Origin of the sequence: Acinetobacter sp. 226-1 (assembly GCF_030329325.1) — a bacterium.
Taxonomy (GTDB): Bacteria; Pseudomonadota; Gammaproteobacteria; order Pseudomonadales; family Moraxellaceae; genus Acinetobacter; species Acinetobacter sichuanensis.
Genome location: NZ_JACANU010000007.1, coordinates 115,344 through 170,263, shown reverse-complemented (window position 1 = coordinate 170,263; position 54,920 = coordinate 115,344). Strand labels below are relative to the sequence as shown.

Here is a 54,920-nt window from a genome sequence, read left to right as displayed (position 1 = left end):
GTGAAACCTCTTTGCGCTGATGGTAGTGTGGGGTTACCCATGTGAGAGTAAGTCATCGCCAGCTTTTAAATCTAAAAAGCCCCCTCAAAGCGAGGGGGCTTTTTTATCGGCGTTGGAAAATCTAAATTCGATAAAAATAGGAATAACTGTTTTAATTATTCCTTGTTATATTTTTATTAATCTAATTGTCTCCTTGCATGTTTTAAAGCAGTGCGTAACCCTTCCTCAAGTGTCGGATGATAAAAGGGTTTTATAAGAAGATCATCAAGGGTCACTTCTTCAGCGATCATCCATGAGAGTAGATGTGCCATATGTTCAGCGGATTCTACAAAAAGCTCTGCACCTAAGAGCTTTTTTGACTTTTTATCGATATAAACTTCAATAGCACCTTTATTTTTACCTAGTACGAGTGCACGTCCTTGTTTTTGATAGGATGCGAAACCAGTAATAAAATCAATTTCTTGTTCTTTTAAAGCTTGATAACTTTGTCCTACTGTTGCCATTTCAGGTGAGCTAAACATAATAGCAAGTGGTGTTAATGTCTTAATATTTTTAATTGGAGTATTAAGGCAGTTATGTGCAGCCATTCTGCCTTCATGAGCTGCTTCATGTTGAATAGGTGTATTTGTGAAAGCATCCCCAACAATAAAAATAGGTAAGTTTGCTAATTGTTTGGTTTGAGTATTGATAGGTAGTTTTTTTAGATCTTGATATTCTGGATGAATATTTTCCAAACTTAGGGTGTTTAGCAAAGATTGTCTACCTGTAGCAACCAATAAATAATCGACCTCAAGCTTTTTATTTTCATTATTTTGAGAATAATGAATTTTTACTCCTTGTGTTGTTTTTTCAACTTTTTGTGGTAGTGTTTTAAATAAAATATTTAGTTCTTGGGAAAGAGTTAGTTGTGCTAACTCTTGTAATTGAGGGCTTGAAAGAGCACCAACTTTTTGACTACGTGCAAAAACGGTTGTTTCTACACCAAGCCGTTGCATTGCTTGGGCTAATTCAATAGCAATTACACCACTACCTATAACAGCTAAAGATTTGGGAAGTTTCTCTAATTCAAAGATTTGGTCGGATGTAATCAGGCGTTCTTGTAATTCTTTTTTCCATTCTGAATCAAAGTTTGGCGTTGAACCGACAGCAATGATAAAATTTTTAGCTTGAAATTGTTGTTGATTCACTTCAATAGTGTTGTGATTAATGAATTTTGCTTTACCTGAAATTTTATGTGAATTATCCCAACTTTCTACATCTTTTAATGTCGCTTTTGTAAATCGGTCACGAAGTTGGCGCACATGAGTCATGATTTGTGTTGTATCAATTTCTGTTTTAATCGTTAATCCAACTTCATTGGCATGTTGTATATCATATAGACGATTTGCACTTGAAATAAGAACTTTACTTGGCATACAGCCAACACGTGCACATGTTGTATCCCAAGGACCATCATTAATAATAAGCAGATTTTGGGTATATTTTACAGCTTCTTTATATGCAGCAATACCTGCTGTACCTGCACCAATAATAATAAGATCTAACATATTTCAAATCCTTAGCTATAAAAGGGATATTTAGTGTCTATTATCTATATATCATTATTTACACAAAACGTGAATTGTGGTTACATAGCAGAGATTTTAATTACAAATTTACTAAGAAAATAACCATAGGGTTTGGGGTAATCAATGACAAATAATAAAATGCATTTGAAGTTATCTGCTATTGCGATTTCTATTTTATTAGCAAGTTGTGGTGGTGGAAGTGATGGCTACTATGAAGGGGGCAGTACGACTACACCAGATGGTTCAGGTTCAGTTGAGACACAAACAATAAAAATTAGTGACTTGGAAGTATTGGATTCACAAGGTAAATTGACAAGATCTATCACAAGTACTGGTGCAACTGCTAAGGTAAAAGTAACAGATGGTAGTGGTAAAGCTTTAAGTAGTGCTTTAGTAACTTTTTCTGGAGATGGTATAAGTTTTGGTACATCAAATGGAGCAGTATTAACGAATGTTGATGGTATTGCTACGATTGCTGTAAAACCGCTTAGTAATGAAGACACGGGTAGTTATCAAATGACAGCTACAGTTACTGTAGATGGTAAGAGTGCAACTACAAAAGCTTATAATTTTTCAGTACAACCCGCTAATATTGGTTTTATTGGGATGAAAGCTGCGACGACTTCACTTGAATCAGGTGGTTCAACATTAATTACTTTGAAAACACAAGATACAACTACGAAGGTAAATCAAAATAATGTGAATGTAAATTTCAGCACAACTTGTGGTAGTTTTGATAATAAAACAGTTGCATCTTCAAACCAAGGTGATGTAGTAACAACTTATAAAGCAATTGATGAAAATGGTAAGTTGTGTGAGGGTGTGCAAAAAATTATCGCAACAGGTGCAAATACCTCTTTAACACAAGCAGTTGATATTAATATTGCAGCTATTACAGCAAACTCCTTAGTATATTCAACTTCTGGCGAGGTTAAACTTGTTACTCGAAATAGTGGTTCAGCTTCTTCAGGTCAGATTGAATTCACTGTATATGCTAATGGTGTCCCTGCATCAAATCAAGATGTAAATATTGATTTGGTTCGTGGACCTGCTGATTTAAGTTTTATTAGTGTTGGAAATCGCACGACAAAAACGATCAAAAGTGATGCTTTAGGAAAAGTTGTTGTTAGTTTATATCCTGGTAGCCTACCTGGACCTGTAGAGATTAAAGCAACTTTAGCTGCTAATAATAAAGTTTTTGTTTATTCTAAAAATGTTGCTGTTGCAACAGGGCGTGTATCACAACAAGGTTTAAGTTTATCTACATCAAAAAATTCTTTAATGGGTGATATGGATGGGGATACAGCACAAGTTGTAGCACGTATGGTGGATCGCGTAGGAAACCCTGTTCCAGATGGTACAACAATTAGTTTTGTTTCAGAAGGTGGTAGTATCACACCGAGTTGCGCTACAACAAATGGTGAATGTTCAGTCACTTTAACGACACAAAATCCTCGTCCAGCTCTAGATCGTGTAACTGTTGTTGCATATGTAGAAGGTGATAAAGCTTATCGTGATGTTGATGGCGATAATATGTATACAGAAGGTAAGGATGTATTATTAAATAATATTGGTAATTTCTTCCGTGATGATAATGAAAATAATCAATATGATGCTGGAGAATTTATCTATAAACGTAGTAATGGTACAACACAATGTGTTGCATCAAGTTTATCACAGCCAAATATCCAAAATACATGTGATACTAAGTTAGATGCAGTGTTACGCCAGCAATTACGTTTTGCATTTGCAGATCAAACACCTACATTTGTTGTATTAAATGCGGCAAGTGCTGCAAAAGGTTCTTTCAATTTCCAAGTTTTTGGTAATGGATTGCGTACAGTACCAATGCCATCAGGTACAACAGTTTCAGTTGCAGCAAAAGACCTTACTGAAAATGACCAAAGTTGTGAAGCTGAAATTGTTGGTGGTAATTTAACAGTGCCAAATATTGTACAACTTCTACTACCAAACACTCATCCATTAGTCTCAAATGATGAAGTAAAATATACAGTTGCATTACGTAAATGTGCAGTTGGAGATGAGGTGCGTATAACGACAACTTCTCCACGTGGTACAACGAAAACACTACCAATTGGTATTGTTAAATAAGATTCATTAGAAAAACAGCGCCTCGGCGCTGTTTTTTTATAGTATAGAGATTAAATAGAACTTCCCATACTCACACCAACAGTTGGTTTAACATTCATTGAGCTACATGCTGCTAGGCTTAAACAGCATAAAATAACCAAGAAAAACTTGTTCATACATTAAAATCCTCATACTTTTGAGCGTTTATTTTCAATTTAAAAGAAAAATAATTGCAGTATAGTAAGGAGAGAATAAAAAGAAATCTGTTGTAAATAGTTACTTAAGTTGTAAGTTTTAAAAATAATTGAGCAAGCTAAAAATCAAAAAAATGGGGAGATAGTGGAATTGATCTATAACTTTAATTTTGTATTTAAAATCATCATTAATGTTATAGATCAAAGCGAATAAATTAGTCGTCTAATAAATCCATCTGTTTTGCAAGTTGGTACAAGTTATTTGAGCGATTACCTGTACGACAAAACATTAAAACAGGTTTAGGTAGTTCATTGAAATGATTCGCAAAAGCACGTACATCTACTTCAGTAATTTGACCTGCAACTACAGGCTGATAAACATAATCTAAACCAGCATTACGTGCTGCTTCCTCAATTTGAGCACTTGTAGGTTGTTCAGAACCACCTTCTAAATCTGGGCGGTTATTAATAATCGATTTAAAGCCTTTCTCAACGACTTGAGAAATATGTTCAGAACCAATTTGACCTGCAAATCCAACATTGTCACTCATGATGACGCTCCACAATATTTAAAAAAACTATGCTAGTATCATAGCATTAAGCTTTGTCTTACTATTCAGTGATGAAGCAATTTATAAGATAAAACTAACAAAATATAACGTAATGGAGTGCTTATGTACGCGTATACAGTTGAGCCACTGTATGTACCAAGCGGTCAGGAGGTCATAGCTGCTGATTTTTATAGACCTAAAAATATAAAAAAACCAGCAGTAATTGTAATGGCACATGGATTTGCAGCTTTAAGACAATTTCGCCTGATTGAATATGCGAAGCGATTTGCACAGGCGGGTTATGCAGTTGTGTTATTTGACTATCGATATTGGGGTGGGAGTACGGGCTCTCCTCGTGAACAAATCTCATTAACAGATCAACTGAATGATTGGAAAACGGTTGTCGCTTATGTCAGTACCAAAAAATGTATTAATCAACGAAAAATTATACTGTGGGGAACATCATTAAGCGGAGGATATGTATTAACACTGGCTTCTGAAATTAAAAATATTCAGGCAGTGATGGTTCAAATTCCCTTTGTAGATGGTGCAGAAACTGCGAAACTTTATCCTATTCATTACTTACCTAAAGCCTTGAAATTATCTAGTCAAGATTATATGAGTACTAAGATTATTGGAATGCAGCCCAAGACCTTACCCGTTGTGCATCCTTTTAACTTATGTTTTATTCCAACGAGAGAGAGTTACAATGGTTATATGTCGATTGTAAATCCTGACTATTATTGGAGTGGTGAAGTTCCTGCACGGGTATTTTTTAATTTAATTCGTTATCGTCCAATTCAAACTGTGAGAACAATTAACATTCCTGTATTGTTTATTGCTGCTAAAAAAGATCAAGTTGTACCGATTGCATCAAGTCGTGAAGCTGCAACGAATATTGCCCCTTTTGTGCAATATTATGAGTGGAATATCTCCCATTATGATATTTATCATGGTCAATGGTTGGAAAAAGCAATTTTGACCCAATTAGAGTTCTTACATCAACATATTGGAGTGAGCTCATGATCATTGTATGTCCAGCATGTGGCGCGAAAAATCGTGTCCCTGAAGATAAATTAACTGCACAACCAAGCTGTGGTCAATGTCATCAGAACTTAGTTCCACTTGCTCCAATTGAATTAAATGAGCAAAATTTTAGCCATTTTGTGAGCAATAGTGATTTACCTATTTTAATTGACTTATGGGCTGAATGGTGTGGACCTTGTAAAATGATGGCACCACATTTTGCTGAGGTTGCAAAAAATAATCCGCACGTGATTTTTGCTAAAATTGATACAGAGGCAAATCCTCGTTTAAGTGGTGCTTTTAGTATTCGTAGTATTCCAACATTAGTTTTAATGAATAAAACGACAGAAATTGCTAGAATAAGCGGCGCTTTACGTTCTAGTCAGTTGCAAGAATGGTTGGATCAGCAAGTGCAAGCTTCTTAATCAATTCTCAGCTTGGAGTTAATGTGTCAGATTCTCATGTAAAACCTGAAGGTACGCTTTCCCTTCAAACGATCGCAATGCCAGCAGATACCAACTGGAGTGGTGATGTCTTTGGTGGTTGGATTGTTTCACAAATGGATTTGGCTGGTGCAATTCATGCTGAGCGTTTTAGTAAGGGACGCTGTGCAACGATTTCAATTAATCAAATGACTTTTTTAGTTCCAGTCAAAGTTGGTGATGTCATCAGTTGCTATACCAAAATTTTAAAAGTAGGCAATACTTCAATTCAAATGCAGATCGAAGTATGGGACAGCCATGACAGTTCACGTTCTGCAAAACGGGTAACCGAAGGTGTATTTACCTTTGTTGCAGTTGATGTCACTGGAAATAAACGCCAAATTCCTGATGAAGTCAAAGAGAAGTTTTTTGCTGCGCAAAGTGCTTAACTTTTCAATTAAAAATCCCAACATTGTTTGGGATTTTTAATTGAAGTTGGATTGAAAATAATAAGGAATAAAATGAAAAATTTTGGAAGTGTTTTTAAGGAACAAAGTAAATCTCCAGTTTCAGATCTCGAAATTGCGGTTTTTGAGCAACAATTAAAAACTGAGTTACCTTTAGATTACAAAGAATATTTGAAATTTTATGATGGTGTTCAACCTATTCACGAGGTTTTTTTAATATCTAAAGAAGAAGGGGCTTCGTTATTACATTATTTTTTTGGATTGAAAGAAACAAAATATGAGAGTTTACAAGAGAATTTAAATACATTTTTAGAATTACAAGAATATCCTGAATATGCGAAGACAAGTGAATTTTTAGCGATTGGACGAGATCAAGGTGGAAATTTACTTGCTTTGAATATTGCAGATCATAAAGATCATCATGTTTATTTTGTTGAAGTTCATGGGCTAGAAAATCCAATTTTTCGTGTTGCTTCAACTTTCACTGAGTTTCTAGAAAATCTTTATACATTGTCTTATAAGTCTGAAATTGAAAGGATAATGAAAAGTGGTACACTTGAGGAGCTGAAAGCATATATTGGTGAAGACGTAGATATTTTGTTTAATAAGGATCAATATAATAGAGATCTTTTGCTTTATTCGGTGATTTGTATTCGTGAAGATTTTGTTGAATATTTATTACCTTTTTATGGCAAAGAACAAATTGAGGCTTCACAAGAAACAGCTTTAAGTAACTCAATTTTATTTGAAGGTTACGAAGGAATTATTTCTAAACTCAATATTGCTTTAAGAGAATAAGCCTAAAGTTTTATTCTCTTAAATTGCAAAGATCAGTGGTTTTTAAAACATCGTATTGGTGTTAGCGCTTTGAGCAGGAACGTCTTGTTGTACATCCCAATGTTCAACAATTTTACCATTTTCAACTCTGAAAATATCAACAATTGCTACACCACGATCTTGTGCATTTTGTGTTGAATGAACATGTAAAAAGACTAAATTACCTTCAGCTACTGCACGTTTTATTACGCTTTTTGCTTCTGGATGTTCTTGAAAATGTTGAGTGAAGTAATTTACAAAAGGTGCTTTACCATCAGGAACATGTGGATTATGTTGAATATATTGATCACCAATATAAAGGTCAGAATAGGCTTTGACTTGGTGTTTTAAAAATACGCCTTCATAAAAATCGACCACAATTTTTTTGTTTTGTTCAGCTTGTTGTGTAGATGAAATTGCATTAAGGGTTTTATCGGTAACAGAGGCAGCGACTTGGTGAGGGTTTTGCTGACATGCAACAAGTAACAAAGCCGTAAGAATAGAGCCAAGTGCTAAAGTTTTTTTAACTGTAAATACTGACATTTTTTTCTCAAGATGATTTTTGAAATATCATCTTGATGTTTTATGGATGATCAATAAAGTGAATAATCGTCACTTATTTTAAGTAATTTGGTAAAATTTTAACTTACCTAAAAGTAAGTTTTATTTACATTTATTTGATTTTTAGTTACTTGCTTTTCAGATGTGATTTTGAAACCCAAGCCCAAAGCATTTCACATTGAATAGGTTCTTGTCCTGACTCATCTTTTACGATGACATGAACAAGGGTTTCACCTTTTTCACTTTCTTGCATCATTTTACGTTGTTCATCTGTGAGCGTTGCAACGGCGGTTAAACCACCTTTAGATGGACGTTTAAATTGAATATTCATGTGTTTGATGAGCACAATGCATGAGTCAGGAATATTCATTCCTGTCACAAAACCCGTTGCAGTTTCAGCGACTAAAGCCATGGCGCAAGCATGTGCTTGACCAATATGATTTTGCATATTTTTATTATTTTCGATTTTCACTTCAACGCGTGAAGGGGTGATTTCTATATAACGTAATTTTGCTGTACCAACCATAGGTACGACTCGACCAAAAGCTTTACTGAGAATTGTACTTTGAATTCCTTTTGGAAGTTTTGAAGTGGCATTTACCAGCTTAGATAGACGATTGGTCTGAGTCATAATTTAACCTATAGCAAACAGGAAAGACTTAGTCTTTGAAGTTATTAAATTGTAAAGGAACACCAAACTGCTGTTCTTTTAAAAACGCCATGACTTGCTGTAAAGTATCGCGCTTTTTATCGGTCACACGAATTTTGTCACCTTGAATAGATGATTGCACTTTGATGCCACTTTCTTTAATGGCTTTATTAATTTTTTTTGCAGTATCAGAGTCAAGACCATCTTTAAGTTTAATGACTTGGATCACGTTTTTACCAGAAGCCGTCATTTTTTGTGGATCAAGTGCTTGGATATCGACTTTGCGTTTAAAGAAATGATTTTCAAGCATGCTATAGACTTGCTCACATTGGAAATCACTTTCTGTGGAAATTTTAATTTCTTTGGCTTTTTCATTTAATTCAATAGAAACATCCTGTCCGCGGAAGTCAAAACGAGTTAAGATCTCTTTTTGAGTGTTTTGAACTGCATGATTTACTTCAAAAACTTCTAATTCTGAAACAATATCGAAAGAAGGCATGGTTTAGACCTTTACAAAGTGAAAGAATATCTGAGATGCTAGGGATGTTTTCTTCATTTGCCAAGTGTTGTTTACATCAAAGGAGTGTACAATGATCCGTAAACAAGAAATTACAACATTTGAGTTCCCAGAAAATGCAATTATCTGGGATGTTCGTGATGCGAAAGCTTTTGCTGAGGGGCATGTTAAAGGCGCTGTTAATCAGCCCATAGACAGCTTAACTGCGGAAAGTTTAACTCAAGTGGATTCGGATCAGCCTATATATATTTTATGCGGTGGTGGCAGTAAAGCACCACGTGCGGCTGAAAAATTAGAAAGTTTAGATGACTCTCGAGATTATGTCGTGCTTATGGGTGGTACACGTGCAGCACGTGATGCGGGCTTGCCTTTGGAGCAAGAAGCATAAAAAAAAGCGCCGTAAGGCGCTTTTTTAATATTGAAAATAAAAAATACTTTTTAAAAATAACTTAGCCATTTGGTGCTTGATAATAAGGTTTACGTACACGTACTTTCTTTTGACCTCGTTTGGGGCTGAGTTTTTCTAATAAAGTTTGTGAAATAGGGCAAGCTTCTTTTAAAACCAAAGCGGCTAAGACTTCACTACACAACGGCGCAAATAAAAAACCTTTTGACCCCAAACCTGCGAGTGTATACAGCTCAATTTCTTCAACACCTTGCCCAACGACTGGAAAATAATCTAAAGTTTGTGCACGTACAGAAGCACGACCTTGCCAAGTTTCTATACTTGGTAAAATTTTGGCGTATTCAGGAAAGGCATCTTCGATCAGACTATAATTATGAGCATGGTCTTCAGGCAGTACTTCTGTATCATCACGTTCAGGGTAAAAAGAAGCACCTGTAATCAAATGTTCAGCATCGAATTGCATACAATAACCACCAAAGCTATAGGCAAATTGGGGATTTAAAGTTTTATGACTATTTTTAAGCCAACTAACTTGTCCTCGAATTGCTCTAAGGCGTGGATAATGTGAAAAAAATGCTTGGCTTTCACGCGCACAACAAATAATAACGTGATCAAATTTCCCTAAGCTACTTTGATTTTCATTTAAAAGTTGAAGTTGCGTGTCGTGTTCTGTATTTTTTGCACAACTCGAAATATGTGCATGCTGGAAATGAATCAAAGGATGTTCAAGGATCTGATCACGAAGTTGATGTGGTAATACAGCACCTGCTTGTTTTAATTTTAAGTTGTCATATTGGGTTTTCAGCTCAAAGTTGCTTGCGACACCATATTCAAAAACCTCAGAACTATATTGTTCAACTAAAGCCAATGCCTCTTCTGGGTTTTTTTGCAGCATTTGATGAATGCTAAGCGGGCGAAAAGCATGAAACTGAGGATAGTAGTGCTTGGCATATTGCCATGCTAATGTCATCAAATGATCTGATGTTTGTGCAATTGGGCTAAGTTTTGGATTCAGTAAGGCAAGGGGGTTACCTGAAGCACCTGCCAATGGCGCTGATTGGTCGTAAATGCTGACTTGATGACCACGCTCGGCAAATGCCCATGCAGCACTTAAACCTGCGATTCCAGCGCCAATAATCGCAATCTGGCGCTGAGTAAAGTTAGGGGATGCATTTAATACGCTTTTTTTTTGAGTTAAATGAATATTTTCAGAGGCTTCATTGTTTGAATTAATATTTTCCTGTATTTCTGGTGCATTCCACATCGCTTTGAGCATTTCACGTTTATGCCCAAAACCTTTTGGTCGTGAAATTGAGATACCATGTTGTTTTAAACCGCGTTTTAGTACACCTGCAACACTAAATGAAGCAAAGCTTGTTCCAACGTCAGAAAGTCGAATAATATGATGAAGAATATTTTCTTCCCATAAATCGGGATTGCATGATGGTGCAAAACCGTCTAGAAACCAAGCATTGACCTGATGTGTTTTTGCCATTAAAGGAAATACATCATGTGCATCACCAAGCCACAGGTCAATAGAAAAACGTTCATCAGGAAAGCTTAAACGATGACACCCTGCGATTGGCAATGGATATTGTTGAATGAGTTGTTCTGCCAATGGCTTAAGTTCAGTCCAAACGCTCAGTGCGCGAATCAAATCTTGTTTAGACAATGGAAATTTTTCAACGCTAATCGCATGTAAATGACTGTGATTATTTGGACGTACTTGTTGCCATAACTGCCATAACGCTAAAATATTTAGACCTGTGCCAAAACCTGTTTCACCCACACTAAAATATTCAAAATTATTTAAATTTGCTAAACGATCGGGTAGGTCATTCCCATTTAAAAATACATGGCGTGTTTCGAGTAATCCATTATCTTTTGAAAAATAGACATCACCAAATTGTTTAGAAATAGGAACTTCGATTCCATCAACACATTGCCAATCTAAGTCGGCGGTTTGAATGGCATTTGACAACGTAGATAACCTTTTAAGCGATTAAATAAGTGAGAAAGTGGTTAGACGAGGCAAAGTCAGTGGCTTACCACTGACGACGACGTTTGGTATAAATATAACTTGCAATTAAAAAACCGAGGAGTACGCCAACTGCAATTGTGGCAGCACCATACAAAAACATTTGAGCACTTTGTTCACTTTGTAAGACTTGAACTTGTACACCTAAATTATCATTTTTTAACTGTAATTCTTGGTTTTGTGTAAGGGCTTCTAAATTGGCTTTTTCAAGTTGTTGTAGACGAGTTGCTTGGTCTTTGACCAAAGCTTTGACTTTTGCATCTTGAGAGGCTTTTTCTTTGACAATTTGTTCGGCTGTTAACGGTTTATTCTCTTTAAGCTGTGCTTGATTTTGTACAATTGCATTTGCACCAGCAACAGCAGGAATAATACTGGGTTTATGAGGTTGAGTAAGTTGACTCTCAGTCGTTGTGGTAGCGCTTGGAGCTGGTTCAGCCCATGAGAGGGATGAACCAAATAGAGATAAAACAACTAAGCTTGGGATGACAGCGCGCATCATTTTATCCTTTAGGAAACGCTTTATTAAATGGTTTGACATCCACATGACTATAAACCCCTTCTTTTAGGAAAGGTTCATCTTTTAACCATTCATCTAGTGCTTCACGACTTTCAAAGTCTAAAATCATCGTGCTGCCGTAAAAACCTGCTTGAGGGTTTTCACGATCTTTTGGCATTGCACCAGCAACGATTACACGTCCTTCAGCATCTAATTTTTCTAAACGAGCAATATGTTGAGGGCGAACTGCAAGACGTTTTTCAACTGTACCATCTTGGTCGGTACAGGTAATGACAAATAAAGGCATGAAATCTGACCTAATTAATCTGAGGTTTTAAAATGTTTTCTTAAGCAAAACAGTATAACAGCTAGGTAGCTCAAGGATACGATAATATCGCCAAATGCAGTAAATTCGCCCCAGTATTTGCCATCCATATACAAGAAACCAAAAAAGTAATGTAATGCTGCTAATAGAAAGAATTGACCACACCATGCCCAGTTTAGACGCATCCAACCTTGACGTGTTAAATCTAGCATAGAGCCTAACATCTTTTGAATAATCGGTAAGCGTTCTTTGTTAAACAAAGGTGTAACTAAAAAGCCTATACCTATACCAAGATTTAAAATGACTGCTTTCATTTTAATAAAAGTAACATCGCTAAAAGCAAGCGTAACTCCACCAAAAATCAAAGACATAATGACAATGAACCATTGCATCTTTTCGAGTTTGAATTTTTGAGCAAAGAATAAGCAGCCATAGACCACAAGAGTGGAAATCATCAACGCACAAGTGGCAACCAAAATATGGTTCTGATCGGCATTGCCTGTACTGCCAATGAGCTCAAGGAGAGGATGTTGATTGTCTTTGGGATCTGTCGTTTTATAAAAATAAAAGAAGATAATAATAGGTAGGTAATCAAATAGCGCTTTCATGCTACAGTACAATATTCCAATTTTGGTGGCTTAGCATAATACAAACAATGATTGGTGTCGATTTACATACGCATAGTACAATTTCAGATGGAACTTTCAGTCCTGAAGAATTAATAGAAGCTGCACATGCACTGGGTATAAAGACCTTTGCATTAACAGACCATGACACGATGGATGGTGTGGTACGCGCGCAAAATTGTGCTGAACGTCTGGGAATGCAACTGATTTCAGGGGTGGAAATCTCAAGTCAATGGTCACGACCTGCTACAAAAAAAAGTTATGGGGTACATATTGTTGCATTAAATATGCAAAATCCTGAGCCATTACAACAACTTTTAGCAGAACAAAAAAAAATTCGTGCTGTACGTTCCAAGCAAATTTGTGACTTGCTGATTCCTTTAATTGGTCAAGATATTTATGCCGATGTCATTGCAAAAGTAGACGGTGAAGCGGATCGTGTGACACGAACGCATATTGCTAAAACTTTGGTTGAAAAAGGTATTGTACAACGTCCACAACAAGCCTTTGATAAATATATTAAAGAAGGTAAAAAAGCCTATGTGAAATTTGATGGTTTAGGTCTAAAAGAAACCATTGATGTGATTCATCAGAGTCAGGGCTTTGCCGTATTGGCACACCCAACACGTTATGATTTATCAGCAACCAATATTCGTTATCTGATTGAAATTTTTGCTCAATTTGGTGGTGATGCTGTTGAACTTCCACCAGCGATTGAGTCCATATCTACCCGACAAATGGTCGATCGGATGATTGAGCAGTTTAATTTAAAAGTATCGGTTGGTAGTGATTTTCATGGCAGTCATATGCCTTGGATTAAACTGGGCAATATTCCACGTGTAAAAGAAGGGCAAGTGGGGATTTGGGAGAGTTTTCATTAATGCATAAATGCATAATTTAATTTCTCTCTAACCTTATTCCTAAAAAGAAGCAAAACTTCTTATTACTGAAATTTAGAATAGATAAAGCTTCTTCTTGTGGAGGAATGTTAGGTTAGGATCAGAGAAAAGAAAATTCGAGTTAAAGCAAATTATGATCCTGTGCTTGAATCGGTGGAGGTGTTGGTCGACCTAAAGTACCTAATAACTCAATCTCAATCGTGCGTACCATCGCATCTAATGGTAAATCATTACTTTGTGTACCAAAAGGTTCTTCAATTTCAGAGCTTAAAGCATCTAAGCCTAAAAATGTATAAGCTAAAATTCCAACTAAAAGTGGTGTTGCTAAACCCAATAATGAGCCTAAACTAAAGGGCAACATAAAACAGAAAAAATACACAGTACGATTGAGTAAAACAGAATAAGCAAAAGGGAGCGGTGTCGTGGCGATACGGTCACAACCTGTTTGTACAAGGCTTAATTCATTAACATGCTCATTGAGTTGAGTGTAAATAATATCGGAAATTTCACCTTCTTTCAGAGCTTGCATCAGCTCCCATTGGATCAGGCTGAGTGTGTATTGGGGAGCATTGGACTGTTGATATAGCTGTTTTAAAGCTTGTTGACTCATCCCACTCGTTTCAACTAATACATCGGGACTTGCTGTTTGGTGACGTAAGCGATCGCGTAATACATTTGCAAAAACGATAACATGTTGAATAATTCGCTCACGACGACCTTGAGGGAACATACGACAGTCACGGTCAAAATGGCGTGCATTGGCAATGAGCATGCCCCAGAGTTTACGTGCTTCCCACCAACGGTCATAACAAGCCGTATTTTTAAAGCCTAGAAAAATTGACAGTACAACACCGATTAAAGTAAATCCGACTAAAGGTAATTCTGGGAAACGATATAGACCCGTATATTCAATTCCACCCACAATGGCAGAAATCAGCATAACAAAACCTAATGGTGGTAGTACCTTGGGTAAAATTGTGCCACGCCATGAAAAAAGTAGTTTAAAAGTATCGTTTTGTTCCCGAACAATCATGTGAATCGAATCATTTATTTTTCTACGATCTTCCTCACTTCCTCACACCTTGTCAATACGATTTCGTAGTTAAATGTACGGCTTTGATTTGTTGATGCTCTGCAAATGAATAATTTTTATCTATTGTAATGATAATATGATCAATGAGTTGAATTTCGACTAACTGACATGCCTGAAAAATTTCTTCTGTTAATTGTAGATCTGTTTCCGAAGGCAATGCTTGACCATAAGGATGGTTGTGTGCAATGACTAAAAAAGTCGCTTGCTTTTGGATGGCATAACGTAAAATTTGATTGATAGAAATAGAACAATAATTAAGTGAACCATAAAATAATTTTTTAAAACTAAGTTTGCGTAATTGGCTGTCTAAGCACAATACAGCAAAAACTTCTTGTGTTTCACCAACCAGTTCATAACGTAGGTATTCTTGAATTAAATCAGAACGACTTAAGTCCATTCCTTGGTATAAATGATGTCTTAGATAGCGCCGTCCTAACTCTTTAACTGCCATCAGTTGTGAGTACTTCATTTCAGCAATACCATGAAATTGCTTTAAATCTTCAAGTGCGGCATCAAATACACGATTTAAACTGCCAAAATGTTGAATGAGTAAGCGTGCGAGTTCAACAGCAGAGTGCTGTTTTGATCCTGAGCGTAAAAATATTGCCAATAATTCGGTATCAGAAAGACTTTCTGCACCTTGCTGAAGTAAACGTTCTCGTGGGCGTTCTTGTTCTGGCCATTCTTTGATAGAGGATTTTGTGGAATGATTCATTCTTATTCACTGTATTGATTTATTTTAATTTTCACTTTTCTCCTTTGAGTGACTTGGGAGATACATTATTTAATGATATTGTGAGCGCCACTGCAACAGAAAGGTAGCCTGATCGTGAGTTTCGATCTCAGTGTATTTTCTAATAAAAATATTATTCTTGCTGTCACTGGCGGAATTGCGGCATATAAAAGTGCGATTCTTGTCCGTCGTTTAAAGGATTATGGTTTTAATGTTCGTGTGGTCATGACTAAAGGTGCTCAAGCATTTATTACGCCATTAACCTTTCAGGCATTATCAGGTAATCCAGTTCATACTGAATTATTAGACCCCGAAGCAGAAGCGGGCATGGGGCACATTGAACTGGCACGTTGGGCAGATTTAGTTTTGGTTGCACCTGCAAGCTGTGACACGATTGCTAAGTTTGCAGCAGGTTTAGCAGATGACTTACTCAGTACATTATATTTAGCCACGAAAGCACCTGTTTGGGTTGCACCTGCAATGAATCAACAAATGTGGGCAGCAAAAGCAACTCAACGTAATCTCAATACGTTGGTTGAAGATGGTGTACATGTCATCATGCCTGAAGCAGGTTCACAAGCATGTGGTGATGTGGGTTTAGGGCGTATGCCTGAGCCTGAAGTATTAGCTGAACAAGTCAAAGATTATTTCCACCAAGCCCAAAGAGCAATTGCAGAAAAATTTGGTTTGTTGGCAGGGAAAAGAGTGACAATTACAGCAGGTCCTACACGTGAAGCCATAGATCCTGTGCGCTATATTTCTAATCATAGTACTGGGAAAATGGGCTTTGCGATAGCTGCTGCATGTTATAGCGCAGGGGCAAAAGTCACTTTATTAGCAGGTCCTGTGAGCTTAGATACACCAAATGGTGTGAAACGTATTAATGTTTCATCTGCCTTAAAAATGCTCGATGAAAGTATGAACCAGCTTGAAGAAGGCTGTGATATTTTTATCGCAACCGCAGCCGTAGCAGACTATAGAGTGGCTGAAGTTGCTGAACATAAAATTAAAAAATCGGGCGATGAACTCAATGTTTCACTGATTAAAAACCCTGATATTGTCGCAACGATTGCTCAGCAAGAGAAGCGCCCATTTATGGTAGGTTTTGCTGCTGAAACACGTAATGTTGAAGAATATGCAGCAGGTAAGCTTGTAGCAAAAAAACTAGATATGATTGCTTGTAATGATGTCTCTCGTGCGGATATTGGCTTTGCTTCAGATCAAAATGCCATGATTGTGTTCTTTGCTGAACAATATCAAATGGAAAAACGTGATTTAGAGAAAGCATCTAAACAAGAAATTGCTCAGCAACTTGTTGAGGCAATTCACGATGCCTTACATCATGAAATAGAGCCCGTTTAATACGATTTAATTTAATTATTGAATATTTTAAGATGTATTGCTTAGGTGAAATAAGCTGATCATAACCAAAGAAAATGCAACGAATTCGTTGCATTTTTTATTTGCAATTTTCAATGATTTTAAATTATGTTTAAGCATATAAATGGACAATAAATATAACACTATTGCGCTATTTAATTTTTATTTACAGCCACAGTTTTAAAGGATGATCGAGATGATCAAAAAAACTTTAGCCACGATGATACTTGCTTCAACATTTGTCATGAGTTCAATGAGCTTTGCTGCAAGTCTAGAAGATAATATGAAAACCCTTGCAAAAAACTATAAAGCATTTAATCAGAGTAATAACGCTGCTGATGCCAATAAAGCTTTAGATAATATGCGTGTTGCAGCAAATGATGCTAAAAAAGTTAAACTCAAAGGTCGTGGTGATACACAAGCCCCAAGCTCAACACAATTATATGATCAGATCATTGCAGAAATTGATAAAACTCAATCATTGGTCAAAGGTGGTCACTTAGATCATGCCAAAATAGAAGCAAAGAAAATTGCTGAGATTCGTGATCAAGGGCATAAAATTTATCGTTAAATTGATCATCAAATTTGAAAGTTAAATCTGTCCCTTTTAAAGCCGCATTGAGATGCGGTTTTTTATGGTATGAAATATTAGAAAAGTGCGCATGATCTGGATTTATTTTTATCTTTGCGGTTGATAAGGTGGTTTAAAAGCAAGACGAAAAAGGAGAGCATGATGCAGCAACATATACAGTTTGAGCGTATTGCCAAAGCCATCGAATATATTCAACAGCATTTTAAAGAGCAGCCTAATTTAGATCATGTTGCGGCACAGCTTCATTTAAGTCCTGCACATTTTCAACGTTTATTTACAGAATGGGCAGGGACTAGCCCTAAAAAATTTTTACAATACATCAGCTTACAACATGCTAAGACACTTCTAAATACACCAAAATCATCTTCTATTTTAGATGCGAGTTTTGCGACAGGTTTATCAAGTTCAAGTCGTTTGCATGATTTATTTATTCAAATTGAAGGGATGAGTCCTGCTGAATATAAAAATGGTGGTTTAAATTTATGTATTGAATATGATCTGGCAGAAACGCTTTTTGGAAAAGTCTTTATCGCTTCTACATCTAAAGGAATTTGTGCGATGAGTTTTGTGGAAAATAAAGATCAAGGTTTGCAAAATTTAAAAGAAAAATTTTCAAATGCACAGTTTTTGGAAAACAAGAATGAAAGACAAAATAATGCTTTAGATTTTTTTCATGCAATCAAGCGAGGTCAAGAAAAAGATCAAAAACAGCGTTTAGCACAAATAAAATTGCATCTAAAAGGTACAGACTTTCAACTCAAAGTATGGGAATGTCTATTAAAAATTCCTCAAGGACAATTGTCGAGTTATGGTGAAATCGCTGAGTATATTGGAAATCCAAAAGCCTCACGTGCTGTTGGAACTGCAATCGGTCATAATCCTGTGGCATTTTTAATTCCTTGTCATCGTGTCATTCAAGCTACGGGTGCTTTAGGAGATTATCATTGGGGAAAGACACGCAAGAGCGCAATGATTGGCTGGGAAGGAGTGCAGTGTGATGCAACATCTCGCAATGAATCATATTGACCCACAACAAAATTTATTACCCTATGACGGTTGTGTCTATTATTTAGGTCAAATATTGACTGAAACTGAAGCAAATGATTATTTTGAAAAGTTACTGATGTCCATTGCATGGCAACATGATCAAGCCATTATTTTTGGTAAAACCCTAACGACAAAAAGAAAAGTGGCATGGTATGGCGATCAAGCATTTGAATATACATATTCCAACATTCACAAATATGCTTTGCGGTGGACACCTGAATTATTGACATTAAAAGCTTTGGTCGAAGCCAAGACAAATGAAACCTTTAACGCTTGTTTATTGAACTTATACCATACAGGTGACGAAGGAATGGCATGGCATAGTGATGCTGAAAAAGACTTAAAAAAGAATGGTGCCATAGCATCATTAAGTTTTGGTGCTATACGAAAATTTGTGTTTAAACATAAACAAAGTAAAGAAAAGATAGATGTCATTTTAGAAAATGGCAGTTTATTGGTGATGAAAGACACTACACAGACGTTTTGGCTTCATCGCCTACCACCGACCAAGAAAATAAAGACAGCAAGGATTAACCTAACATTTAGAACGATTGTTGAGTAATTTTGTATGTTCTATGATTCGTCACGGCGAACTAAAAAGCCTATCCCACCAATTGCCAATCCAACTAAACAGCCATAAAAAATAAATGAATAAGGCACTAAAGTTGCTAGTATTTGCGTTTGATTGAGTGGGAAAAATGGATACATATCTGTATGCATGAGCGCATCTAAAAATAGATGACTAAAACTACCAATGAATGCACTCAACATCGCAGTTTTCCATGATATTTGCCAGTTGCTTTCTTTGAAAATGACCCTCAAGGTAAATTCGCTGATCGGCTTCCCGATCACGATGGCAATGCAGCCTATGAGCAATGCACCAAGTAAATGATGAGTGTAGAGGTGTAAAGTATTCCAACCTAAAATCATGCCAAATAAGGGTTCTAAATCCATTAACACTTGTGTACCTGCAAAAATCATAAAACTAAATTGTTGATGAGCAATCGCTTTGCAGCTTGCACCTAAGCCTAAATGTAATGGGGTAAATGGCATGTTGAAGCCTTTATTTTTTTGTTTATTTTCAAAATTATAAAATGGTGTTGTTGTGAGAAGTGTGAAGTTTAGGTGAAATCGAAAGCGCATCAAAACAAAAAAAGACCGCATAAAGCGGTCTTTTTAGTAAAGTCATGGCTTAAAAATTAAGCTTGACCTTCAACAGCAGCGGCTTGAGCACGTTCCATATTTGCTTCAAACTCTGCATCAAAATTGATTGGAGTAAGAAGTAATTGTGGGAAGCTACCTTTAGTCACTAAATCATTTACCGCTTCACGAAGGAAAGGGAATAAAATATTTGGACAATATGCGCCTAAGATGTAAGGAAGACGGTCTTCTTCGATTCCATCAATAAGGAAAATACCCGCTTGAGTGACATCAACGATAAATGCAGTTTCACCTGCATTGTTGGCTTGGACGACAACTTTTAAAGACACTTCAAAGTGAGTAGGATCTACTTTTTCTGCAGAAGAAGACAAATTGATGTTTAACTCAGGTTGCCATTCTTTAGTAAAAACTTGTGCTCCTGGTACTTCAAAAGATAAGTCTTTTGCATAGATACGTTCTAAAGCAAGTTGTGGTTGAGCTTGTTGTTCTTCAGTCATTCTTTATATTCCTTAAGATGAATAGCTAATGTACAGTTGTTTATGCCAATAAATCGTCAAGTTTGCCTTCTTTTTCTAAAGCGTAAAGCTGGTCAAACCCACCAATAAATTGATCTTTAATAAAAATTTGTGGCACAGTACGGTGACGAGTTTTTTGCATAAGCTCAACTTTCACTTCAGGTGCCTCTTGATCGAGATTGATTTCGGTAAAAGCAACACCTTTACGCTCAAGAAGACTTTTTGCACGAACGCAATATGGACAGAAAGTGGTTGAATATACGATTACTTCAGTTGTCATTTTATAACTCCTTAAGTTATTTCGCTTTGACCAAAGGTAAACCTTGGGCTTTCCAATTGCTAATACCGCCATCTAAACGATAGCTGTCGGTATGACCGACTTGTTGTAAAGCACTGCCTGCAACTTGCCCCATATTACAAATGAATACAAGTGGACGATCAGCAGTTTTTAACTCTTCGAGGTGACTAGTAATTTTGCTGTATGGAATATTTCGGCTACCACTGATATGACCTTCGCGAAAATCTTTGGCATCACGTAAATCAATCAACATTGCATTTTTAGCTTTAACTAAAATACCCAATGATTGTGGAGAGATTTTGCGACCGTTGCGTTGACCTTCGAAAACGAAGAACAAAACAACCAATACAGCTAAAATACCGAATAAAAAGGGGTGATTCCCCATAAATTCAAACCAACGTTCCACAATGCACCTAATTACAATCAAAATTTGTGTCGACGAGTATAGCCTATATATATGGTGATCAAAATCACTGCTTCAAGGCTACATTTAAAGAAAATTAATTTTTTTGTTGCGCCTCAGTAATTTCTTCAACTAAGCGTAAATAACTGTCTAAGCGTCGCGATAAAATTTTACCTTCAGCTACAGCATTTTTTAAAGCGCATTGTTTTTCATGGGTATGGGTACAATTACGATACTGGCAATGCCCTAGAAAATCCGCAATATCAGGGAATCCTGCATCAATTTTCTCTAAATCTAAATGCCAAAGCCCAAATTCACGAATACCCGGTGAGTCAATCAGCGCACCATTTTCACCAAAGCGAATTAAACGTGTAGAGGTCGTGGTGTGTTGCCCTAAAGCTGAATTTTCAGAAATGATATTGGTTTTTTGTGCTGCATTAGGAACAATGACATTGATCAGAGAGCTTTTACCCACACCAGATTGACCGACAAAAGCAACCGTTTCATTATCAAGACGTTGTGCAAGTGGGCTTAAGTCGCCTTCAGATTGTGTAATGAGGACTTCATAACCTAAATCTTGATATTCTTTGAGCATATCTAAAATAGGATCATTTTCTTTGAGTAAGTCAGACTTATTGAGTACCAATAACACTGGAATATCTGCATCAGCGCAAGCAACGAGATAACGATCAATCAGTGTGGGCGCAGGCTCAGGTAAAGCAGCAAACACAATCACAATTAAACTAATATTTGCTGCTACAGGTTTAACCTTATGATAACGGTCAGGGCGGGTGAGTAATGATGTTCGTGGATGAATGGCTGTGATAATACCCAAACCTGTATTGGGATCAGCTTGCCATCTGACTTTATCACCTGTGACCAAAAGTTCTAAGTTTGTACGTGTATGACAACGCCAAACACTGCCGAGCTCAATGGCTTTCCAAAATGGTTCAGGATCACCTGCTTTAACCTGCGGTTTTTCAGGATGTTGATCAGGAACAGAAAGGGCTTGTACTTCAAGTTGGCGTCCATAATGTTGGACAACTAAACCTTCGAGGTCATTTGAAGTGTCGATTTCTTCTTGACGTGTTTTATGTTGTTTCTGAATGCGACGTTGTTGCTGTTCAGTTAAACGACGTTTACGAATTAAAGCCATTCATGTCCTAAAAAACCATAAAAATAAGAAGGCAAAAATAACATGCTGAACGAATGAATTACAGCGCAGATGTCAGAAATTTGCTACTATTCATGTTTTATAGCCTAATAAGATTGCACTTTATGAGCAGCAGCACCCCAGATACACGCTTGATTTGGATTGATCTTGAAATGACAGGTCTTGATACAGACAATGATCAAATTATTGAAGTTGCGACCATTGTAACGGATGATCATTTAAATATTCTTGCGGAAGGTCCAGTGCTAGCAGTACATCAGTCAGATATTATTTTAAATGCGATGGATGAATGGAATACCAAACAACATGGTCAGTCAGGTCTGATTGAGCGTGTACGTCGTAGTAAATTGACTGCACGTGATGCAGAGTTACAAACTTTAGAGTTTTTAAAGAAATGGGTAAATCCAAAATCATCGCCAATGTGTGGTAACTCAATTTGCCAAGATCGTCGTTTTTTACATCGTTTAATGCCTGAAATGGAACAATATTTCCACTATCGTAATTTAGATGTATCGTCTGTGAAAGAGTTAGCAAAACGCTGGCGCCCTGAGATTATGAGTGGTCTTAAGAAAAATGCCTCACATTTGGCAATGGATGATATTCGTGACTCAATTGCAGAGTTAAAATACTATCGTCAATATTTCTTTATCTCAAATCAAGATTAATTCGATATTTTGTAAGCGAAGAAGGGGCAGAAATTGCCTCTTTTTTATGCGCTGTGTATTTTAAAAAATTAAGTTATACTGCTTTAGGCAATATTTTTGGTTTTGTTACAAAAAGAAGTAAGCTGTACATCAATTTTAAAATAATCCGTTTTACAATCCCTTTATATTTTAAATATTACAATGAGTTGAAATATGCAAAGTAATAATCCTATTTTAACCCGTGTGGAAACACATGCAGATTATAGTCAACCCATGACCATTCAAGGTGCAATCCAAAAGTCAGTATTATTGACTGTAATTGCGGCTGTGCTTGGCTTAGGTGTTTTTCTTTATAGTTTCGCCACTGCGAATTTTGGTCTTGCTTATGCAGCGGCAATGGTCGGTGCTATTGGTGGTTTCATTATTGCTTTAGTGGCAACTTTTAAGCCAAATACAGCGCGTGTTCTTGCTATTCCTTATGCTTTATTTGAAGGTGCATTTTTAGGTGGTGCATCTGTGATTTTTCAGTTGAAATTTCCGGGTGTTCCTTTACAAGCATTACTGGCAACTTTTGTAACGACTTTTGTGATGTTTGGTTTGTATCGTTTTCAAATTATTCGTGCAACTGAAAAATTTAAATCGATTGTGATGTCTGCAACAATCGCAATTGCTTTGGTTTTTGTTGTGCAATTCATCATGAATTTGGCATTTGGTTCAAGCATTCCTGGTCTATTTGAAAGCAGTTGGTTAGGCATAGGATTTGCAGCTTTTGTTGCTGTAATCGCATCATTAAACTTGATCTTAGATTTTGATTTGATTGAAAATGCTGCTGCGCAACGCGCACCGAAAGCATTTGAATGGTTATGTGGTATCGCATTATTAGCAACCTTAGTTTGGATGTATTATTCATTCATGCGTTTATTTAGCTTATTACAAGGCGATGATTAATCCTTGATGATGAACATTTGAAAAATCGCTCTTTATGAGCGATTTTTTTATGATTTAGTGAAAGATATAAAAAAAGATGCATTATGCAATTTTGTTCTGTCTTGAGTCTTGGCATTATGCATACAAACTTATTCGAGTGAGAATTTCATGGCACAAGGACTTTTGGCAGGTAAACGCTTCCTGATCGCAGGTATCGCAAGTAAATTATCGATTGCATTTGGTATTGCTCAAGCACTTCATCGTGAAGGAGCAGAGCTTGCATTTACTTATCCAAATGAAAAACTGAAAAAACGTGTAGATGATTTTGCTGAACAATTTGGTTCAACACTTGTTTTCCCTTGTGATGTTGCTGTTGATGCTGAAATTGATCATGCATTTGCTGAACTTGCTAAGCATTGGGATGGTTTAGATGGTGTTGTGCATTCAATTGGCTTTGCACCAGCACATACTTTGGATGGTGACTTTACGGACGTAACTGATCGTGAAGGTTTTAAAGTTGCGCATGATATTAGTGCATATAGCTTTATTGCAATGGCGCGAGCAGCAAAACCATTATTACTTGCGCGTCAAGGTTGCTTATTAACATTGACTTACCAAGGTTCTGAGTCAGTTATGCCAAACTACAATGTAATGGGCATGGCAAAAGCATCTTTAGAAGCAGGTGTACGTTATTTGGCATCGAGTTTAGGTGCTGAAGGGATTCGTGTAAATGCAATTTCGGCAGGTCCAATCCGTACTTTAGCAGCTTCAGGTATTAAATCTTTCCGTAAAATGTTAGATGCGAATGAAAAAATTGCACCGTTAAAACGTAATGTTACGATTGAAGATGTCGGAAATGCCGCACTTTTCCTTTGTTCACCTTGGGCAAATGGTATTACAGGTGAGATTTTGTATGTAGATGCAGGTTTCAATACTGTGGGTATGAGTGCATCAATGATGGATAGCGAATAAGTTATTCATGACTTGATAGTAAAAAGGCACTGAATTCAGTGCCTTTTTTATATGACATTTATGGTGTGACTTCAGTGATGGTGGTATTTGGTAACTGCTGAATCGGGCTACCACCGAGTGCTTGCATTAAGGTTACATAAGCATTGTATTGATTTTGCTTGACTTGTACTAAAGACAGTCGTGCATTACGCGTGGTTTCTTGCGCATCTAACAGATTTTTTAAAGCAATTGCACCATTGCGATAACGTACATCCGTTAAACGTTCAGTTTTCTCAGCCAATTCTAAATTTTTCTGCTGCAAAGCAACTTGTTTATCTAATTCAATTCGATTAGAAAGTGCATTTTCAGTATCAGCAAAAGCTTGATATAAGGTTTGTCGATATTGAATAATGGCTTTTTCATAATCCAATTCACTGATTTTTAAATCCTTTTTCATATCATTATATTGCAAGAAGGGCAGGCTTAAACTTGCACCTAAAGTTAGGGCAGGATTTTTCAGTAAATTGGTCAGTGACGTACTGCTTGAGCCTAAGTTCCCCGTCAAACTTATAGACGGATAATAACTGGCTTTAGTTGCATCTTTAGAAGCCAGAGCTTCACGTAAACGTAATTCTGCGGCACGTAAGTCAGGACGACGTGACAAAATATCGGCAGGCAAACCCGCTGTAATATTCGGTAAGCGAATACGTGGTAATTTTTTGGGTTCTTGAATATTGAGTTGTTGTACAGGAATTTGTAAGAGCACCGCCAAAGCAGTGCGTGTTTCTACTAACTGCTGTTCAATTTGACTTAAACTGGCTTTTTGACTTTGCACAGATTGTTCTGCTTGAGTCAGGTCTAAGCCTGAAACTGCACCTGCACGATATTGAGTACGTACCAGTTCATACAGTTTTTGTGTGGTGGCTAAACTTTGCTGTGCGACGGTATAGCGCTCATTTAAATAACCTAATTGCCAATACAAATTTGCTGTCGTGCCAATCAGCGTTTGCCCTGTCGCTTGTAGATCTTGTTCAGTGGCTAAGGATTCCCATTTTGCCGCTTCAGTTTGACGCGCTAATTTTCCAAATAAATCGACTTCATAGCTGACACCAGCACTTAAGGATAAACCTTTTGCACTGTCATCACCTGAATTTAAGTCAAAGCTATGTCCTGTAGAAACGCCTGAACTTACACGTGGACCTTGTTGGTCACGTGCTAAACCTACTCTTAAACGTGCAGTTTTTAAATTAATCCCTGCTACCGCTAAGTCCGCATTTTTAGCAACAACTTGTTCAACAAGTTGATTAAGCTGAGCATCATCAAATAAAGTCCACCATTGGTCTGCATAAAGACTGGCTTGAATATCCTGTTGATTGACTTTGTTATAAGCAAAGCTATTTGGAATATCAACAGTAGGGGCTTGATATGGGGTTTTGACCACGGCAGCGCAGCCAACGAGTGAACTGCCTAAGATCAATGCACTTAAAAGTTTGGTGACATTCATTTGCATGGTTATTTCCTTATTCTCTAGACAGGGCATCAACAGGGTCAAGCTGTGCTGCATTACGTGCGGGAATAAATCCGAACACGACACCAATTAAGGTTGAACATACAAAAGCTGCAACGATGGAGGTTGTTGAATACGCCATTTCAAAGGAACCTTTAGCAACATGACTGATAATCTGCCCAATACCAAGCGATAACAGCACCCCTAAAATTCCACCTAAAATACACACCAAAATCGCTTCAATTAAAAACTGTTGTAAAATATCACTTTGACGTGCGCCAACAGCCATACGTACCCCAATTTCTTGTGTTCGCTCAGTGACGGAAACCAGCATAATATTCATTACCCCAATTCCACCAACAACCAATGAAATCACAGCAATCGCAGAAACCAACAAGGTCATGGTTGCAGTAGTTTGCTCAATGGTTTCACGAATACTGTCAGAGTTTTGTGTAAAGACATCCTGTGCGCCATGACGCTGTTCTAGCAAGCTGAGAATGGCATTTTCTGCCACAGCCGTAGGATATTCATCCTTAATACGGACAATGATACTTCGCACGTTAGATTGTCCTAACATTCGACTCATTACTGTTGAATAGGGCAAATATACATTTAAACTGTCAGAATTTCCCATCATGCCTTGTTGAGCATCAACAATCCCTATAATTCGACTGGGTACGGTACCCAGTAAAATGACTTGACCTACAGGATCTGTGCCATCAGCAAAAAAAGTATTTTTTGTATTGGTATCAATAACAACATCTTGAGCGCGTTGAGTCACACTATGTTTATCAAATGCTTGTCCTGCGGTAAATGACATTCCTCTAACATCAAAGAAGTCTTCGCTAACACCATTGACTGTAATGGCTGCTTCAGTATCTTTATAGCGTCCTGTTAAACTAGAATTCACAGATGGACTTACACCTTCGACATAGGGCTGCTCTGCTAAAGCATCAGCATCTGCGGGAATTAAAGTTTTGACTTGTGCAGTTTTAGAATTATCACCAAAGCCGCGCCCTTGGAAAATGGTAATGGTATTGGTGCCTAAACTGCTAATATTCTCCAAAATTTGCTTTTGAGAACCATTACCTAAGGCAACCACCGAAACCACCGAAGCAATCCCGATAATAATCCCAAGCATTGTCAAAAAAGTTCGCATGCGATGCGCATTCATTGCTAATAAAGCCATGCGAAATGCTTCACTAAAACGATCTAATGCAGCTCGCCAAACAGAAGATTTTTTTTGCTTTTCAATGCCATCAAGTGTAGCTTCAGGATCTCGAATAACTTCTGTTTCAGGTGTATTTGGTGTATCTGCAATGATATTACCATCACTGATTTCAATAATACGAGTCGCATTTTTTGCCACATTCATATCATGGGTGACAAGAATAATGGTATGACCTTTGGCATTAAGTTCACGCAAAATTCGCATCACTTCAATACCGCTATTTTTATCCAATGCACCTGTTGGTTCATCAGCAAGAATAACATCGCCACCATTCATTAAGGCACGGGCAATAGATACACGTTGTTGCTGACCACCTGACAATTGGTTTGGGCGGTTTTGAGTTTTTTCAGCTAAACCCAGTTCTGTGAGTAGTTCTTTAGCGCGTTCTTGGCGTGCTGTTGGATTAACACCTGCATAAATTGCAGGAACTTCGACGTTACCTGCTGCATTAATATCACCTAATAAATGATAACGCTGGAAAATAAATCCAAAATATTCACGGCGTAACTGGGCTAATTCATCAGGTTCTAATTGTCTGGTTTCACGTCCTTTGACCTTGTAACTACCAGAAGTTGGTTTGTCCAAACAACCTAAGATGTTCATTAGGGTTGATTTACCCGACCCAGATTGACCGACAATGGCGACCAATTCACCTGCATAAATCTTTAAGTCGATGCCTTTTAAAATCTGAACTGTAGAATCACCCGCAGGAAATTCACGGATCAGATTATTCACCTCCAGAAGAGGTTGCTGATTTTGATCCATGTTTAAAATCTCATTCCGCCACGATTACTACGTTTTGCTGAGTCATTGCTTGTGTCTGAACCATCAGCGATCACCACTTGATCTCCTTGTTTTAGACCACGAATGACTTCAGCAGTTACACGGTTATTTAAACCAATAAGGACTTGTTGACGTTTGGCTGTACCATCTGCTTGTACAACACGAACAGTGGCAATAGATGCTTTGCCTTGATCAACTAAAGCTTTTTCATCCGCAGTAAGTTCTAGACGCTGTGGACGATCTGCATCGGCTTGATTTTTTGTATCTGTTTTATCTGTATCAGATTTTTTATCAGTATTACGTTTGGCACGTTGTGGGCGGCTTTGTAATGCAGAAGCAGGGACAGTCAGTACATCTTTTGCTTCAGCCAAAATAATATATACCTGCGCTGTCATATCAATACGCAATTTTCCATCATCATTAGGAACATCAAATAAAGCATTATAGTAAATCGCTGTACTCGAAGAAGAAGATGAGGTATTTGAATTTTCTGTATTAATTGACTCTGGTGCAGGTTCAACTTGACGTAAAGTTGCGTAACGTTTTTTCTCACTATCTCCTAAGGTTGTAAAATAAACTTTTTGACCTTCTTCAACTTTCATTACATCTGCTTCAGAAATTTGCGATTTAATTGTCATCGTGTCAAGTTGTGCTAATTTTACAATTGTAGGTGCGCTTTGGTTTGCATTTACCGTTTGACCTTCTTCAGTCACAATAGCCACAACAGTACCTGTCATTGGCGCAACAATTTGGGTATAGCCTAAATCTTCTTTGGCAGTTGCAAGAGTGAGTTTAGATTGCTCAATCTGTGCATTCATAGCAGTAATTTCAGCTTGTGCTGTTTTAAATGCTGCTAATGCACTTTCATATTCAGCTTTAGATGTTGCATCTTGGGAAAACATACTTTTTTGACGATTATATTCAGCTTCAACTTTCGCTAAATTGGCTTGTTTCGTGGCTAATTGAGCTTGTTGATTTTTAATACTCGCTTCAGCCGTTTTCAAATCATTGGTTTGGCGTACTGAGTCAATTTGTGCAATCAGTTGACCTTGCTTCACTTGGTCACCTAACTTGACATACATTTTTTTGACCTGACCTGATACCTGCGCACCAACACTGACCATTTTAGTGGCTTCTAAATCACCCGTTGCTAAGACCGAGTCTTCAATATCACCACGGACAACTTCTGTGCTAATAAATTGTGGTTGTTCGTTTTTAGGTTTTAACATAAACCAAGAAATTGCTGCAATAATGGCAATACCAACCACAATTAAAATGACTTTGGATGATTTTATTTTAGGCATATTGGTTTTGAGCAAATGAGATAATTGCTTAAATTATAAGGGGTAAATAAGGATAAAAAGTGAATTTTTTTAACAAATATAAATGATAATTATTTTCTTTAAGCTGATTCAAACAAACTGTACCCACATAATAGGGCAACCGCTTGTTGAATTAAATGTTCAGGTTTTTCTTGACTTAAGCCTTTTATCGCTGCATCAATACGCAATAAAACCGTAGGCCAAACTAAAAAAGACTGTGGCTTTAAGCGTCTGAGCGCTTGTTGGTAATTTGCAACTTTATTCTTCCAAATACCAAGCTGTAAAGCATTTTGCGGTTGTTCATAGAGTTGCATCAGCAAACGCATTTCTTTACTTAATGTCCATAAAATTAAACTTGCAGGCTCACCAGCCTCGATTAAGTAATTTAAAATTTTAGCAGACTGTGCATAATGACCAGCGAGAACAGCATCACTTAAATCAAAACTACTATAACGAGACTGGTCTTGTAAGCATTCATAGAGATGTTCAATTTGAATGTGATTTTGTTCTGGAAACGTATCTGCAACACGCATCAAGCTGTTTTTAGCTGCAAGTAAATTATGTTCATGATGCTGTTCAAGCCAAAGCCAAGCGTCTTGATCGAGTTGAATACCAAGCCGATCGGCTTCTATTGATAAAATACGTTGACGATCTTTAGGATAATGAGCAGCGAGTTGTACCACAACGCCATTGGCTTCAACGGTTTGGAAAAAACTGGATTTTAAGCTATTCGCATCTTGTTTTGGCATTACAATCAAAAGAAGATTGTGCTCATTGTATTGAATATATTGCTTAAGCAGTTTTAGACCATTTGCATCAGGTTTGATATTGCCATGCACTTCCACAGCCAAGTGCTGAGAAAATAAAGATAAACTGTCTAAGGCATTAAAAACTTGCTTCCAATCACTGGTATTATTTAAGTCGTAACGTTGCCGCTCAACTTCTTGAGCATTCCATTCCTTACGAAAAGCATCTAATAAATTTTGCTCAAGCAGTGGCTCTTGACCATGCATAATCCAAGCACCACGTGCTTCCTGTGTACGTTTAAGGGCTTGGAGATAGTCGAGTTTCATAATCTAATCAATTTACTGTGCTGTTTTTGGTGTTGCAGTACTTGGTAAGTATTTGGCTTTAGGTAAGCGATTTGCTGAAATTTGACGGCTAATTTGCTGTGCAATATCGTCAATAATGACTTGTTTTAAATATTTCTCTTGTTGATCATCTGTATTCACAGTTGCAACATCATACTGATAACTACGCGCTGCTGTTAAAGTACGTGCTTCAGTAACAGGATTACCTTGCTGATCTTCGATTTGAAATGTCACACTTAAACGTAATAATGTTTCAATCAATTGACCATTTAGCTCATGGCGAATTGGTTTGTAGTCTAAAATACGTAAGACATAAGCATCACTTGCTTGACCTAATTGAACACCTGACGCAGTTAAATAAACACTCAGTTTACTTTCTAAGTCTTCTGTATTTTTAGGAAGCTGTAAATTTAATTTGGTATAAACTAAAGGAGTTACTTGCGGATTTGTTCCTTTTAAGTGAAAACCACAGCCGACTAAGCCTGCACTCAGCCCTAAAGTTAAGACAATCGCTGCAACACGTTGAACCAAATGCATGTGGAGTCCTCTAAAACTTCCTGAATGGAAAATAATTTTAAATCTTGAGTTAGATTGTAAAGTCAAAGCCCGTTGATTGACAACGGGCTTTGTTTGGGTTTTGTTTTTATCCTTAAATTCCCTCTCCTTTTAGGAGAGGGTTAGGGAGAGGTAATTTATTTAAGAACCCTCATCCCCTTGCGGAATATATTCCTCATCCCAGAGGGAGAAGGGGTTGTAAGGCTTTTAAACCACCAAATTCACTAATTTGTTTGGTACCACAATTTCTTTCTTGGTTGGACCTGTCAAGAATTGTTGTACTTCAGGTAAAGCTTTGGCTTGTGCCAAGATGTCATCTTTAGATGCATCCACAGAAACTTCCAACTTACCACGAAGTTTACCATTGACTTGAACCACAATCGTTTGCGTATTACGCGTGAGTGCAGACTCATCGACAGCAGGGAATAACACTGAAGTTAAATCAATGTTGAACTGTGCCAATAAAGTCTGACTTAAATGCGGTGCAAATGGAGCAAGCAAGGTTAATAAGGTGATGATCGATTCACGAGCAACCGCAATATCGTTGTCATCTTTTGCTTCAAACTTGTTGTTGGCATTTAAAAGTTCCATTAACGCAGCAATTGCTGTGTTAAAAGCATGACGACGTTCAATGTCATCACCTACTTTTTGGATGGTTTCATGGGTTTTACGACGTAAATCCTGAGCACCCGTTGAAAGCTGTGCAGTATTAATTGCAGATGCAGTGTTGCCTTTTTCAAGGAAACCTGTGGTTAAACGCCAAACACGTTTTAAGAAACGGTTTGCACCTTCAACCCCTGCATCCGACCATTCTAAAGATTGATCTGGTGGCGCAGCAAACATCATGAAGACACGAGCCGTATCTGCGCCGTATTGGTCAATAATGGCTTGTGGGTCGATACCGTTATTTTTCGATTTCGACATTTTTTCCTGACCGCCAACAGTCACATCCTGACCATCACCTTGGTATTTTGCCGAAATGATACGACCTTTTTCATCACGTTCGAGATCAATATCAGCAGGGTTGAACCAGGTTTTTTTACCTGAATCTGCTTCACGGTAGTAGGTATCAGCCAATACCATACCTTGAGTTAACAGGTTGGTGAATGGTTCATTACCTTGAACAACACCTTCATCACGCATCAATTTATGGAAGAAACGTGCATAAAGTAAATGAAGAATTGCATGTTCAACACCACCAATGTATTGGTTCACTGGTAACCATGTTTGAGCAGCTTCAGGCTTAACCAAACCACCTGTAAAGTCAGGAGAAGCATAACGTGCATAGTACCAAGATGACTCTACGAAAGTATCCAAAGTATCGGTTTCACGACGTGCGTCGCCACCACAGCAAGGACATTTGGTTTCGTAGAATTCAGGCATTTTATTTAAAGGATTACCTGAACCATCTGGAACAACATCAGTCGGAAGTACAACAGGAAGTTGTTCTTCAGGAACGGTGACCTGACCACAGGTGTCACAATTGATCATTGGAATTGGACAACCCCAATAACGTTGACGAGAAACACCCCAGTCACGTAAACGGAATTGAACTTTAGAATTTGCCAAAGTTTGTGGTTCTAATTTTGCAAGGAATGCATCAAATGCAGCTTGGAAGTCTAAACCATCAAATTCACCTGAATTGACCAATTTACCTTCTTTAGAACCGTACCATTCTTGCCATTCAGTTGCAGAGTAGTCTGCATCATCAGCGCCTTTGGCATCAATTACTTGTTTGATTGGCAAGTTGTATTTATTGGCAAATTCAAAATCACGTTCGTCATGCGCAGGAACAGCCATGACCGCACCTGAACCGTATGACATCAATACATAGTTGGCGATCCAAACTGGAACTTTTTCGCCAGTTACTGGATGTTTCACTGACAAACCTGTTGCCATACCTTTCTTTTCAGCAGTGGCAAGATCAGCTTCAGCGACTGAACCCATACGACATTCTTCGATGAATGCTTTGAGTTCAGCATTATTTTCCGCAGCTTTTAATGCCATAGGGTGTTCTGCTGCAACCGCAACATAAGTCACACCCATTAAGGTATCGGCACGTGTGGTATAAACCGTTAAACCATCGGCATAAACTTCTGTATTCGCTGAAGGGAAAGTAATTTCCATACCTTGTGAACGACCAATCCAGTTGCGCTGCATGGTCAAGACTTGTTGTGGCCAACCGTCTTTTAAAGTATCTAAATCGTCTAATAATTCTTGTGCATAATCTGTGATGCGGAAATAATACATTGGAATATCACGTTTTTCTACCAATGCACCTGAACGCCAGCCACGACCATTTTCAACTTGCTCATTGGCTAAAACGGTTTGATCCACAGGATCCCAGTTTACAGTTGAAAGTTTGCGGTAAATTAGACCTTTTTTATACAGTTGAACAAATAACCATTGTTCCCAGTGATAGTATTCTGGAGTACATGTCGCAAATTCACGATCCCAGTCGACTGAAAGACCGAGTTTTTTCAATTGGTCACGCATGTAGGCAATGTTTTCAAATGTCCATTTTGCAGGCGCAACTTGATGGGCAATTGCCGCATTTTCAGCAGGTAGACCAAAAGCATCCCAACCCATCGGTTGTAGAACAGTTTCACCTTTGAGACGGTGAAAACGGCTGATCACATCGCCAATGGTATAGTTACGCACATGACCCATATGCAGTTTGCCACTTGGGTAAGGGAACATCGAGAGAATATAACGACGTGGACCTTCTACAGTGTCGGCAACTTTAAATGATTTGCGATCTGCCCAGTCTTGCTGGACTTGAGGCTCAATCGCACTCGCTTGGTATTCAGGGTCAATATGAGTAGTCATAAACGTATTTAAGAAAAAAGGTTAAAAAACTGTGTTGCACAGCATAGCTTAAAAATCGTGTAAATGTCAGTTATTCAGAGCGGATTTTGTGTAAATAGTCATTATTTTAGAAAGTAAACCAGATAAAGCATTCGATTTAAATTTATAAATAAAATAATTAAAATGAAGTAATCCAGAGATTAATTTTGTATTAAAATTAAACAAGAAGGCTCAAATTAAATAATACTCATAAAATAATAATTTTAATAAAAAGTATAAATGTAAACTTTGAGATTATTTATAAATCATTTTTTAATTCTTGTGTGAGTAGGTTAATCTTTTCTTGGTATGCATTATAAGCGATTTCACCATACTTCTTTTTAACTTTTTCAAGTAAGTTATCTTTTAAAATCGCTAGCTCATTTATATCGCTGGCACGTTCAAGTTTAAGAATTTGGGTAAAAGATAATATGCCAAAAAACTCTGGAATTTGGATGGATAAAAATGCATATAAACGATGAAACGGACTACTATTTTCTAAAGGTGGTAAAGCTATATTTAATTTTTGTTGTATAGGATCAGCTGTTATATCTTGTTGGGGTATGTTTTGTGATACAAGAGTTGGTGACTCTCCCCAATCTGAAATTTCTAATAATTTATTTTCTAAAAGAGAATTTACTGTATCAAAGGGAACACCTAGCATGGTGATGATTTCTTGTATAGTAAGCTGACCATTGGCAATAATTAAAAAATTACGTTCAGCACGTGTGAGTTGAATCGCATGACTTGAAATAATCATACGTCCTTGGTTTGATTTTTTAACGATTGTATTCCTGTTTAATTGTTGTTGAGACATCGTATTTCTATCCTTGAGACGTATTTTTTCTAGCATTTATATTCAAGCATTTGCTCGTAAAAAATAATATTAAGTAAGTTTGAGAACTTGTATTTTATTTTTTAAAGTGAATAAAATAATTCTAAGTTTTGATCATTTAAAATTATTATTAAGATATTTTAAATAGTAATTTTTTGTATAGCAAATATTTTTTAAAAAATAACTAAAATATTTTTTAAGTTCATGAAATTTAATCACTTATTTAAATGTTTTTAAGATTTTTTGAGTTTTGAAAGTGCATTTTTATTTTAATTTTGTGATATGCATCACATTATTGTTTTGCATTTAAAGTATTTGATTTATTGAAATTTTATTTGAAAAATATATTATTTTTGACAGGGTAAATCTATATACTCTTAAATTTGTAGTTTTTATTCTTAAATTTATCTAACAAGTGAAAAATGTTTATGTTATCTTTGCGGTAGATTTCATCTGTAAGACACTATTTAAAATAATTGCAATATCTAATAAGTAAAAGTTTTTAAGTGTGATGAATTCAGGGGATTAATAAAATGTTTTCATAAGATTTAATAAAAATAGTTATTAAAACATTTTTATTATGCAGTTTTATTTTAATAAAAATGAAAGGAATAAATAAATGCATATAAGCACTAGGGGAGTGCCAGATCAGAAAATGACAAAGGAAGAGAAAAAAATCATTTTCGCTTCAAGTTTAGGAACAATATTTGAATGGTATGACTTTTATTTATATGGTGCATTAGCACTTATTTTGGCTCAGCAGTTTTTTACCGATCTTGATAGTACAACAGGGTTTATTTTTGCCTTACTTGCATTTTCCGCAGGTTTTATTGTGCGACCTTTTGGGGCATTAGTTTTTGGTCGATTAGGAGATAGGGTTGGGCGAAAATATACATTTTTAATCACTATTTTAATTATGGGAATATCAACTTTTTTGGTTGGATTATTGCCTAATTATAATGCAATCGGAATTGCAGCCCCCATAATGCTAATCATATTACGTTTAATACAAGGTTTAGCATTAGGAGGCGAGTATGGTGGGGCAGTAACATATGTTGCTGAATATGCACCTCAACATAAACGAGGAGCATATACTGCATGGATCCAGATTACAGCGACGACAGGATTATTGTTATCGTTATTGGTTATTTTAAGTGTACGAACATTGCTTGGAGAAGAAGCATTTAGTGCATGGGGATGGCGAATTCCTTTCTTATTTTCTTTTGTTTTACTGTTTGTAAGTGTTTGGGTGCGTTTATCAATGAGTGAACCTCCTGCATTTAAAAAGCTAAAAGAAGCAGGAAAACTGTCTAAAGCACCTATTTTTGAATCATTAGGGCAGTGGAAAAATTTAAAACTGATTTTATTGGCATTGTTTGGTTTAACCATGGGACAAGCTGTCATTTGGTATACAGGTCAATTTTATAGCCTATTCTTTTTAACCCAAGCATTAAAAGTAGAAAGTGCGACAGCTAGTATTTTGGTGGCATGTGCTTTACTGATTGGTCTACCTTTCTTTATTTTATTTGGTTATTTATCTGATCGAGTTGGGCGTAAACCTATTATTATTTTGGGTGGAATATTAGCCGCAGTCACATATATACCGATTTATCATGCATTGACGTATGCAGCAAATCCTCAGCTTGCAACAGTCTTAAAACAATCTCCAATCGTGTTAAGTGTTGATCCTTCTGAGTGTTCATTACAATTTGACCCAATTGGGCGTAAAACATTGGAAAGTAGTTGTGATATTGCCAAGAAGCTTTTAGCAACAAATGCAGTAAATTACTCCATTGAGCATTTACCTCACGGTGAAAATGCAAAAATTTTAGTGGGTCATACTTTAATTCAAGGTTTTTCACCTTTGCATATCACAGAAGAAAGTATTTTTGCTGCACAAGGAATTGCACAGCAAAATCAGTTTAAAGCCATGCAGCAACTTGAGTTTGCAGAACAAAATGGTGATCGAAAAGCAATTTTACTTGCTCAGAGAGAACAAGCTTTAACAGCGAAAACTTTGGATGATTTTGCCAAAGATGCAAAAGCAACCGCAATTAAAGTGATGGAGGTTGACTTTAAAAATCAGGTCAGTGCGGCATTGATTGAAGCACAATATCCAACACAAGCAGACCCTAAAGAAATGAATAAGCCACTCATTGTCTTGTTGCTGTCTTTATTGGTGATCTATGTTGGTATGATGTATGCGCCAATTGCAGCAGCATTGGTTGAAATGTTTGCAACAAAAATTCGTTATACTTCAGTAAGCTTACCTTATCATATTGGAAATGGTTGGTTTGGTGGCTTATTACCAACAATTTCTTTTGCCATCGTTGCGCAAACAGGCAATATTTATAATGGTTTATGGTTCCCAATTATTGTTGCTGTTATTTGTGTGATTATTTGTGCGTTATTTATTCAAGAAACGAAGAATATTGATATTTTTAAAGATGATTATAAATAAGCTTCTTATTGCTAACTGATGTTACGCAGTAGTTCTAAAATTATAAATTGGATATAGAAGAATGTTGATACGCGGAAACGTCATCCGCAATTGTTTGAGGCATGGCGCCTTCTTATAAATAAAGTTTCTGCGAAACATTAAATTTTTTGATGCTAGTGAACGAGTTTTGCGGATGACAATGGTTTTCTTGCAAAGCTTCGCTTTTCATTTTCCCGAAAGAAAAGTATGTCGAGCCGAAGGCTGACCCTTAAATTTAAACTATGGATCTAGGACTCCGTCGCATAATTTAGCTTTTTCTATTTTTAGCGATGTAATTTGAATCAAGTGAGTAACATCAGTTACTAAAAAACCTTTCATATTCGTATGAAAGGTTTTTTTATTGCTGATATTTTTTAATTTGAATTTATTGAGGACGCTCTTGACCACGTTGTAAAGCTGCATTGGCTTCACCTTGTTGATCGACTTTGGGAACATCTGCTCTTTCATTATGATTTTGCACAGGTTGAGAAGTTACTGATGTGGCAGGTGCGACAGGTGTTACAGATGATGTCGATGGTGAAGCATTATGACCATAAGTTGTCACTGTGGTTCTGCTCTTGGCATTTTTAGGTGGAGGTGTTTCGGTATAGTGAGTTGCCCCCTGATGATCGACCCATTTGTAGTATTGTTTTGCAAAGCTTTGCGACGTTGCACTAAGGCTTAAAACTAAAAATGTGGTGGAAATAATCTTGGTATATAAATGTTTTGGTTTTTGCATGACAGAACCTTTGAAATGAGGATTTTTCCATTCTTCTAAATATTATGCGGTAATTATACACATAAAATAAAGAATACTTATTGTGATTTTATTTTGTGTTTATTTTAATCGTATTTAGAAAAAATGATAGATTTTTATTGAAAATTTATTAAGTTATAACTTACTGAATTTTTTATTATAAATCGAATAAAAAAAAGTAATAGTTTAAAAAAAATGCGTATGGGAAATAAACAATAAAAAAGCGAATAGAAACCTTGACTTTGCTTGCTAAAACAACAAAAATGCTGATTCAGTTTTGTATGTTTTTATTCGATCACCCTTCGGATAATGGCATCGTAAGCAATATCATTTTTCTCTAAACCGAGAAAGTGACCCCCTTACATTAAATATGTTTATCCCAACATATTTTTGTTATGAACATCATTTAAACAGTGATGTGACTATAAAATTTTTATATTGCTGCAAAAACTAGTAAATATGTGTGCTATAACAGAGCGCACAAATCAATGAATGAAGCACAACTTGTGTCTCCCATAAGTTGTGGAAAAAAGATTAGGGTGAATACGTTGGAACTTTTATCTGGTGGTGAAATGCTCGTTCGTGCATTGGCGGACGAAGGCGTTGAGCATGTTTTTGGGTACCCAGGCGGCGCAGTTTTACATATTTATGATGCGCTATTTCAACAAGAGAAAATCAATCATTACCTCGTGCGTCATGAACAAGCAGCAGGTCATATGGCTGATGCTTACTCACGTGCGACAGGTAAGACAGGTGTGGTGCTTGTCACATCTGGTCCTGGTGCGACCAATACCGTAACGCCAATTGCAACAGCTTATATGGACTCAATCCCAATGGTGATTTTGTCTGGTCAGGTTGCAAGCCATTTAATCGGTGAGGATGCGTTCCAAGAAACGGATATGGTCGGTATTTCTCGTCCAATCGTGAAGCACAGTTTCCAAGTGCGTCATGCAAGCGAAATTCCTGCAATTATTAAAAAAGCATTTTATATTGCTGCAAGTGGTCGTCCAGGTCCAGTTGTTGTTGATATTCCAAAAGATGCAACAAATCCTGCTGAGAAATTTGCATACGAATACCCTGAAAAGGTAAAAATGCGTTCGTATCAACCACCACATCGTGGTCATTCTGGTCAAATTCGTAAAGCAATAGATGAATTGATTAATGCAAAACGTCCTGTCATTTATACAGGTGGTGGTGTGGTTCAAGGCAATGCTTCTGCACAGTTGACTGAACTTGCACATCTTTTGGGTTACCCAGTGACCAATACTTTGATGGGCTTAGGTGCATTCCCAGGCAATGATCCACAGTTCATTGGCATGTTGGGTATGCATGGTACATACGAAGCCAATATGACAATGCATAATGCGGATGTTATTTTAGCGATTGGCGCGCGTTTTGATGACCGTGTAACAAACAATCCAGCGAAATTCTGTCCAAATGCAAAAGTCATTCATATTGATATTGACCCTGCAACAATTTCAAAAACGATTATTGCGCATATTCCAATTGTTGGTGCTGTAGAGCCAGTTCTTCAAGAGATGTTGGTTCAATTGAAACAAATGAATGTTTCAAAACCAAATCCAGAAGCAATTGCAGCTTGGTGGGATCAAATCAATGAATGGCGTAAAGTTCATGGCTTACGCTATGAAAAAGCAACTGACGGTTCAATGAAGCCTCAGCAAGTTGTTGAAGCTTTAGACAAAATAACCAATGGTGATGCCATTATTACTTCTGACGTTGGTCAGCATCAAATGTTTGGTGCAATGTACTATAAGTACAAACGTCCACGTCAATGGTTGAACTCTGGTGGTTTGGGCACAATGGGTGTGGGCTTACCATACGCAATGGCTGCTAAACTTGCATTTCCAGATCAACAAGTTGTCTGTATTACAGGTGAAGCATCGATTCAGATGTGTATCCAAGAGCTTTCGACATGTAAGCAATATGGCTTAAATGTAAAAATTCTTTGTTTGAATAACCGTGCTTTAGGTATGGTTAAACAATGGCAAGACATGAACTATGAAGGACGTCATTCAAGTTCTTATGTTGAGTCATTACCAGACTTTCCTAAATTGATGGAGGCATATGGTCATGTTGGTATTCAAATTGACCATGCAGATGAGCTTGAATCTAAACTTGCAGAAGCAATGGCAATTAATGATAAATGCGTATTTATCAATGTCATGGTTGATCGTTCAGAGCATGTTTATCCGATGCTGATCGCAGGTCAATCAATGCAAGATATGTGGTTATCTAAAGGGGAGCGTACTCAATGAGACATATAATTTCTGTACTCATGGAAAACGAAGCAGGTGCGCTTTCTCGTTTGGTGGGTTTATTTAGTCAACGTGGCTATAACATTGAAACGCTCAATGTTGCGCCAACAGAAGATCCAACGTTGTCACGTTTGACATTAACGACTTATGGTGATGAGCACAAAATTGAGCAAATTACTAAACAACTGAACAAATTGGTTGAAGTGGTAAAAGTGGTTGATTTGTCAGAAGGTGCACATATTGAGCGTGAATTAATGCTCATTAAGGTCAAAGCTTTAGGTTCAGCACGTGCTGAGATTAAGCGTACAGCTGATATTTTCCGTGCGCAAATTGTTGATGTAACACCAACGACTTATACCATTCAAATCGCTGGTACAACTGAAAAAATTGATGGTTTTATTGATGCGCTTGCTGAAAATACCATTCTTGAAGTTGTACGTTCAGGTGTGTCAGGCATCGCACGTGGCGAAAAAGTTTTAACTATTTAATTTTAATTTATTCACCTATAATCCTCTCCTAGAAAAAAAGGAGAGGGCTTAGTTGATCAGTACACAATAAAGCCGTACCAACTAAGTAAAGGAAACAAAAGCATTTAAGCGGAGACAGCAATGCAAATTTTTTATGATAAAGACTGTGACTTATCTATCATCCAAGGTAAAAAAGTAGCAATCATTGGTTATGGTTCACAAGGTCATGCGCATGCGCTTAACCTTAAAGATTCTGGCGTTGATGTAACTGTAGGTTTACGTGCAGGTTCTACTTCTTGGAAAAAAGCTGAGAATTCAGGTCTTAAAGTATCTGAAGTTCCTGCTGCTGTTGCTCAAGCTGACGTTGTTATGATCTTGACTCCAGATGAGTTCCAATCACAACTTTATCGTGATGTGATTGAACCAAATATCAAGCAAGGTGCAACTTTAGCATTTGCTCATGGTTTCTCTGTTCTTTATAACCAAGTTGTTCCACGTGCTGACTTAGACGTAATCATGGTTGCACCTAAAGCACCTGGTCACACTGTACGTTCAGAATATCAACGTGGTTCAGGTGTTCCTGATTTAATCGCAATTCACCAAGATGCTTCTGGTAATGCACGTAACGTTGCACTTTCTTATGCTTCAGGCGTAGGTGGTGGTCGTACTGGTATCATCGAAACTTCTTTCCGTGAAGAAACTGAAACTGACTTATTTGGTGAGCAAGCAGTTCTTTGTGGTGGTGCTGTTGAATTGGTTAAAATGGGCTTCGAAACTTTGGTTGAAGCTGGTTATGCACCAGAAATGGCTTACTTCGAGTGCTTACACGAGCTTAAATTGATCGTTGACTTGATGTTCGAAGGCGGTATCGCTGACATGAACTATTCAGTATCTAACAATGCTGAATATGGCGAATATGTAACAGGTACTGAAGTAATCAACGAACAGTCTCGTGAAGCGATGCGTAATGCGCTTAAACGTATTCAATCTGGCGAATACGCGAAAATGTTCATTAACGAAGGTGCATTGAACTATCCTTCAATGACTGCTCGTCGTCGTCAAAATGCTGCACACGGTATCGAAGTAACGGGTAACAAGTTACGTTCAATGATGCCTTGGATTCAAGCGAACAAAATCGTAGATAAAGAAAAGAACTAATTTTTAGTTTTTTGACTTTATAAAAAGCCTATTCTATTGAGTAGGCTTTTTTTATGATAAATTACTCATTATTTTGCTGTTTTTGAATGTGGTGAAATTATGAAATTTAAAATTTTCTTGGGTATGGTTGCTATAACATTTTCAAATTTAAATCATGCCGAAACTGTAGTAAATTCAAAAGACTTCAAGCCCCTTAATGAAGTTCGGGTATCTATGCAGCGTATGTTGCGTTCTACTGAAGGGCGTTATTTTTTAAGTCTTTATGCGGGTATTTGGAATCCACATGCTGTGATGACGGATTTAGTTGAAAATAAAAATATTTCATTTAAAGGTTTGCAAAAAGCAGATCAACTCACGCTAAAATCAGTAAACTCTGAAACTGATGCAACAGAAAATAGCATGTACCAACTTACAGGTACTTTAAATGCAAATACAGGTTATTTTAAAACTTTACTCTCAGAAGGCACGGACACTTTTGGTAAAAATATTCAGTTTGAACCAGCAGTTAAAGTCAACAATAAGCCTTCATTTTTCTTTAAATTTTATAGCGGTGATCAAACTACAACGTATGGCGCACCTTTACAACGTGTAGATGTAGTCAATAAAAATAATAATCAGACGATTCAGTCTTTGACAGGATTTGCAGCATATCCAAAAAGTATAGGTTATATGGATATTAATTTTGATGGTTATTATGACATTATTTTATCTGACATTTCACAGTCTTATTCTGTAGAAGATAAGCGTTATATTTATTGGATGTATAACCCAAAAACAGGGCAATTTCAGCGTTCGCCACAGCTTGAGAAAATTATTGGTTTCCCAAATCTGCATGGTGAAAAACAGCAAATTGATTTTGGAGGGGGCAAGATTTATCAGGTTGAAAATGGTTTGTTAAATCGAATTTAGTTTGTTTTTAATTCAAATCATAAGTATAGAGTCCTGATGAATCGGCACTTTTTGGTCTGGAAAATATTTTCTAGTGCGTGGGCTGAAAGTGGTTTTGATGCTCAAGACTTAACTCATTTTTCTGAAATAAAACAAAATTATCTACATTGGTCAGATCTTCGCACAGTTATTTATCGTGATGTGCTTGGATATTTTGCTTTGCCTAGTTTTTGTATGTTATTTGTTTGGATTCCCATTGTTGGCTCTCTATTTTTAATTGCTGCATTGCCTGATTGGGAGTTTGAAAATACGTGGCTACAAAGAAAGATGCAAGAATGGTATGCCACTCCTTGGTGGATGCATTATTTAAACCCATTACGTTGGATCGGGTATTTAATTGCATTTGGAATGGCGTATCGTGTGATCAATTGTTTAAAGCGGTATTATAAAGCTGAAAATATATGATCAAAGTTGCATGATGTTTGGATCTGTTTGAGTCATGTTTGATATTGAGTCATGATTTTTTTATGCTCTTATTTTTTATTGAATTATAAACGGAATATTGGTTCGACAGGTTGGTGCTGTTTATCTTTATTTTTGTATTGGGAAATAGTTAAACAATTTAATGAAAATATAGTTTCAAAAAACCGTCATCTTAAAATCATCAAAGTGTAAAAAAGATCACCTACACTTATAAAAAATGAAGAGAAGATAGAGGTAATCGTATGACAAAGACGTACGCAGAAGCCTTATTATACAGACAACGAGATTTTCCTGATTATTTTAAATTTTATTTAAAGAAAAATAATAAGCAGCAACATATTTCTGAAAATTTAAATATTCTTCAAGAGCTTGTACGTCCAAGGCTGAAAATTGCAATTGTGACAGAAACATGGCCTCCTGAAATTAATGGCGTAGCAATGTCATTGATGCAATTGTGTAAAGGTTTACAGAAACAAGGGCATAAAATTTTACTGATTCGCCCAAAACAAAAACATGTATGTGATGAATTTTCGCCAAATAAAGAGTGCTTAGTGACGGCTCAAGCAGTACCTAAATACCCTGATATGCGTTTTGGTTGGCCACAATATTTAAAAGTATCCCAAGCAATTTCTGATTTTGCACCGCATGTTGTTCATATTGTGACAGAAGGACCTTTAGGTTTTACGGCACTGCATGCAGCAAAATCTAAAAAAATCCCTGTTTCTAGTGGTTTTCATTCACCATTTCAAGAATTTAGTCGCTTTTTTGATTTGGCATTTTTGGTGAAACCTGTACAGCGATATTTGAAGTGGTTTCATAATCATACAGACTTAACTTGTGTACCGAGTCGCGATACAGAAAAAGCTTTAAAGCAGTTTGGGGTAACTTGTCCGCTAGTTATTGTTGGGCGTGGTGTTGATGTAGAAAAATTTTCATCCAGTCATCGCTCAGAGCAGTTACGCCGCAGTTGGGGCGTTGATCATGACACGACAGTATTGCTTTATGTTGGACGTTTATCTCCTGAAAAAGAGATCAATGTTTTGATTGAGGCTTATGTTGCACTTAAAAAGTGTTCACAGGAAAAAGTGCAGTTTGTCATTGTGGGCGATGGTCCAGATCGTAAGCGTTTAGAAAAAATGCTTGGTGCAGAAGATATTATTTTTACAGGTAGCTTAAGTGGTACAAGCTTAGCGCAAACTTATGCAAGTGCGGATGTTTTTGTTTTTGCAAGTCAGGTGGAAACGTTTGGTAACGTTGTTTTAGAAGCCATGGCAAGTGGTTTGCCTGTTGTTGCTTATGATTATGCAAGTGCGCAACTATACTTGAAAAATCAACAAACGGGTTGGTTGAGCCTATTGGGTGCGACTGATCAATTCATTCAATCTATTTTACAGCTTCCTGACCATGCAAGTTTGCGTGCAATGGGGCAGCAAGCTATGCACGATGTTCAAAACATTGGCTGGCGACATGCGGTACAACAATTCGAACAGGCACTTTATCAGGTTACACAAGATCAGGTTTTAGTAACGTAAATCATCTCGTCAAGAGAGGAGAGCTAAAATGAATTTTAAAGAAACTAAAATAAAAATACTCGATTTAGATTTGAGAGGCTGTTTATATCTCAATAATTTGTCTCATATGCAATATGTGGCTTTGTTTTTTAAAATCATTAGTCGTTTAGGCGATGGCGCATTTTGGTACTTGATGTTGCTGATTGTGTGGCTGAATAAAGGCTTTGCGTATGGATTAAAGTTAATTTATGTCGTATTAAGTGCTTTGATTGGTACAGGTATTTATAAAGTATTAAAGCATAAAACAGTTCGTCCGCGTCCTTATCAAGTACATCAAGTGATTATCTTAGGCGAACGACCTTTGGATCACTTTAGTTTTCCATCTGGTCATACTTTACATGCGGTGATGACTACCGTGGTATTGGGTTATATCCAACCTGCGCTTTTATTTTTAATGATGCCTTTTACAATTTTAGTTGCATTATCACGCATGATTTTAGGTTTGCATTATCCAAGTGATGTGATTGTGGGGGCTTTAATTGGAGCGACAGTGGCAAGCATGATTTTAGTCGCTGCACCATTTTTGCATATTAGCTTATAAATTGTATTTTAAAATGAATTCTATTTTGGTAAATGGCTAGATTTTGCTAAAGTAATTGCCAAGATGGAAAAGGATAGGATGACCTCAATGGGTTTACGTTGGACAGATACAATTGATATCGCGATTGAGCTATATGAAGCTCACCCAGATGTTGACCCACAATGGGTGCGTTTTACAGACTTACACGCATGGATTTGTGCATTACCCGATTTTAGCGATGATCCAACAAAGTCCACAGAAGGCTTATTAGAAGCAATTCAAATGGCTTGGATTGATGAAGCCAGCTAAAAAAATGTCTTAATCTGTCTAAAAAATCATTTTTTTACAGTTTAAAAAGCGGAAAATCGCGCATTATTCGGTATAATGCGCCAAAATTTTCATGTCAATTTGACTTAAGGAGCCAATCATGGCTATTGAACGTACTTTATCTATCGTAAAACCAGATGCAGTTGCTAAAAACCACATTGGTGATATCTTTGCTCGTTTCGAAAAAGCTGGTCTTAAAATCGTTGCGACTAAAATGAAACACCTTTCTCAAGCAGAAGCTGAAGGTTTCTATGCTGAACATAAAGAACGTGGTTTCTTTGCTGATTTAGTTGCATTCATGACTTCTGGTCCAGTTGTTGTTTCAGTTCTTGAAGGCGAAAACGCAGTTCTTGCTCACCGTGACATCTTAGGCGCTACAAACCCTAAAGAAGCTGCTCCTGGTACAATCCGTGCAGATTTCGCTGTAAGCATCGATGAAAATGCTGCTCACGGTTCTGACTCTGTAGCTTCTGCTGATCGTGAAGTTAACTACTTCTTCGCTCAAACTGAAGTTTGCCCACGTACTCGTTAATTCTGAGTCAATAGGGTCGTCTTAAAATTCACAGAAGCGTTTTACGTTTTGTAAATTGTTAACAGACCCTGAACCAGATAAGTGTTATACTACTTGTCTGGTTTTTTTATTTTTAATGTTCGAAAATTGAACAATCCTCATCCATTGACATGTTTTTTAGGTAATACACATGAATTCTGAAGTTGTCGCTTCATCATTAACTCAAGATGAACAGAAGCCTGCATCATCAAAATCTGCACAGCAAACACATGTACAGAAAGTGAATTTACTTGGCATGTCACGTCCGCAATTGGAAAAATTCTTCGAAGATTTGGGAGAGAAAAAATTCCGTGCAGGGCAAGTGATGAAGTGGATACATCAATTTTTTGTAACAGATTTTTCTGAAATGACCAATATTTCAGGAAAGTTGCGTGAAAAATTAGAAAAAATTTGTGTCATCGAAGCGCCAGAAGTTGTTCATCGTAACTATTCAAAAGATGGTACTCGTAAATGGGTATTCCGTGTTGGTGAAGGTGACGGTTCACTGGTTGAAACTGTTTTAATTCCTGCTGAAGACAAAACAGGTTCTCGAAAAACTTTGTGTATTTCTTCACAAGTTGGTTGTGCACTTGACTGTTCATTTTGTTCGACAGGTAAACAAGGCTTTCAACGTGATTTAACACCAAGTGAGATCATTGGTCAGTTATGGATGGCTAACTATTCTTATATGGAAGAAGTGCCTGTTGCAGAGCGTGAACGCTCAGTGACCAATGTCGTGATGATGGGTATGGGTGAGCCATTACTCAACTATGATGCTGTTTTAAGCTCAATGAATATCATGTTGGACGATTTTGCTTATGGTATGTCAAAACGTCGAGTGACCTTGTCTACATCGGGCGTGGTGCCAAAAATTGATCAATTAGCACAAGATATTGATGTTGCTTTAGCTATTTCTTTACATGCGCCAAATGATGAACTACGTAATGAGCTTGTGCCGATTAATAAAAAATATCCATTAGAACAACTCATTACAGCATGTCAGCGTTATATTGCTAAAGATGGTAATGAAAGCTCACGTAAACATGTCACCATTGAATATGTCATGTTAGATGGTGTAAATGATCATCCTGAACATGCACAACAAATGATTAAGTTATTGAAAAATTTACCAAGTAAAATTAATTTGATTCCATTTAATCCTTTTCCACATGCACCTTATGGTCGTTCAAGTCGTAATCGAATTATTTCTTTTCAAAAAACTTTGTCTGATGCAGGATTTGTGTGTACGATTCGTCAGACGCGTGGTGATGACATTGATGCTGCGTGTGGTCAATTGGTCGGTCAGGTGGCTGACCGTACTCGCCGTGCAGAACAATGGAAGAAGAAAGTTGCGCAGCAGAACGAGATTTTGCGTTCACAAGGTTGACCATTTTTAAAATTAAATATGGGGAACAAGCTTTGAGAAATAATATGTACACAAAAATGATCACAGCCGCTGCTATCAGTTGCGCTGTGTTCTTGACTGCTTGTCAAACCACACAAACAGGGTCGGTTTTAAAAAAAGATCCCGAAAAAGCAGTCAAAGTACGTACTCAATTGGCTGCAGAATATATTCGAACACATGATTTAGATGCAGCAAAGCGTTCACTTGATCAAGCTTTAGAAATTGATTCAGGTGATGCAACAGCAAATATGATGATGGGTGTTTTACTTCAACAAGAAGGAAGTAAGCACAGTATGGAAAGGGCAGATAGTTATTTTAAACGTGCTATCTCTCGCGATCCTGAAAATGCTCAAGCACGCAATAATTATGGTACTTACTTATATTTGATGAAGCGTTATAATGACGCGATTGCACAGCTTCAAATTGCAGGTGCGAGTTTAGGTTATGATCAGCGCTATAAAGCTTTGGAAAATCTTGGCAAAGTTTATATGGTGATCGGCGATAAAGAAAATGCTGAAAAAACGTTCAAGCAAACCCTGCAAGTGAATCGAGACTCTGTTATATCTTTAATCGAGTTGTCAGAACTATTATATTTAAAACAACAAACCGCTCAGGCAAGTCAACTTTATGAGCAGTTTGTGCGTTTAGTGGGTCAGAAAAATCAAGATCCAAGGGCGCTTTGGATCGGTATTCGTATCGCTAGAGCCAATGGTGATCAAATGGGATCGCAAGTATTGGTTAACCAATTACGCGCACTATTCCCTGAAAGCCAAGAATATCAACGTTATTTGCAATTACAGTACAGTACTGAGGCCGTATGGAAGTAAATCCTAATTCACAGCAACCTACTGGTTCAAACGTAGCACCTAATGGTTTAGGAAATGTTCAACGTCCGGGCGAGTACTTACGTCAAGTTCGTGTTTCACAAAATCGTGATATTAATGCTGTTGCAGCGGACTTAAATATGCCTTTAAAAGCGTTACAAGCTTTGGAAAAAGATGATTATAAATCTTTGCCTGAAGCTACTTTTATCAAAGGTTATTATCGCTCGTATGCAAAATATTTAAAAGTAGATGCAACTGCAATTATTCAACGTTTTGATGATATTTATCAAAATGATACTGGATTATTGCCAAATCATGCTTTAAATAATTCTCCGATCAAAATCATGGGTAAGCTTCCAGGTTCAAATAGCGATCGCAATAAAAAATGGCTAAAACGAGCAGCAATTGCAGCGATTGCAATGCTGGTGATTTGGGCTGTTATTGCGGGTGTTCAGAAATGGTCATCAAATAAAAATGATGATGCTGATGCAAAACCGCAGGAATCGAATGTTGAAGTTTTATCAATGAATAATAATGGTGCGACAGCAACATCTGGTGATCAAATGGTGCTAAATTTTAGTCGTCCAACATCGATTAAAATTGTGGACAGTACAGGTAAAGTATTGGCTACAGGTCGTCAATCTGAGGCTTTAACATTGACAGGTGAATCTCCATTCCAGATTCGACTTGATGATGCATCAGCAGTGTCATTAAGCCTTAATAATGAGCAGATTTCATTGTCTCCATATACTGTGAACGGAAAGGCAGAATTCCGTTTATCTCGTTAATCAAATTGAGTCGAGCGGTACAATGATTGAAAATCCTATAAAACGTCGCCCAACACGAAAAATTCGTGTTGGTTCAGTCTATGTCGGTGGCGATGCGCCTATTAGCATCCAAAGTATGACCAATACAGAAACATGTGATGTTGATGCGACAGTTGCACAAATTCAGCGTTGTGTTGATGTAGGTGCTGACATCATGCGTGTTTCTGTGCCAACCATGGAAGCTGCAAAAGCTTTTGGTGAAATTCGCAAACGTGTACAAGTACCATTGGTTGCCGATATTCACTTTGATTATAAAATTGCTTTGGCTGTAGCAGACTTTGGTGCAGATTGTTTGCGTATTAACCCGGGTAATATTGGTTCTGAAGCTAAAATTCGTGAAGTGGTTGCAGCAGCAAAACATCATGATATTTCAATGCGTATTGGTGTAAATGCAGGTTCATTAGAAAAAGACATTCAAAAAAAATATGGCGAACCTACTGGTGCTGCTTTATTAGAGTCTGCAATGCGCCATATTGATATTTTAGACCGTTTAAACTTTCATGAGTTTAAAGTATCAGTCAAAGCATCAAATGTATTTTTAACTATGGATGCATATCGCTTATTATCTCAACAGATTGATAATCCATTACATTTAGGTGTAACTGAAGCAGGTGTATATCGTACTGGTTCGGTTAAATCAGCCATTGCACTGGGTGGTTTATTGATGGAAGGTATTGGCGATACTATGCGTATTTCTTTGGCAGCTGAGCCTGAGGAAGAAGTAAAAATTGGTTTTGATATTTTAAAATCATTAAGCTTGCGCTCAAATGGGATTAATTTTATTGCTTGCCCAAGCTGTTCACGCCAAGAATTTAATGTCATCAAAGTGATGCAAACATTGGAGGAGCGTTTAGAAGATGTTCGCGTTCCAATGGATGTATCTGTGATTGGCTGTAAAGTGAATGGACCAGGTGAAGCCAAAGAAGCAGATATCGGTGTTGTTGGTGCAGCACCACGTTCACTGGTTTATCTTAATGGTGAAAAAAGCCATTTAATTGATACAAACCAGTTGGTTGATGAAATCGAAGCTATGGTTCGTCAACGTATTGTAGAGCTTGAAGAAGCTAAATCTAAAGAGATAATTCGTACAAGTTTTTCTGAGTAAGTCATGAGTTCAATAGTCGCAATTAAAGGTTTTAATGACGTTCTTCCATCACAAACAGCTGCATGGCGACGTCTAGAGCAACATTTAGCATCATTAATGGATGCTTATGGCTATCAACAAATCCGTTTGCCCATTGTTGAACAAACGCATTTATTTAAGCGTTCAATTGGTGATGCAACAGATATTGTTGAAAAGGAAATGTATACATTTTTAGACAAAGGTAATCCACCTGAGTCTTTAACTTTGCGTCCTGAAGGTACCGCAGGTTGTGTTCGTGCAATGTTGGAACATAATTTGTTACGTGGTGCAAACCCACGTGTTTGGTATGTGGGTCCAATGTTCCGTTATGAAAAACCACAAAAAGGTCGTTATCGTCAATTCCATCAATTTGGTGTGGAAACTTTTGGCGTGGCAACACCTGATCAAGATGCTGAACTCATTCTCATGACAGCACGTTTGTGGAAACGCATGGGTGTTGCAGATAAAGTTCGTTTAGAATTAAATACTTTAGGTGAGTCAGAAGAACGTGCAGAATATCGTGCGGCTTTGGTTGAATTTCTAAAAGCACATCAGGCAGAGTTAGATGAAGATTCACAACGTCGTTTAACGACAAACCCGTTGCGTATTCTTGACTCTAAAGATGCTCGTACCCAAAAAATTTTGGAAAATGCACCAAAATTACATGATTTTATGGGTGAAGAAACCATGCAGCATTTTGCTCAATTAAAGCAATATTTGAGTAATGCAGGTATTGAATTTGTAATTAATCAAAAACTCGTACGTGGTTTAGATTATTACAATAAAACAGTGTTTGAGTGGACAACAACACATTTAGGTTCACAAGGTACGGTATGTGCTGGTGGGCGTTATGATGGTTTGGTTGGGCAGTTAAAAGGTAAACCAGAACAATCTGTTCCTGCGGTTGGTTTTGCAATGGGAATGGAACGTTTATTGTTACTCCTTGAACAAGTTGAAGACAATACATCTACACGTGAGTGTGAAATGTTCTTGGTTTCAGATGCTGCGACTCAAGGTCAAGCTTTGGTACTTGCTGAGCAAATCCGTGATCAGCTTGAAGCTAAAAATAGTACAATACGCTTAAAAGTAGGTTCACAAGGTTCAATGAAAAGCCAGATGAAAAAGGCGGATCAGTCAGGTGCTGTTTATGCTTTGATTTATGGTGAACGTGAATCAGAAGCACAACAAGTCTTGATTAAAGAGCTTGCAACCGCGGAACAGCACGAAGTGGCGGTAAATGATGTTGTACCGTTCTTTATAGAAAAATTTTCTGCAAAATAAGTTAAAAACATTAGGAAAAGGGCAATCAGATGAACGCAACGGCTGACGAAGAACAACTAGATAGTTTAAAGTCATTTTTAAAAAAATATGGCTCAGCTATGGTGAGCGGTGTCCTCATTGCGTTGATTGCCTTTTTTGGATGGCAGTATTGGCAGAAAAATGACTTAGCAAAGGCTCAAAACCAAACTGCTAAAGTTCAACAACTGCTTGACCAAGCTAAAGTTGCAAGTGGTGATGCAAAAGCCAGTGCTGCTTTAGTGACTGCTGCGGATAAGTTAGTTAAAGAAGATCCAGATTCGATTCAAGCCATTCAAGCTCAATTTGCGATGGCAAAATTGGCATATGAACAAGCAGATTATGCAAAAGCTGAGCGTGAACTGAAAAAAGTTGAAAACTCAAAAATAGACGATCAAGGTATTTTACAAGCTGTTAAAATACGTTTATCAGATGCTCAGTTTGCACAAAATAAATATGATGAAGCATTAAAAACTTTATCTACTGTGACAGAACCAACGTTTAAAGCAACAGCAGATGAAATGAGAGGTGACATCTATGTTGCTAAAAATGATCTTGAAAATGCTAAAAAATCATATCAAGCTGCATGGGCTGCGTTGTTAGAACGTAAACAAGAACGTCAAATTTTACAAATTAAACTCGAAAGTGTTGGTGTATTAGTAGATGATCCTGAATTCGAACGCCCAATTTTAGAAACACAAGTGGATGAGTCTTAATGGATAGAAAATATAAAATACCTTTTGCTTTAGCAATTTTATCAGCAGCACTTATGGGCTGTTCAAGTAATAAGGTCAAAGAGGAAAAAGTTAAGCCCAATCCACTTCCTAAGATTGTGCAAGCAACAGGTCTTACACAAGTATTTTCACAAAGTGTTTCTTCAACCAATAAAGAAGATCCATTACGTTTAAGACTTGATGCTGATAATGGTACGATTTTTTTACTTGATCCAAATGGTAAAGTTGAAGCTTATAAAGGCAAACAACGCTTGTGGTCAACCAAAGTCACTAAGAATGGTCTCAGTTCTGGTGTAGAAGCTGCACAAGGCTTAGTTGTTGTTGGTAATACCAAAGGTCAGTTATTTGCTTTGGATCAGGCAACAGGTCAACAAAAATGGGTTGCACAATTATCAGGTGCAATTATTAGTCCTGCGCATATCCAAACAGGTCGTGTCATTGTGGTTGCCAATGATGGTACTGTTTACGCTTTTGATCAAGAAACAGGTCAACAAGCATGGACATATAAACTTTCAAATGCATCTTTCAGTTTACGTGGGCAAGCATCGCCTGTAGAACTTGATCCAAGAACAATCGCTGTTGCGACTTCAACAGGCTATGTTTATGCCATTGATAGTTTGTCTGGTATGCCACGTATGCAACGCCGAGTTGCAGTGACAGAAGGGCGTTCAGATATTCAGCGTTTAATTGACGTTGATGGTGATCCTGTTGTGGTTGGTCAGTTTATTGTGACGAATAGTTATCAAGGACAGGTCACTGTACTCGATTTAGCTTCACAACGTGTTATTTCAAGTGTAGATGCAGGAAGTTCGACTCGTCCAGAAGTTTATGATAACAAAGTGTTTGTTGCACAAACGAATGGTAAAGTTGCAGCATTTGATTTGACATCAGGGCGTGTACTTTGGTCAAATGACCAATTATTAAATCGTCAACTATCTAATCCTGTGATGTTAGGACAATACCTCGTTGTAGGAGATTTAGATGGTGTCTTACATATGATTGACCCGAATACGGGCAATATTGTTGGACGTGCAAAAACAAGCGGTGAAGTTCGTACTTTACGTGTGATTGATAATCAACTTTTTGTTGCAACACGCACAGGTAAATTAACTGTTTGGCAGAATCGTTAATTTTCTTTGCGCTTATGTTAAACTAATACATATTCGTATTTATAAAGACTCGGGGTGATTGAAGATTCAACGCCCCGAGTTCTTTGTTTTATTTTAGCTGATCGAAAGATCTTGGAGCATTTGCTCTTACCTTCTTCCTCACTATCTGATGTTCAGACCAGTCCAACTGGCTGATCTTGAATTAAGGTTAATCTATGAAACCCGTAATTGCGCTCATTGGACGTCCGAACGTCGGAAAATCAACGTTATTCAATCAAATTACTAAAAGCCGTGATGCGCTTGTTGCAGACTTTGCAGGTCTAACACGTGACCGTAAATATGGCGATGCTGTCTATCAAAATAAATCTTTCATTGTTGTCGATACTGGGGGTATTGGTGAAAATGAAGGCGGCATAGACTCTTACATGGCTGAGCAGTCTAAAACAGCCATCAATGAAGCAGATATTATTGTATTTGTGGTTGATGCGCGTGCAGGCTTATTGGCTTCCGATGAGCAAATCGCACGTGAGTTACGTACACTCGGTAAAAAAGTTTACTTAGTTGCGAACAAAGTTGATGGTGTTCATGCAGAAGCAGCTTTGGTTGAATTCTTCAAATTAGGTATGGGTGAACCATTGCAAGTGGCAGCAAGCCATGGTCGTGGTGTTCAGCAAATGCTTGAAGATGTTCTTGCTGATGTTCCTGAAGATGAAAGCGAAGAAGAGCATGATAAAGCGACTGGTCTACGTTTAGCAGTCATTGGTCGTCCAAATGTGGGTAAATCTACATTAGTTAACCGTTTATTGGGTGAAGAACGAGTTGTTGCTTTTGACCAACCGGGTACAACACGTGATTCGATTTATATTCCCTATGAACGAGATGGTCGTCAATATACCTTGATCGACACCGCGGGTGTACGTCGTAAAGGTAAAGTCGATGACATGATTGAGAAATTCTCAATTGTAAAAACTTTACAAGCGATGAAAGATGCACATGTTGTTGTGATTGTGGTCGATGCACGTGAAGGTATTGTTGAGCAAGATTTGCATTTGATCGGTTATGCGCTTGAAGCGGGTCGTGCCATGGTGATCGCCATTAATAAATGGGATAACATGTCTGAGTATGACCGAAAACAGTGTAAGCTCGATGTTGACCGTCGTTTTGACTTTATTCCTTGGGCGAAAATTCATTTAATTTCTGCATTGCATGGTACAGGTGTAGGTGATTTATATCCTTCAATTCATCGTGCTTATGACTCATCACATTTAAAAGTTTCACCTGCAAAATTAACCCAAATTTTAAATGATGCAACTGAGGCACATCAACCTCCTATGTTTAGTGGCAAACGTATTAAAATGCGTTATGCACATATGGGCGGACAAAAC

At 37.3% G+C, this 54,920-nt stretch carries 56 protein-coding genes (1 of these 56 only partly in view); 32 read left to right on the top strand and 24 right to left on the bottom strand.

Going from position 1 to position 54,920, the window contains the following annotated elements:
* Positions 1-176 precede the first annotated feature (176 nt).
* Complete coding sequence (locus HX124_RS12480) at positions 177-1,547, bottom strand: dihydrolipoyl dehydrogenase (protein ID WP_286383216.1); 1,371 nt, start codon at positions 1,545-1,547, stop codon at positions 177-179.
* Positions 1,548-1,691: 144 nt separating this feature from the next.
* Here HX124_RS12480 and HX124_RS12475 point away from each other — a divergent pair, with 144 nt between their 5' ends.
* Complete coding sequence (locus HX124_RS12475; protein WP_286383217.1) at positions 1,692-3,680, top strand: Ig-like domain-containing protein; 1,989 nt, start codon at positions 1,692-1,694, stop codon at positions 3,678-3,680.
* Positions 3,681-4,068: 388 nt separating this feature from the next.
* Here the strand turns inward: HX124_RS12475 and HX124_RS12470 are convergent, their stop codons facing one another.
* Positions 4,069-4,404: a protein tyrosine phosphatase family protein gene (locus HX124_RS12470; RefSeq protein WP_107008275.1), complete on the bottom strand. Its 336-nt coding sequence runs from the start codon at positions 4,402-4,404 to the stop codon at positions 4,069-4,071.
* 123 nt (positions 4,405-4,527) lie between these two features.
* Between HX124_RS12470 and HX124_RS12465 the strand changes: the two genes are divergently transcribed.
* From HX124_RS12465 to HX124_RS12450, 4 genes are all read left to right on the top strand, one after another.
* Positions 4,528-5,430 (top strand): alpha/beta hydrolase, encoded by a 903-nt coding sequence (locus tag HX124_RS12465; RefSeq protein ID WP_107008276.1) that lies wholly within the window; start codon positions 4,528-4,530, stop codon positions 5,428-5,430.
* Positions 5,427-5,855: a thioredoxin TrxC gene (gene trxC / locus HX124_RS12460; RefSeq protein WP_286383218.1), complete on the top strand. Its 429-nt coding sequence runs from the start codon at positions 5,427-5,429 to the stop codon at positions 5,853-5,855. Before HX124_RS12465 ends, trxC begins: the two co-directional genes overlap by 4 nt.
* Positions 5,856-5,932: 77 nt before the next feature.
* Entirely contained in the window at positions 5,933-6,301 is a 369-nt protein-coding gene (locus HX124_RS12455) for an acyl-CoA thioesterase (protein ID WP_378227166.1), read from the top strand.
* A gap of 72 nt (positions 6,302-6,373) precedes the next feature.
* On the top strand, positions 6,374-7,117 hold the full coding sequence (locus HX124_RS12450) for an SMI1/KNR4 family protein (protein WP_286383219.1): 744 nt from the start codon (positions 6,374-6,376) through the stop codon (positions 7,115-7,117).
* A 42-nt stretch (positions 7,118-7,159) separates the two neighbouring features.
* On the opposite strand, the gene HX124_RS12445 is transcribed toward HX124_RS12450, so the two are convergent.
* The 3 genes from HX124_RS12445 to HX124_RS12435 form a co-directional block, all read right to left on the bottom strand.
* Positions 7,160-7,678, bottom strand: coding sequence for a nuclear transport factor 2 family protein (locus HX124_RS12445; RefSeq protein ID WP_286383220.1), 519 nt, complete (start codon positions 7,676-7,678; stop codon positions 7,160-7,162).
* A 145-nt stretch (positions 7,679-7,823) separates the two neighbouring features.
* The gene (locus HX124_RS12440) at positions 7,824-8,327 is read right to left on the bottom strand and encodes a DUF4442 domain-containing protein (protein ID WP_286383221.1); all 504 of its coding nucleotides are present in this window, start codon (positions 8,325-8,327) and stop codon (positions 7,824-7,826) included.
* 28 nt (positions 8,328-8,355) lie between these two features.
* Positions 8,356-8,844 carry a YajQ family cyclic di-GMP-binding protein gene (locus tag HX124_RS12435; RefSeq protein WP_107008282.1) on the bottom strand — a complete coding sequence of 163 codons (489 nt, stop codon included), beginning with the start codon at positions 8,842-8,844 and terminating at the stop codon, positions 8,356-8,358.
* 91 nt (positions 8,845-8,935) lie between these two features.
* Between HX124_RS12435 and HX124_RS12430 the strand changes: the two genes are divergently transcribed.
* Entirely contained in the window at positions 8,936-9,250 is a 315-nt protein-coding gene (locus HX124_RS12430; protein ID WP_107008283.1) for a rhodanese-like domain-containing protein, read from the top strand.
* Between the two features lie 61 nt (positions 9,251-9,311).
* Here HX124_RS12430 and mnmC read toward each other — a convergent pair whose 3' ends face one another.
* From mnmC to HX124_RS12410, 4 genes are all read right to left on the bottom strand, one after another.
* A complete protein-coding gene (mnmC, locus tag HX124_RS12425; RefSeq protein WP_286383222.1) occupies positions 9,312-11,249 on the bottom strand; it encodes a bifunctional tRNA (5-methylaminomethyl-2-thiouridine)(34)-methyltransferase MnmC2/FAD-dependent 5-carboxymethylaminomethyl-2-thiouridine(34) oxidoreductase MnmC1 in 1,938 nt (645 codons plus the stop codon).
* Positions 11,250-11,313: 64 nt separating this feature from the next.
* Complete coding sequence (locus HX124_RS12420) at positions 11,314-11,802, bottom strand: SH3 domain-containing protein (protein WP_107008285.1); 489 nt, start codon at positions 11,800-11,802, stop codon at positions 11,314-11,316.
* A 4-nt stretch (positions 11,803-11,806) separates the two neighbouring features.
* Positions 11,807-12,109, bottom strand: coding sequence for a YciI family protein (locus HX124_RS12415; RefSeq protein ID WP_286377604.1), 303 nt, complete (start codon positions 12,107-12,109; stop codon positions 11,807-11,809).
* 14 nt (positions 12,110-12,123) lie between these two features.
* Positions 12,124-12,735 carry an inner membrane-spanning protein YciB gene (locus HX124_RS12410; protein ID WP_107008287.1) on the bottom strand — a complete coding sequence of 204 codons (612 nt, stop codon included), beginning with the start codon at positions 12,733-12,735 and terminating at the stop codon, positions 12,124-12,126.
* Positions 12,736-12,782: 47 nt separating this feature from the next.
* On the opposite strand from HX124_RS12410, the gene HX124_RS12405 reads away from it, so the two are divergent.
* Positions 12,783-13,634, top strand: coding sequence for a PHP domain-containing protein (locus HX124_RS12405; RefSeq protein ID WP_286383223.1), 852 nt, complete (start codon positions 12,783-12,785; stop codon positions 13,632-13,634).
* A 139-nt stretch (positions 13,635-13,773) separates the two neighbouring features.
* Here HX124_RS12405 and HX124_RS12400 read toward each other — a convergent pair whose 3' ends face one another.
* Together HX124_RS12400 and radC are read right to left on the bottom strand one after the other, a co-directional pair.
* Complete coding sequence (locus HX124_RS12400) at positions 13,774-14,685, bottom strand: bestrophin family protein (RefSeq protein ID WP_107008289.1); 912 nt, start codon at positions 14,683-14,685, stop codon at positions 13,774-13,776.
* 52 nt (positions 14,686-14,737) lie between these two features.
* Positions 14,738-15,460, bottom strand: coding sequence for a RadC family protein (gene radC / locus HX124_RS12395; RefSeq protein ID WP_107008290.1), 723 nt, complete (start codon positions 15,458-15,460; stop codon positions 14,738-14,740).
* A 114-nt stretch (positions 15,461-15,574) separates the two neighbouring features.
* Between radC and coaBC the strand changes: the two genes are divergently transcribed.
* From coaBC to HX124_RS12375, 4 genes are all read left to right on the top strand, one after another.
* Complete coding sequence (gene coaBC / locus HX124_RS12390; RefSeq protein ID WP_107008291.1) at positions 15,575-16,840, top strand: bifunctional phosphopantothenoylcysteine decarboxylase/phosphopantothenate--cysteine ligase CoaBC; 1,266 nt, start codon at positions 15,575-15,577, stop codon at positions 16,838-16,840.
* 214 nt (positions 16,841-17,054) lie between these two features.
* Positions 17,055-17,429 carry a cytochrome b562 gene (locus HX124_RS12385; protein WP_286383224.1) on the top strand — a complete coding sequence of 125 codons (375 nt, stop codon included), beginning with the start codon at positions 17,055-17,057 and terminating at the stop codon, positions 17,427-17,429.
* 159 nt (positions 17,430-17,588) lie between these two features.
* Entirely contained in the window at positions 17,589-18,476 is an 888-nt protein-coding gene (locus tag HX124_RS12380) for a methylated-DNA--[protein]-cysteine S-methyltransferase (protein ID WP_502872827.1), read from the top strand.
* Positions 18,448-19,059 carry an alpha-ketoglutarate-dependent dioxygenase AlkB family protein gene (locus tag HX124_RS12375; RefSeq protein WP_286383308.1) on the top strand — a complete coding sequence of 204 codons (612 nt, stop codon included), beginning with the start codon at positions 18,448-18,450 and terminating at the stop codon, positions 19,057-19,059. Before HX124_RS12380 ends, HX124_RS12375 begins: the two co-directional genes overlap by 29 nt.
* 11 nt (positions 19,060-19,070) lie before the next feature.
* On the opposite strand, the gene HX124_RS12370 is transcribed toward HX124_RS12375, so the two are convergent.
* The 5 genes from HX124_RS12370 to rsgA all read right to left on the bottom strand — a co-directional run bounded on the left by HX124_RS12370 (position 19,071) and on the right by rsgA (position 22,030).
* A complete protein-coding gene (locus HX124_RS12370) occupies positions 19,071-19,550 on the bottom strand; it encodes a hydrolase (RefSeq protein ID WP_286383226.1) in 480 nt (159 codons plus the stop codon).
* 146 nt (positions 19,551-19,696) lie between these two features.
* A complete protein-coding gene (gene secB / locus HX124_RS12365; protein WP_107008295.1) occupies positions 19,697-20,155 on the bottom strand; it encodes a protein-export chaperone SecB in 459 nt (152 codons plus the stop codon).
* Between the two features lie 40 nt (positions 20,156-20,195).
* On the bottom strand, positions 20,196-20,453 hold the full coding sequence (grxC, locus tag HX124_RS12360) for a glutaredoxin 3 (protein ID WP_286383227.1): 258 nt from the start codon (positions 20,451-20,453) through the stop codon (positions 20,196-20,198).
* A gap of 16 nt (positions 20,454-20,469) precedes the next feature.
* Positions 20,470-20,877 carry a rhodanese-like domain-containing protein gene (locus HX124_RS12355; RefSeq protein ID WP_107008297.1) on the bottom strand — a complete coding sequence of 136 codons (408 nt, stop codon included), beginning with the start codon at positions 20,875-20,877 and terminating at the stop codon, positions 20,470-20,472.
* A 94-nt stretch (positions 20,878-20,971) separates the two neighbouring features.
* Positions 20,972-22,030 (bottom strand): small ribosomal subunit biogenesis GTPase RsgA, encoded by a 1,059-nt coding sequence (gene rsgA / locus HX124_RS12350; protein ID WP_286383228.1) that lies wholly within the window; start codon positions 22,028-22,030, stop codon positions 20,972-20,974.
* A gap of 122 nt (positions 22,031-22,152) precedes the next feature.
* Between rsgA and orn the strand changes: the two genes are divergently transcribed.
* From orn to HX124_RS12335, 3 genes are all read left to right on the top strand, one after another.
* On the top strand, positions 22,153-22,713 hold the full coding sequence (orn, locus tag HX124_RS12345; protein WP_171405072.1) for an oligoribonuclease: 561 nt from the start codon (positions 22,153-22,155) through the stop codon (positions 22,711-22,713).
* A gap of 192 nt (positions 22,714-22,905) precedes the next feature.
* A complete protein-coding gene (locus HX124_RS12340) occupies positions 22,906-23,640 on the top strand; it encodes a Bax inhibitor-1/YccA family protein (protein ID WP_286383229.1) in 735 nt (244 codons plus the stop codon).
* A gap of 147 nt (positions 23,641-23,787) precedes the next feature.
* Positions 23,788-24,591: an enoyl-ACP reductase FabI gene (locus HX124_RS12335; RefSeq protein WP_107008301.1), complete on the top strand. Its 804-nt coding sequence runs from the start codon at positions 23,788-23,790 to the stop codon at positions 24,589-24,591.
* 58 nt (positions 24,592-24,649) lie between these two features.
* On the opposite strand, the gene HX124_RS12330 is transcribed toward HX124_RS12335, so the two are convergent.
* The 7 genes from HX124_RS12330 to HX124_RS12300 all read right to left on the bottom strand — a co-directional run bounded on the left by HX124_RS12330 (position 24,650) and on the right by HX124_RS12300 (position 34,723).
* A complete protein-coding gene (locus HX124_RS12330; protein WP_286383230.1) occupies positions 24,650-26,080 on the bottom strand; it encodes an efflux transporter outer membrane subunit in 1,431 nt (476 codons plus the stop codon).
* Positions 26,081-26,090: 10 nt separating this feature from the next.
* Positions 26,091-28,073: a MacB family efflux pump subunit gene (locus HX124_RS12325; RefSeq protein ID WP_286383231.1), complete on the bottom strand. Its 1,983-nt coding sequence runs from the start codon at positions 28,071-28,073 to the stop codon at positions 26,091-26,093.
* 2 nt (positions 28,074-28,075) lie between these two features.
* Positions 28,076-29,395 carry an efflux RND transporter periplasmic adaptor subunit gene (locus tag HX124_RS12320; RefSeq protein WP_286383232.1) on the bottom strand — a complete coding sequence of 440 codons (1,320 nt, stop codon included), beginning with the start codon at positions 29,393-29,395 and terminating at the stop codon, positions 28,076-28,078.
* Between the two features lie 98 nt (positions 29,396-29,493).
* Positions 29,494-30,486, bottom strand: a complete 993-nt coding sequence (gene holA / locus HX124_RS12315) for a DNA polymerase III subunit delta (protein ID WP_286383233.1) — start codon at positions 30,484-30,486, stop codon at positions 29,494-29,496.
* A gap of 12 nt (positions 30,487-30,498) precedes the next feature.
* Entirely contained in the window at positions 30,499-31,041 is a 543-nt protein-coding gene (locus tag HX124_RS12310) for an LPS-assembly lipoprotein LptE (protein ID WP_286383234.1), read from the bottom strand.
* 225 nt (positions 31,042-31,266) lie between these two features.
* Positions 31,267-33,888: a leucine--tRNA ligase gene (leuS, locus tag HX124_RS12305; protein ID WP_286383235.1), complete on the bottom strand. Its 2,622-nt coding sequence runs from the start codon at positions 33,886-33,888 to the stop codon at positions 31,267-31,269.
* A 277-nt stretch (positions 33,889-34,165) separates the two neighbouring features.
* The gene (locus HX124_RS12300) at positions 34,166-34,723 is read right to left on the bottom strand and encodes a hypothetical protein (protein ID WP_286383236.1); all 558 of its coding nucleotides are present in this window, start codon (positions 34,721-34,723) and stop codon (positions 34,166-34,168) included.
* Between the two features lie 637 nt (positions 34,724-35,360).
* Here HX124_RS12300 and HX124_RS12295 point away from each other — a divergent pair.
* On the top strand, positions 35,361-37,202 hold the full coding sequence (locus tag HX124_RS12295) for an MFS transporter (RefSeq protein ID WP_286383237.1): 1,842 nt from the start codon (positions 35,361-35,363) through the stop codon (positions 37,200-37,202).
* 403 nt (positions 37,203-37,605) lie between these two features.
* On the opposite strand, the gene HX124_RS12290 is transcribed toward HX124_RS12295, so the two are convergent.
* Complete coding sequence (locus HX124_RS12290) at positions 37,606-37,959, bottom strand: DUF4124 domain-containing protein (protein ID WP_286383238.1); 354 nt, start codon at positions 37,957-37,959, stop codon at positions 37,606-37,608.
* A gap of 566 nt (positions 37,960-38,525) precedes the next feature.
* Here HX124_RS12290 and HX124_RS12285 point away from each other — a divergent pair.
* The 17 genes from HX124_RS12285 to der form a co-directional block, all read left to right on the top strand.
* On the top strand, positions 38,526-40,253 hold the full coding sequence (locus HX124_RS12285) for an acetolactate synthase 3 large subunit (protein ID WP_286383309.1): 1,728 nt from the start codon (positions 38,526-38,528) through the stop codon (positions 40,251-40,253).
* Positions 40,250-40,741, top strand: a complete 492-nt coding sequence (gene ilvN / locus HX124_RS12280) for an acetolactate synthase small subunit (protein ID WP_107008310.1) — start codon at positions 40,250-40,252, stop codon at positions 40,739-40,741. Before HX124_RS12285 ends, ilvN begins: the two co-directional genes overlap by 4 nt.
* A 120-nt stretch (positions 40,742-40,861) precedes the next feature.
* Complete coding sequence (gene ilvC, locus HX124_RS12275; RefSeq protein WP_107008311.1) at positions 40,862-41,878, top strand: ketol-acid reductoisomerase; 1,017 nt, start codon at positions 40,862-40,864, stop codon at positions 41,876-41,878.
* A gap of 99 nt (positions 41,879-41,977) precedes the next feature.
* The gene (locus HX124_RS12270) at positions 41,978-42,787 is read left to right on the top strand and encodes an XAC2610-related protein (RefSeq protein ID WP_286383239.1); all 810 of its coding nucleotides are present in this window, start codon (positions 41,978-41,980) and stop codon (positions 42,785-42,787) included.
* Positions 42,788-42,823: 36 nt separating this feature from the next.
* Complete coding sequence (locus tag HX124_RS12265; protein ID WP_286383240.1) at positions 42,824-43,231, top strand: hypothetical protein; 408 nt, start codon at positions 42,824-42,826, stop codon at positions 43,229-43,231.
* Between the two features lie 260 nt (positions 43,232-43,491).
* Positions 43,492-44,781: a glycosyltransferase family 4 protein gene (locus tag HX124_RS12260; protein ID WP_286383241.1), complete on the top strand. Its 1,290-nt coding sequence runs from the start codon at positions 43,492-43,494 to the stop codon at positions 44,779-44,781.
* A 28-nt stretch (positions 44,782-44,809) separates the two neighbouring features.
* Positions 44,810-45,361: a phosphatase PAP2 family protein gene (locus HX124_RS12255; RefSeq protein WP_286377623.1), complete on the top strand. Its 552-nt coding sequence runs from the start codon at positions 44,810-44,812 to the stop codon at positions 45,359-45,361.
* An 87-nt stretch (positions 45,362-45,448) separates the two neighbouring features.
* Positions 45,449-45,649, top strand: a complete 201-nt coding sequence (iscX, locus tag HX124_RS12250) for a Fe-S cluster assembly protein IscX (protein WP_286377624.1) — start codon at positions 45,449-45,451, stop codon at positions 45,647-45,649.
* A gap of 118 nt (positions 45,650-45,767) precedes the next feature.
* Positions 45,768-46,199, top strand: a complete 432-nt coding sequence (ndk, locus tag HX124_RS12245) for a nucleoside-diphosphate kinase (protein ID WP_107008317.1) — start codon at positions 45,768-45,770, stop codon at positions 46,197-46,199.
* A gap of 169 nt (positions 46,200-46,368) precedes the next feature.
* Entirely contained in the window at positions 46,369-47,604 is a 1,236-nt protein-coding gene (gene rlmN / locus HX124_RS12240) for a dual-specificity RNA methyltransferase RlmN (protein WP_286383242.1), read from the top strand.
* 44 nt (positions 47,605-47,648) lie between these two features.
* Positions 47,649-48,449: a type IV pilus biogenesis/stability protein PilW gene (gene pilW, locus HX124_RS12235; protein WP_286383243.1), complete on the top strand. Its 801-nt coding sequence runs from the start codon at positions 47,649-47,651 to the stop codon at positions 48,447-48,449.
* Entirely contained in the window at positions 48,440-49,234 is a 795-nt protein-coding gene (locus tag HX124_RS12230) for a helix-turn-helix domain-containing protein (RefSeq protein ID WP_286383244.1), read from the top strand. The genes pilW and HX124_RS12230 overlap by 10 nt, the downstream gene beginning before the upstream one ends.
* Positions 49,235-49,256: 22 nt before the next feature.
* On the top strand, positions 49,257-50,378 hold the full coding sequence (ispG, locus tag HX124_RS12225; protein ID WP_107008321.1) for a flavodoxin-dependent (E)-4-hydroxy-3-methylbut-2-enyl-diphosphate synthase: 1,122 nt from the start codon (positions 49,257-49,259) through the stop codon (positions 50,376-50,378).
* A 3-nt stretch (positions 50,379-50,381) separates the two neighbouring features.
* On the top strand, positions 50,382-51,677 hold the full coding sequence (hisS, locus tag HX124_RS12220; protein ID WP_107008322.1) for a histidine--tRNA ligase: 1,296 nt from the start codon (positions 50,382-50,384) through the stop codon (positions 51,675-51,677).
* A 29-nt stretch (positions 51,678-51,706) separates the two neighbouring features.
* Positions 51,707-52,408, top strand: a complete 702-nt coding sequence (locus tag HX124_RS12215) for a YfgM family protein (protein ID WP_107008323.1) — start codon at positions 51,707-51,709, stop codon at positions 52,406-52,408.
* Positions 52,408-53,556 carry an outer membrane protein assembly factor BamB gene (gene bamB, locus HX124_RS12210; RefSeq protein WP_107008324.1) on the top strand — a complete coding sequence of 383 codons (1,149 nt, stop codon included), beginning with the start codon at positions 52,408-52,410 and terminating at the stop codon, positions 53,554-53,556. Before HX124_RS12215 ends, bamB begins: the two co-directional genes overlap by 1 nt.
* 194 nt (positions 53,557-53,750) lie before the next feature.
* Positions 53,751-54,920: the 5' portion of a ribosome biogenesis GTPase Der gene (gene der / locus HX124_RS12205; RefSeq protein WP_286383245.1), read on the top strand. Its footprint extends 240 nt past the window's final position; only the first 1,170 of its 1,410 coding nucleotides appear in the window; it begins with the start codon at positions 53,751-53,753; the stop codon falls past the right edge of the window.

Bases quoted from the DNA above. Each gene is read 5' to 3' on its own strand.
- HX124_RS12410 (WP_107008287.1), bottom strand. From the start codon at position 12,735: ATGAAAGCGCTATTTGATTACCTACCTATTATTATCTTCTTTTATTTT.
- HX124_RS12415 (WP_286377604.1), bottom strand. From the start codon at position 12,109: ATGCCTTTATTTGTCATTACCTGTACCGACCAAGATGGTACAGTTGAA.
- leuS (WP_286383235.1), bottom strand. From the start codon at position 33,888: ATGACTACTCATATTGACCCTGAATACCAAGCGAGTGCGATTGAGCCT.
- HX124_RS12480 (WP_286383216.1), bottom strand. From the start codon at position 1,547: ATGTTAGATCTTATTATTATTGGTGCAGGTACAGCAGGTATTGCTGCA.
- HX124_RS12470 (WP_107008275.1), bottom strand. From the start codon at position 4,404: ATGAGTGACAATGTTGGATTTGCAGGTCAAATTGGTTCTGAACATATT.
- HX124_RS12320 (WP_286383232.1), bottom strand. From the start codon at position 29,395: ATGCCTAAAATAAAATCATCCAAAGTCATTTTAATTGTGGTTGGTATT.
- HX124_RS12255 (WP_286377623.1), top strand. From the start codon at position 44,810: ATGAATTTTAAAGAAACTAAAATAAAAATACTCGATTTAGATTTGAGA.
- HX124_RS12440 (WP_286383221.1), bottom strand. From the start codon at position 8,327: ATGACTCAGACCAATCGTCTATCTAAGCTGGTAAATGCCACTTCAAAA.
- bamB (WP_107008324.1), top strand. From the start codon at position 52,408: ATGGATAGAAAATATAAAATACCTTTTGCTTTAGCAATTTTATCAGCA.
- HX124_RS12420 (WP_107008285.1), bottom strand. From the start codon at position 11,802: ATGCGCGCTGTCATCCCAAGCTTAGTTGTTTTATCTCTATTTGGTTCA.
- grxC (WP_286383227.1), bottom strand. From the start codon at position 20,453: ATGACAACTGAAGTAATCGTATATTCAACCACTTTCTGTCCATATTGC.
- HX124_RS12465 (WP_107008276.1), top strand. From the start codon at position 4,528: ATGTACGCGTATACAGTTGAGCCACTGTATGTACCAAGCGGTCAGGAG.
- HX124_RS12400 (WP_107008289.1), bottom strand. From the start codon at position 14,685: ATGATTGTTCGGGAACAAAACGATACTTTTAAACTACTTTTTTCATGG.
- rsgA (WP_286383228.1), bottom strand. From the start codon at position 22,030: ATGGCTTTAATTCGTAAACGTCGTTTAACTGAACAGCAACAACGTCGC.
- HX124_RS12370 (WP_286383226.1), bottom strand. From the start codon at position 19,550: ATGCCATTTACCCCATTACATTTAGGCTTAGGTGCAAGCTGCAAAGCG.
- HX124_RS12295 (WP_286383237.1), top strand. From the start codon at position 35,361: ATGCATATAAGCACTAGGGGAGTGCCAGATCAGAAAATGACAAAGGAA.
- radC (WP_107008290.1), bottom strand. From the start codon at position 15,460: ATGAATCATTCCACAAAATCCTCTATCAAAGAATGGCCAGAACAAGAA.
- HX124_RS12230 (WP_286383244.1), top strand. From the start codon at position 48,440: ATGGAAGTAAATCCTAATTCACAGCAACCTACTGGTTCAAACGTAGCA.
- hisS (WP_107008322.1), top strand. From the start codon at position 50,382: ATGAGTTCAATAGTCGCAATTAAAGGTTTTAATGACGTTCTTCCATCA.
- HX124_RS12290 (WP_286383238.1), bottom strand. From the start codon at position 37,959: ATGCAAAAACCAAAACATTTATATACCAAGATTATTTCCACCACATTT.
- HX124_RS12380 (WP_502872827.1), top strand. From the start codon at position 17,589: ATGATGCAGCAACATATACAGTTTGAGCGTATTGCCAAAGCCATCGAA.
- HX124_RS12260 (WP_286383241.1), top strand. From the start codon at position 43,492: ATGACAAAGACGTACGCAGAAGCCTTATTATACAGACAACGAGATTTT.
- HX124_RS12375 (WP_286383308.1), top strand. From the start codon at position 18,448: ATGCAACATCTCGCAATGAATCATATTGACCCACAACAAAATTTATTA.
- HX124_RS12330 (WP_286383230.1), bottom strand. From the start codon at position 26,080: ATGCAAATGAATGTCACCAAACTTTTAAGTGCATTGATCTTAGGCAGT.
- HX124_RS12455 (WP_378227166.1), top strand. From the start codon at position 5,933: ATGCCAGCAGATACCAACTGGAGTGGTGATGTCTTTGGTGGTTGGATT.
- ndk (WP_107008317.1), top strand. From the start codon at position 45,768: ATGGCTATTGAACGTACTTTATCTATCGTAAAACCAGATGCAGTTGCT.
- HX124_RS12340 (WP_286383229.1), top strand. From the start codon at position 22,906: ATGCAAAGTAATAATCCTATTTTAACCCGTGTGGAAACACATGCAGAT.
- pilW (WP_286383243.1), top strand. From the start codon at position 47,649: ATGTACACAAAAATGATCACAGCCGCTGCTATCAGTTGCGCTGTGTTC.
- rlmN (WP_286383242.1), top strand. From the start codon at position 46,369: ATGAATTCTGAAGTTGTCGCTTCATCATTAACTCAAGATGAACAGAAG.
- ilvN (WP_107008310.1), top strand. From the start codon at position 40,250: ATGAGACATATAATTTCTGTACTCATGGAAAACGAAGCAGGTGCGCTT.
- HX124_RS12310 (WP_286383234.1), bottom strand. From the start codon at position 31,041: ATGCATTTGGTTCAACGTGTTGCAGCGATTGTCTTAACTTTAGGGCTG.
- HX124_RS12270 (WP_286383239.1), top strand. From the start codon at position 41,978: ATGAAATTTAAAATTTTCTTGGGTATGGTTGCTATAACATTTTCAAAT.
- HX124_RS12300 (WP_286383236.1), bottom strand. From the start codon at position 34,723: ATGTCTCAACAACAATTAAACAGGAATACAATCGTTAAAAAATCAAAC.
- HX124_RS12430 (WP_107008283.1), top strand. From the start codon at position 8,936: ATGATCCGTAAACAAGAAATTACAACATTTGAGTTCCCAGAAAATGCA.
- HX124_RS12215 (WP_107008323.1), top strand. From the start codon at position 51,707: ATGAACGCAACGGCTGACGAAGAACAACTAGATAGTTTAAAGTCATTT.
- ispG (WP_107008321.1), top strand. From the start codon at position 49,257: ATGATTGAAAATCCTATAAAACGTCGCCCAACACGAAAAATTCGTGTT.
- HX124_RS12335 (WP_107008301.1), top strand. From the start codon at position 23,788: ATGGCACAAGGACTTTTGGCAGGTAAACGCTTCCTGATCGCAGGTATC.
- HX124_RS12435 (WP_107008282.1), bottom strand. From the start codon at position 8,844: ATGCCTTCTTTCGATATTGTTTCAGAATTAGAAGTTTTTGAAGTAAAT.
- HX124_RS12325 (WP_286383231.1), bottom strand. From the start codon at position 28,073: ATGGATCAAAATCAGCAACCTCTTCTGGAGGTGAATAATCTGATCCGT.
- orn (WP_171405072.1), top strand. From the start codon at position 22,153: ATGAGCAGCAGCACCCCAGATACACGCTTGATTTGGATTGATCTTGAA.
- HX124_RS12405 (WP_286383223.1), top strand. From the start codon at position 12,783: ATGATTGGTGTCGATTTACATACGCATAGTACAATTTCAGATGGAACT.
- HX124_RS12475 (WP_286383217.1), top strand. From the start codon at position 1,692: ATGACAAATAATAAAATGCATTTGAAGTTATCTGCTATTGCGATTTCT.
- secB (WP_107008295.1), bottom strand. From the start codon at position 20,155: ATGACTGAAGAACAACAAGCTCAACCACAACTTGCTTTAGAACGTATC.
- HX124_RS12265 (WP_286383240.1), top strand. From the start codon at position 42,824: ATGAATCGGCACTTTTTGGTCTGGAAAATATTTTCTAGTGCGTGGGCT.
- HX124_RS12445 (WP_286383220.1), bottom strand. From the start codon at position 7,678: ATGTCAGTATTTACAGTTAAAAAAACTTTAGCACTTGGCTCTATTCTT.
- iscX (WP_286377624.1), top strand. From the start codon at position 45,449: ATGGGTTTACGTTGGACAGATACAATTGATATCGCGATTGAGCTATAT.
- HX124_RS12385 (WP_286383224.1), top strand. From the start codon at position 17,055: ATGATCAAAAAAACTTTAGCCACGATGATACTTGCTTCAACATTTGTC.
- trxC (WP_286383218.1), top strand. From the start codon at position 5,427: ATGATCATTGTATGTCCAGCATGTGGCGCGAAAAATCGTGTCCCTGAA.
- ilvC (WP_107008311.1), top strand. From the start codon at position 40,862: ATGCAAATTTTTTATGATAAAGACTGTGACTTATCTATCATCCAAGGT.
- HX124_RS12450 (WP_286383219.1), top strand. From the start codon at position 6,374: ATGAAAAATTTTGGAAGTGTTTTTAAGGAACAAAGTAAATCTCCAGTT.
- holA (WP_286383233.1), bottom strand. From the start codon at position 30,486: ATGAAACTCGACTATCTCCAAGCCCTTAAACGTACACAGGAAGCACGT.